This is a genomic window from Ciceribacter sp. RN22 (assembly GCF_024054295.1).
Classification (GTDB): domain Bacteria; phylum Pseudomonadota; class Alphaproteobacteria; order Rhizobiales; family Rhizobiaceae; genus Allorhizobium; species Allorhizobium lividum.
Map to the genome: position 1 here is coordinate 750,664 of NZ_JAMXLD010000002.1, position 56,480 is coordinate 807,143.

55 protein-coding genes (1 of these 55 running past the window's edge) are annotated in these 56,480 nt (G+C 64.6%); 37 read left to right on the top strand and 18 right to left on the bottom strand.

Translation table 11 applies throughout. The features are described 5' to 3' along the window. Positions 1–252 (top strand): fumarylacetoacetate hydrolase family protein (locus NHF53_RS18550; protein WP_252835530.1); only part of this gene is annotated, 252 nt, incomplete at its 5' end. 51 nt (positions 253–303) lie between these two features. Here NHF53_RS18550 and NHF53_RS18555 read toward each other — a convergent pair. Next, positions 304–1,218: a sugar kinase gene (locus NHF53_RS18555; protein ID WP_252835531.1), complete on the bottom strand. Its 915-nt coding sequence runs from the start codon at positions 1,216–1,218 to the stop codon at positions 304–306. Continuing rightward, positions 1,215–1,916: a GntR family transcriptional regulator gene (locus NHF53_RS18560; RefSeq protein WP_252835532.1), complete on the bottom strand. Its 702-nt coding sequence runs from the start codon at positions 1,914–1,916 to the stop codon at positions 1,215–1,217. Before NHF53_RS18560 ends, NHF53_RS18555 begins: the two co-directional genes overlap by 4 nt. A 104-nt stretch (positions 1,917–2,020) precedes the next feature. Here NHF53_RS18560 and uxaC point away from each other — a divergent pair, with 104 nt between their 5' ends. From uxaC to NHF53_RS18610, 10 genes are all read left to right on the top strand, one after another. Continuing rightward, the gene (gene uxaC / locus NHF53_RS18565) at positions 2,021–3,421 is read left to right on the top strand and encodes a glucuronate isomerase (protein ID WP_252835533.1); all 1,401 of its coding nucleotides are present in this window, start codon (positions 2,021–2,023) and stop codon (positions 3,419–3,421) included. A gap of 31 nt (positions 3,422–3,452) precedes the next feature. Beyond that, positions 3,453–4,442: a TRAP transporter substrate-binding protein gene (locus tag NHF53_RS18570; RefSeq protein WP_252835534.1), complete on the top strand. Its 990-nt coding sequence runs from the start codon at positions 3,453–3,455 to the stop codon at positions 4,440–4,442. 67 nt (positions 4,443–4,509) lie between these two features. Further along, the gene (locus tag NHF53_RS18575; RefSeq protein WP_170141954.1) at positions 4,510–5,031 is read left to right on the top strand and encodes a TRAP transporter small permease; all 522 of its coding nucleotides are present in this window, start codon (positions 4,510–4,512) and stop codon (positions 5,029–5,031) included. A gap of 2 nt (positions 5,032–5,033) precedes the next feature. Then, positions 5,034–6,314 (top strand): TRAP transporter large permease, encoded by a 1,281-nt coding sequence (locus NHF53_RS18580; RefSeq protein WP_252835535.1) that lies wholly within the window; start codon positions 5,034–5,036, stop codon positions 6,312–6,314. Positions 6,315–6,321: 7 nt separating this feature from the next. Further along, the gene (locus NHF53_RS18585) at positions 6,322–6,645 is read left to right on the top strand and encodes a cupin domain-containing protein (protein WP_252835536.1); all 324 of its coding nucleotides are present in this window, start codon (positions 6,322–6,324) and stop codon (positions 6,643–6,645) included. Between the two features lie 23 nt (positions 6,646–6,668). Further along, positions 6,669–7,490, top strand: coding sequence for a 5-dehydro-4-deoxy-D-glucuronate isomerase (kduI, locus tag NHF53_RS18590; RefSeq protein WP_252835537.1), 822 nt, complete (start codon positions 6,669–6,671; stop codon positions 7,488–7,490). After that, positions 7,487–8,236, top strand: a complete 750-nt coding sequence (kduD, locus tag NHF53_RS18595) for a 2-dehydro-3-deoxy-D-gluconate 5-dehydrogenase KduD (RefSeq protein ID WP_252835538.1) — start codon at positions 7,487–7,489, stop codon at positions 8,234–8,236. Before kduI ends, kduD begins: the two co-directional genes overlap by 4 nt. Further along, a complete protein-coding gene (locus tag NHF53_RS18600) occupies positions 8,193–9,671 on the top strand; it encodes a mannitol dehydrogenase family protein (RefSeq protein ID WP_252835539.1) in 1,479 nt (492 codons plus the stop codon). Before kduD ends, NHF53_RS18600 begins: the two co-directional genes overlap by 44 nt. Continuing rightward, positions 9,668–10,864 (top strand): mannonate dehydratase, encoded by a 1,197-nt coding sequence (gene uxuA, locus NHF53_RS18605; RefSeq protein WP_252835540.1) that lies wholly within the window; start codon positions 9,668–9,670, stop codon positions 10,862–10,864. Before NHF53_RS18600 ends, uxuA begins: the two co-directional genes overlap by 4 nt. Next, positions 10,857–12,389, top strand: a complete 1,533-nt coding sequence (locus NHF53_RS18610; RefSeq protein ID WP_252835541.1) for a UxaA family hydrolase — start codon at positions 10,857–10,859, stop codon at positions 12,387–12,389. Before uxuA ends, NHF53_RS18610 begins: the two co-directional genes overlap by 8 nt. An 84-nt stretch (positions 12,390–12,473) precedes the next feature. On the opposite strand, the gene NHF53_RS18615 is transcribed toward NHF53_RS18610, so the two are convergent. Both NHF53_RS18615 and NHF53_RS18620 read right to left on the bottom strand, forming a co-directional pair. After that, positions 12,474–13,907, bottom strand: a complete 1,434-nt coding sequence (locus NHF53_RS18615; protein ID WP_252835542.1) for an NAD(P)(+) transhydrogenase (Re/Si-specific) subunit beta — start codon at positions 13,905–13,907, stop codon at positions 12,474–12,476. A 15-nt stretch (positions 13,908–13,922) separates the two neighbouring features. Then, positions 13,923–15,497 carry a Re/Si-specific NAD(P)(+) transhydrogenase subunit alpha gene (locus NHF53_RS18620; RefSeq protein ID WP_252835543.1) on the bottom strand — a complete coding sequence of 525 codons (1,575 nt, stop codon included), beginning with the start codon at positions 15,495–15,497 and terminating at the stop codon, positions 13,923–13,925. A 283-nt stretch (positions 15,498–15,780) separates the two neighbouring features. Here NHF53_RS18620 and NHF53_RS18625 point away from each other — a divergent pair, with 283 nt between their 5' ends. Continuing rightward, positions 15,781–15,945 carry a DUF1328 domain-containing protein gene (locus NHF53_RS18625; protein ID WP_114365120.1) on the top strand — a complete coding sequence of 55 codons (165 nt, stop codon included), beginning with the start codon at positions 15,781–15,783 and terminating at the stop codon, positions 15,943–15,945. Positions 15,946–16,057: 112 nt separating this feature from the next. Here NHF53_RS18625 and NHF53_RS18630 read toward each other — a convergent pair whose 3' ends face one another. Then, positions 16,058–16,624, bottom strand: a complete 567-nt coding sequence (locus NHF53_RS18630; protein WP_114365121.1) for an RNA polymerase sigma factor — start codon at positions 16,622–16,624, stop codon at positions 16,058–16,060. A gap of 232 nt (positions 16,625–16,856) precedes the next feature. On the opposite strand from NHF53_RS18630, the gene NHF53_RS18635 reads away from it, so the two are divergent. Then, complete coding sequence (locus NHF53_RS18635) at positions 16,857–17,021, top strand: DUF1328 domain-containing protein (protein WP_114365123.1); 165 nt, start codon at positions 16,857–16,859, stop codon at positions 17,019–17,021. Between the two features lie 100 nt (positions 17,022–17,121). Here the strand turns inward: NHF53_RS18635 and NHF53_RS18640 are convergent, their stop codons facing one another. Continuing rightward, positions 17,122–17,460: a hypothetical protein gene (locus tag NHF53_RS18640; RefSeq protein ID WP_252835544.1), complete on the bottom strand. Its 339-nt coding sequence runs from the start codon at positions 17,458–17,460 to the stop codon at positions 17,122–17,124. Between the two features lie 130 nt (positions 17,461–17,590). Here NHF53_RS18640 and NHF53_RS18645 point away from each other — a divergent pair, with 130 nt between their 5' ends. Next, positions 17,591–17,788 (top strand): NepR family anti-sigma factor, encoded by a 198-nt coding sequence (locus NHF53_RS18645; RefSeq protein WP_114365125.1) that lies wholly within the window; start codon positions 17,591–17,593, stop codon positions 17,786–17,788. Positions 17,789–17,839: 51 nt separating this feature from the next. Here the strand turns inward: NHF53_RS18645 and NHF53_RS18650 are convergent, their stop codons facing one another. Both NHF53_RS18650 and NHF53_RS18655 read right to left on the bottom strand, forming a co-directional pair. Continuing rightward, positions 17,840–18,277 (bottom strand): hypothetical protein, encoded by a 438-nt coding sequence (locus NHF53_RS18650; RefSeq protein WP_252835545.1) that lies wholly within the window; start codon positions 18,275–18,277, stop codon positions 17,840–17,842. A gap of 4 nt (positions 18,278–18,281) precedes the next feature. Continuing rightward, a complete protein-coding gene (locus tag NHF53_RS18655; protein ID WP_252835546.1) occupies positions 18,282–18,641 on the bottom strand; it encodes a YqjD family protein in 360 nt (119 codons plus the stop codon). A 249-nt stretch (positions 18,642–18,890) separates the two neighbouring features. Between NHF53_RS18655 and NHF53_RS18660 the strand changes: the two genes are divergently transcribed. Then, a complete protein-coding gene (locus NHF53_RS18660; protein ID WP_252835547.1) occupies positions 18,891–19,847 on the top strand; it encodes a D-2-hydroxyacid dehydrogenase in 957 nt (318 codons plus the stop codon). 108 nt (positions 19,848–19,955) lie between these two features. Then, the gene (locus tag NHF53_RS18665) at positions 19,956–21,029 is read left to right on the top strand and encodes an enoyl-CoA hydratase/isomerase family protein (protein ID WP_252835548.1); all 1,074 of its coding nucleotides are present in this window, start codon (positions 19,956–19,958) and stop codon (positions 21,027–21,029) included. A gap of 31 nt (positions 21,030–21,060) precedes the next feature. Here NHF53_RS18665 and NHF53_RS18670 read toward each other — a convergent pair whose 3' ends face one another. Further along, complete coding sequence (locus NHF53_RS18670; protein ID WP_252835549.1) at positions 21,061–22,470, bottom strand: short-chain fatty acyl-CoA regulator family protein; 1,410 nt, start codon at positions 22,468–22,470, stop codon at positions 21,061–21,063. 133 nt (positions 22,471–22,603) lie between these two features. Here NHF53_RS18670 and NHF53_RS18675 point away from each other — a divergent pair, with 133 nt between their 5' ends. Genes NHF53_RS18675 through NHF53_RS18685 form a run of 3 tightly spaced genes read left to right on the top strand, consistent with a single transcriptional unit; the run spans position 22,604 to position 26,539 of the window. Beyond that, on the top strand, positions 22,604–24,136 hold the full coding sequence (locus NHF53_RS18675) for an acyl-CoA carboxylase subunit beta (protein ID WP_252835550.1): 1,533 nt from the start codon (positions 22,604–22,606) through the stop codon (positions 24,134–24,136). Between the two features lie 13 nt (positions 24,137–24,149). Next, on the top strand, positions 24,150–24,527 hold the full coding sequence (locus NHF53_RS18680) for a hypothetical protein (RefSeq protein WP_252835551.1): 378 nt from the start codon (positions 24,150–24,152) through the stop codon (positions 24,525–24,527). Further along, on the top strand, positions 24,524–26,539 hold the full coding sequence (locus NHF53_RS18685; RefSeq protein WP_252835552.1) for an acetyl/propionyl/methylcrotonyl-CoA carboxylase subunit alpha: 2,016 nt from the start codon (positions 24,524–24,526) through the stop codon (positions 26,537–26,539). The genes NHF53_RS18680 and NHF53_RS18685 overlap by 4 nt, the downstream gene beginning before the upstream one ends. Before the next feature lie 173 nt (positions 26,540–26,712). On the opposite strand, the gene NHF53_RS18690 is transcribed toward NHF53_RS18685, so the two are convergent. Both NHF53_RS18690 and NHF53_RS18695 read right to left on the bottom strand, forming a co-directional pair. After that, positions 26,713–27,063 (bottom strand): type II toxin-antitoxin system RelE/ParE family toxin, encoded by a 351-nt coding sequence (locus tag NHF53_RS18690; RefSeq protein WP_252835553.1) that lies wholly within the window; start codon positions 27,061–27,063, stop codon positions 26,713–26,715. After that, a complete protein-coding gene (locus tag NHF53_RS18695) occupies positions 27,053–27,322 on the bottom strand; it encodes a type II toxin-antitoxin system ParD family antitoxin (protein WP_114365137.1) in 270 nt (89 codons plus the stop codon). The genes NHF53_RS18690 and NHF53_RS18695 overlap by 11 nt, the downstream gene beginning before the upstream one ends. Before the next feature lie 133 nt (positions 27,323–27,455). On the opposite strand from NHF53_RS18695, the gene scpA reads away from it, so the two are divergent. Then, a complete protein-coding gene (scpA, locus tag NHF53_RS18700) occupies positions 27,456–29,594 on the top strand; it encodes a methylmalonyl-CoA mutase (protein WP_252835554.1) in 2,139 nt (712 codons plus the stop codon). Here scpA and NHF53_RS18705 read toward each other — a convergent pair. Beyond that, complete coding sequence (locus NHF53_RS18705) at positions 29,580–30,539, bottom strand: LysR family transcriptional regulator (RefSeq protein WP_252835555.1); 960 nt, start codon at positions 30,537–30,539, stop codon at positions 29,580–29,582. The genes scpA and NHF53_RS18705 overlap by 15 nt on opposite strands. Before the next feature lie 176 nt (positions 30,540–30,715). Between NHF53_RS18705 and NHF53_RS18710 the strand changes: the two genes are divergently transcribed. The 7 genes from NHF53_RS18710 to mmsB (NHF53_RS18740) all read left to right on the top strand — a co-directional run bounded on the left by NHF53_RS18710 (position 30,716) and on the right by mmsB (NHF53_RS18740) (position 37,940). After that, complete coding sequence (locus tag NHF53_RS18710; RefSeq protein WP_252835556.1) at positions 30,716–31,918, top strand: ABC transporter substrate-binding protein; 1,203 nt, start codon at positions 30,716–30,718, stop codon at positions 31,916–31,918. A 16-nt stretch (positions 31,919–31,934) separates the two neighbouring features. After that, positions 31,935–32,717, top strand: a complete 783-nt coding sequence (locus NHF53_RS18715; protein ID WP_114365184.1) for an ABC transporter ATP-binding protein — start codon at positions 31,935–31,937, stop codon at positions 32,715–32,717. Between the two features lie 2 nt (positions 32,718–32,719). Then, positions 32,720–33,421: an ABC transporter ATP-binding protein gene (locus NHF53_RS18720; RefSeq protein WP_112691159.1), complete on the top strand. Its 702-nt coding sequence runs from the start codon at positions 32,720–32,722 to the stop codon at positions 33,419–33,421. Between the two features lie 3 nt (positions 33,422–33,424). After that, positions 33,425–34,312, top strand: coding sequence for a branched-chain amino acid ABC transporter permease (locus NHF53_RS18725; protein ID WP_252835557.1), 888 nt, complete (start codon positions 33,425–33,427; stop codon positions 34,310–34,312). Position 34,313: 1 nt separating this feature from the next. Beyond that, on the top strand, positions 34,314–35,300 hold the full coding sequence (locus NHF53_RS18730; protein ID WP_252835558.1) for a branched-chain amino acid ABC transporter permease: 987 nt from the start codon (positions 34,314–34,316) through the stop codon (positions 35,298–35,300). A 140-nt stretch (positions 35,301–35,440) separates the two neighbouring features. Next, the gene (locus tag NHF53_RS18735) at positions 35,441–37,036 is read left to right on the top strand and encodes a GMC family oxidoreductase (protein ID WP_252835559.1); all 1,596 of its coding nucleotides are present in this window, start codon (positions 35,441–35,443) and stop codon (positions 37,034–37,036) included. A 49-nt stretch (positions 37,037–37,085) separates the two neighbouring features. Continuing rightward, entirely contained in the window at positions 37,086–37,940 is an 855-nt protein-coding gene (mmsB, locus tag NHF53_RS18740; RefSeq protein ID WP_252836003.1) for a 3-hydroxyisobutyrate dehydrogenase, read from the top strand. 30 nt (positions 37,941–37,970) lie between these two features. Here the strand turns inward: mmsB (NHF53_RS18740) and NHF53_RS18745 are convergent, their stop codons facing one another. From NHF53_RS18745 to speB, 5 genes are all read right to left on the bottom strand, one after another. Further along, positions 37,971–38,771: an ABC transporter permease gene (locus NHF53_RS18745; RefSeq protein ID WP_252835560.1), complete on the bottom strand. Its 801-nt coding sequence runs from the start codon at positions 38,769–38,771 to the stop codon at positions 37,971–37,973. Then, a complete protein-coding gene (locus tag NHF53_RS18750; protein WP_252835561.1) occupies positions 38,768–39,622 on the bottom strand; it encodes an ABC transporter permease in 855 nt (284 codons plus the stop codon). Before NHF53_RS18750 ends, NHF53_RS18745 begins: the two co-directional genes overlap by 4 nt. Next, entirely contained in the window at positions 39,619–40,650 is a 1,032-nt protein-coding gene (locus NHF53_RS18755; RefSeq protein ID WP_252835562.1) for an ABC transporter ATP-binding protein, read from the bottom strand. Before NHF53_RS18755 ends, NHF53_RS18750 begins: the two co-directional genes overlap by 4 nt. 273 nt (positions 40,651–40,923) lie before the next feature. Then, positions 40,924–42,012 carry a PotD/PotF family extracellular solute-binding protein gene (locus tag NHF53_RS18760; protein ID WP_252835563.1) on the bottom strand — a complete coding sequence of 363 codons (1,089 nt, stop codon included), beginning with the start codon at positions 42,010–42,012 and terminating at the stop codon, positions 40,924–40,926. 94 nt (positions 42,013–42,106) lie between these two features. Continuing rightward, complete coding sequence (gene speB, locus NHF53_RS18765; RefSeq protein WP_114365148.1) at positions 42,107–43,162, bottom strand: agmatinase; 1,056 nt, start codon at positions 43,160–43,162, stop codon at positions 42,107–42,109. 180 nt (positions 43,163–43,342) lie between these two features. Between speB and NHF53_RS18770 the strand changes: the two genes are divergently transcribed. Continuing rightward, a complete protein-coding gene (locus tag NHF53_RS18770; RefSeq protein ID WP_252835564.1) occupies positions 43,343–44,383 on the top strand; it encodes a LysR substrate-binding domain-containing protein in 1,041 nt (346 codons plus the stop codon). 23 nt (positions 44,384–44,406) lie between these two features. Then, positions 44,407–45,582 (top strand): aminotransferase, encoded by a 1,176-nt coding sequence (locus NHF53_RS18775; protein ID WP_252835565.1) that lies wholly within the window; start codon positions 44,407–44,409, stop codon positions 45,580–45,582. Positions 45,583–45,591: 9 nt separating this feature from the next. Here the strand turns inward: NHF53_RS18775 and NHF53_RS18780 are convergent, their stop codons facing one another. Beyond that, positions 45,592–46,542: a LysR family transcriptional regulator gene (locus NHF53_RS18780; RefSeq protein WP_252835566.1), complete on the bottom strand. Its 951-nt coding sequence runs from the start codon at positions 46,540–46,542 to the stop codon at positions 45,592–45,594. Positions 46,543–46,714: 172 nt separating this feature from the next. On the opposite strand from NHF53_RS18780, the gene chvE reads away from it, so the two are divergent. From chvE to NHF53_RS18820, 8 genes are all read left to right on the top strand, one after another. Continuing rightward, positions 46,715–47,785: a multiple monosaccharide ABC transporter substrate-binding protein gene (gene chvE / locus NHF53_RS18785; RefSeq protein WP_114365152.1), complete on the top strand. Its 1,071-nt coding sequence runs from the start codon at positions 46,715–46,717 to the stop codon at positions 47,783–47,785. A 118-nt stretch (positions 47,786–47,903) separates the two neighbouring features. Next, positions 47,904–49,439 (top strand): multiple monosaccharide ABC transporter ATP-binding protein, encoded by a 1,536-nt coding sequence (gene mmsA, locus NHF53_RS18790; RefSeq protein WP_114365153.1) that lies wholly within the window; start codon positions 47,904–47,906, stop codon positions 49,437–49,439. Further along, positions 49,440–50,651, top strand: a complete 1,212-nt coding sequence (gene mmsB, locus NHF53_RS18795) for a multiple monosaccharide ABC transporter permease (protein ID WP_114365154.1) — start codon at positions 49,440–49,442, stop codon at positions 50,649–50,651. Between the two features lie 10 nt (positions 50,652–50,661). Further along, positions 50,662–51,627, top strand: a complete 966-nt coding sequence (gene araD1 / locus NHF53_RS18800; protein ID WP_252835567.1) for an AraD1 family protein — start codon at positions 50,662–50,664, stop codon at positions 51,625–51,627. A 54-nt stretch (positions 51,628–51,681) separates the two neighbouring features. Beyond that, the gene (araD, locus tag NHF53_RS18805; protein WP_252835568.1) at positions 51,682–53,427 is read left to right on the top strand and encodes an L-arabinonate dehydratase; all 1,746 of its coding nucleotides are present in this window, start codon (positions 51,682–51,684) and stop codon (positions 53,425–53,427) included. 10 nt (positions 53,428–53,437) lie between these two features. Next, the gene (locus NHF53_RS18810; protein ID WP_252835569.1) at positions 53,438–54,367 is read left to right on the top strand and encodes a Gfo/Idh/MocA family protein; all 930 of its coding nucleotides are present in this window, start codon (positions 53,438–53,440) and stop codon (positions 54,365–54,367) included. Positions 54,368–54,471: 104 nt separating this feature from the next. Then, a complete protein-coding gene (locus tag NHF53_RS18815; protein WP_252835570.1) occupies positions 54,472–55,986 on the top strand; it encodes an aldehyde dehydrogenase (NADP(+)) in 1,515 nt (504 codons plus the stop codon). Positions 55,987–56,004: 18 nt separating this feature from the next. Then, positions 56,005–56,480, top strand: partial view of a 2-dehydro-3-deoxygalactonokinase gene (locus tag NHF53_RS18820; RefSeq protein ID WP_252835571.1) — the beginning only. Its footprint extends 478 nt past the window's final position; only the first 476 of its 954 coding nucleotides appear in the window; the start codon lies at positions 56,005–56,007; its stop codon lies off the right edge, out of view.

A 56,480-nucleotide genomic window follows, 5' to 3' on the forward strand; every position in this document is an offset into this window, starting at 1 on the left:
TCGATGTGGCTGACCGTCAACGGCGAAACCATGCAGAACGGAACCTCTGCCACCATGGTCTACGGCGTCGCCTTCCTCGTCTCCTACTTGAGCCAGTTCATGAGCCTGCACCCCGGCGACGTCATCTCCACCGGAACGCCCCCCGGCGTCGGAATGGGCATGAAGCCGCCCCGCTACCTCAGGGACGGCGACATCGTCGAACTCGGTATCCAGGGCCTCGGCACACAAAAACAGACCGTCAGAGCCGATTGATCAGATGACGCGAGGCGAGCGGGTCCCCGCTCGCCCATTGCCTTCGAGGCTTCACACGTCGATCTCGACGAGTGCCCCGCGCTTGCCGATCACCTGCGCCGCGACCTGCGCGCCACGACCGATCGCATCCCCCAGTGACGCCCCCGAAAGCCGCGCCGAAAGGAAGCCGGCATTGAAGCTGTCGCCGGCGGCGGTGGTGTCGACGACCTGGGCAACGGGCTGCGGATCGAAGGTGACGACACCCTCCTCGCGCCCCTCCGCATGGATGCGGCCGACGCCGTTCTTCACGACGATCGTCGAGGCCCCGGCGTTCCGGTAGCGGGCGATCGTTTCGAGCGGCGAGGTCTCGCCGTAATACTGCCCGTCCTCGTCAAAGGAGGGCAGCACGATATCCGCGACTTCGGCGGCTTCAGCAACTGCGGCGCACATCACCGCGACATTGGGCCAGAGCCTCAGCCGCATGTTCGGATCGAAGGCGACACGCGTTCCCCGCCGACGCGCCTCGGCAAGGGCGTAGAGAAGGTTGCGGCGGTCCTCCTCGGACAGGATTGCAAGCGTGATCCCGGAAAAGAGCACGATGTCCGTCCCGGCGAGCGCCGCCGAAAGCACCTCGCGATCGCGCGCGAGCAGCTTTGCCGCAGACTGGCCGCGCCAGTAGGCGAAGCTGCGCTCGCCGTTGTCGAGTTCGATCATGTAGAGGCCGACGGTGCGACCGGAAATGCGCCGTATGCTCTTGGTGCCGATGCCTGCCTTCTGCATGAAGCCGAGCATGTGATCGGAAATACGGTCTTCGCCGACGGCCGAGCAGTAATCGACCGACCAGGCCTCCGGCAGCAGGCGACGCATATACCAGGCCGTGTTGAAGGTATCGCCCGCGAAATTGCGCGTATACGCCCCGTCGGCGCGTGGCGCCATCTCGACCATGCATTCGCCGACCGCAAGAACCCGGTGATGTCTTTTGTTCATTTCTCGTCCGCCGCGAAATACTGCCCATGGCTTTCCCGGATGCGACCGATGATTCCCTTGATCCGCGAAAGATGGACGCGCATGCAGGCCGCAGCAGCATCCCCGTCATGTGCCTTCAGCGCCTTCAGGATCTCGATGTGATCCGCAAACGCGCTCTGCGCTCCGAAGGAAAGGCTAAGATACCGGACCCGATCCATATGCGCCTTGCTGTCGCGGATCAGCGCCCAGGCAAAGTCGTGACCGGACATGTCGCAGATTCGCTTGTGAAAGTCATCATCGAGCGCATGAAACAGAACCTTGTCATCCGTCTCCATCGCCTTGCGCTGTCTCGCGATCAACTCTTCCAGCTCGTCCATCTGCTGGTCGGAGAGCACGGCAGCAGCGGCCCGGACCGTTTCCATCTCGAGCGCCGTGCGGATGAACCGCGCCTGCAGGACGCCCTTCTCCGAGATATGGGTGACGACCGTCGCACGCTGCGGGCGGATGAGCAGGAAGCCGAGCTGCGACAGGCGGTAGAAGGCGTCGCGCACAGGCTGCCGCGAGACACCCATTTGCTTTGCGACCTCCACTTCCGACAGCTTGGTGCCCGGCGGCAGGTCGAGCTCGACCACCTGATGGTAGAGCTGCTCGAACACCAGTTCCGTAACCGACGGCACGCGCAGGCTGTCCACCGCGCGAAGCTGAACTTGATCAGCCATGAAGCCTCCGTTGACTCATATTGCATACTAACATATTAGTTTGCTCCGGAAATGCAAATCGCGTTTCCGGATCTTAGTGAGCAGTCGGCGAGGAGGCCACGGATTTGCTGCAGGAGAACAGGCTTTTCCCGATCGAATCGACGGCCCGCGGCATCGCCCGCAGCCTCTACGAGACTGTCCGGAGCTTGCCGATTGTCAGCCCGCACGGCCACACCGATCCGCGCTGGTTCGCGGAAAACGCACCCTTCCCCGATCCCGCCCAGCTCTTCGTCGTTCCCGACCACTACGTCTTCCGCATGCTCTGCTCGCAGGGCATCCCGCTTACCGCGCTCGGCGTGCCGCGTGTCGACGGTGGTCCGACGGAAACCGACGGCCGGAAGATCTGGCGGCTCTTTGCGAAGAACTTCCACCTCTTCCGTGGAACACCGAGCCGGCTCTGGGTCGAGCAGTCCTTCGCCGATGTCTTCGGGCTCACAAAGCGCTTCTCGGCGGAAACAGCCGACGAGTTCTATGACCACATTCAGGATTGTCTCGCGCGTCCGGAGTTCCGGCCGCGGGCGTTGTTCGAGCGCTTCGGCATCGAGGTGATCGCGACGACCGAGAGCCCGCTCGACGACCTCAAATGGCATGAGATGATCCGGCGGTCCGGCTGGACGGGCCGCGTCGTCACCGCCTATCGGCCCGACCCTGTCGTCGACCCCGAGTTCGAAGGCTTCCGCGGCAATATCGAGCGCTTCGGCGAACTCGCCGGGACCGACGCCACCACCTGGGAAGGGTATCTCGAGGCGCATCGCATCCGCCGCGCCTTCTTCAAGTCCTATGGCGCGACGAGTTCCGATCACGGCCACGCGACGGCCCGCACCGAGGACCTGCCGCAGGCAGACGCCGCCGCCCTTTTCGAGAAGGCGCTCGCCGGACGTTGCACGCCGCAGGAAGCCGATGCCTTCCGCGGCCACATGCTGACCGAGATGGCGCGCATGAGCCTCGAAGACGGGCTCGTCTTGCAGATCCACCCCGGTTCGTGGCGCAACCATTCCGCCGGGGTCATGGCGATGCACGGGCGTGACAAGGGTTTCGACATTCCGACGCGTACCGATTACGTCCGCGCCCTGAAGCCGCTGCTCGACGCCGTCGGCATGCGGCCGGAACTCACCGTCATCCTGTTCACGCTCGACGAGACGAGCTATTCTCGCGAACTGGCGCCGCTTGCCGGCGCCTACCCGGCACTGAAGCTCGGACCTGCCTGGTGGTTCTTCGACAGCGCCGAGGGCATGCGCCGCTTTCGCGAACTGACGACCGAGACCGCGGGCTTCTACAATACGGTCGGCTTCAACGACGACACCCGCGCATTCTGTTCGATCCCCGCCCGCCATGACGTGGCCCGCAGGGTCGACTGCGCCTATCTGGCAACGCTTGTCGCGACCGGTCGCCTCGACGAGGACGAGGCGTTCGAGGTCGCCCACGACCTCGCCTACAAGCTTGCGAAAACCGCTTACCGGCTGTGAGGACAGCTGCAACAAGAGGAGGAGAAGAGAAATGAGCATCCTGAGGAAATTCGGCCTGGCCGTCCTGGCTTCCGCCGCGATCGTCGCCTCGGCCGTGTCGGGGCAGGCCGCCGAGCTTGTGCTGCGGTCTTCCGATACCCATCCGGACGGCTACCCGACCGTCGAGGCCGTGAAGTACATGGGCAAGCTGGTCGAGGAGCGTACCAACGGTCGCATCGGCATCGAAGTGTTCCATTCCGCCCAGCTCGGCGAAGAGAAGGATACGATCGAGCAGACCCAGTTCGGCGTCATCGACCTCAACCGCGTCTCGCTCGGGCCGTTCAACAACATCATCGAGGAAACGCAGGTCGTTTCGCTGCCCTACATCTTCCGCTCGGTCGACCACATGCACAAGGTGATGGACGGCCCGATCGGCGATGAAATTCTCGCCGCCTTCGAAGCCCACGACCTGATCGGCCTCGCCTTCTACGACGGTGGCTCGCGCAGCTTCTACAACTCCGAAAAGCCGATCAAGTCGGTCGACGACCTGAAGGGCATGAAGTTCCGCGTCATGCAGTCCGACATGTTCGTCGACATGGTCGGCGCGCTCGGCGCCAACGCCACGCCGATGCCCTACGGCGAGGTCTACTCGGCCATCCAGACCGGCGTCATCGACGGTGCGGAAAACAACTGGCCGTCCTATGACAGTTCGGGGCACTTCGAGGTCGCGAAATACTATACGCTCGATCAGCACCTGATCGTTCCGGAAGTCCTGGTCATGTCGAAGAAGACCTGGGAGAAGCTCTCTCCCGAAGACCAGGCGATCGTTCGCCAGGCCGCAAAGGACTCTGTTCCGCACATGCGCGAACTCTGGACCGCCCAGGAGAAGAAGTCGGAAGAGAAGATTCGCGCCGCCGGAGTGGAAATCGTCGCCGACATCGACAAGACCCCGTTCATCGAAGCGATGAAGCCGGTCTATGAGAAGCATGTCACGTCCGCGAAGCTGAAGGACATGGTCGCCCGTATTCAGGCGACGGAATAACCAGGACAGGCAGGATGGCCTGCGGAGTGTCCGCCGGCCATCCTGGCGCTTACCGTGGAGGCATGGCGTGCAAGACAGTATGAAAGGCCTGGCGCGATTTACCGGTTTGCTCGCGCGTGCCGCACTCTGGGTCGCCGGAACCGGTCTGGTGCTGATGACGATCTTCATCGCCGCACAGGTGTTCTGGCGGTATATTTTGAACGACAGCCTGACCTGGAGCGAACCGGCCTCCGTGATGATCATGGGCTGGTTCATCTTCCTCGGGGCCGCCGTCGGCATCCGCGAGGGCTATCATCTCTCGTTCGACATCCTGCTCTACGTTCTGCCGGATCGCGTCAAGAGCTGGCTGCATACGCTTTCCGACTTCGCGGTCGCGGCCTTCGGCGGTGGCATGATCTGGTTCGGGTCCTCGCTCGCCTACAAGACCGCCGGCAACATGGTGCCGAGCCTCGGGATTTCTGGAGCGTTCGATTTCATCCCGATCGTCGGCGGCGGCGTCCTTGTCGTCCTTTTCTCGGCTGAACGGGTACTGCGGCGGATCGCGGGGCTGCCGACCGCACGCTTCGGCGACGCGCCGCTGGAGGAATAATCATGGAACTCTGGGTCCTTTTCGGCACCTTCGTCTTTCTCCTGCTGATCGGCACGCCCGTTGCCTTCTGCCTCGGAATTTCGAGCTTTGCGACCGTGCTCTATCTCGGATTGCCGCCGGTGGTCGTCTTCCAGCGTCTCAATTCCGGCGTCTCCGTCTTCGCGTTGATGGCGATCCCGTTCTTCATCTATGCCGGCGACCTGATGGTGCGCGGCGACATCGCCCGCCGCCTCGTCGCATTGGCGGGCGGGCTCGTCGGCCACCTGCGCGGCGGCCTCGGACAGGTCAACGTGCTGGCCTCGGTCATGTTCGGTGGCGTGTCCGGCTCGGCCGCGGCGGACGCTTCCGCTGTCGGCGGCCTGATGGTCCCGCAGATGAAGGCGCGCGGCTATGACGTCGACTATGCAGTCAACGTGACGGTCGTCGGCTCGATCATCGCCCTGATGATCCCGCCGTCGCACAACATGATCATCTATTCGATCTCGGCAGGCGGGCGCATCTCGATCGCCGACCTCTTCACCGCCGGCATCATCCCCGGCCTGCTGCTTGCAATATCGCTGATGGTCGCCGCCTGGTTCGTCGCCAGACGCCGCGGCTATCCGACCGAACCCTTCCCGGGCTTCCGCGCCCTCGGCGGTCTGCTCGCCTCGGCGGTGCCCGGGCTCATCCTCGTGGCGATCATCTTCGGCGGCGTCCGTTCCGGCATCTTCACCGCATCGGAATCCTCCAACATCGCGGTGGTCTACGCGCTTCTGGTAACCCTTCTCGTCTATCGCACGCTGAGCTGGAACGACTTCCTCGAAGCGACCTTCGCCGCGGTGCGTACCACGGCCATGGTGCTGATGGTCATCGGCTGCGCGGCGTCCTTCGGCTGGCTGCTCGCATACCTGCGGGTTCCTGCATCCATGGTCGCACTGCTGCAGGGCTTTTCCGACAACCCGATCGTGATCCTGCTGTTGCTGAACGTCGTGCTGCTGATCCTCGGCACCTTCATGGACATGTCGCCGCTGATCGTCATCACGACGCCGATCTTCCTGCCGGTGGCCACCGCCTTCGGCATCGATCCGGTTCATTTCGGCGTCATCCTCGTCCTCAACCTCGGCATCGGACTTTGCACGCCACCGGTGGGCGCCGTGCTCTTCGTCGGCTGCGCGGTCGGCCGAATTCCGATATCGCAGGCGATGAAGACGATCTGGCCCTTCTACGGCGCAGCCTTCGGAACGCTGATGCTCGTCAGCTACATTCCGGCCCTGTCGCTGTGGCTTCCCTCCGTTTTCCGATAGGATTTCCATGTCCGCGAGCCGCCTGAGAGTGTTTCCAGAGGTCGACGCCGGCAACGGCGTCGTCCGCCGTGTTCTTGCCGACAGTCCGGAACTGATGGTCGTCGAATTCCGCTTTCCACAGGGCGGTGTCGGCGCGCTGCACCACCACCCGCACGTCCAGTCGACCTATGTGAAATCCGGCCGGTTCGCCTTCACGGTCGATGACGAGACCTTCGAGATCGGGCCGGGCGACAGCTTCGTCATCCCCTCGAACGCCGTCCATGGCTGCAGGGCGCTGGAGGCCGGCACCCTCATCGACACGTTCACACCACGCCGCGACGATTTTCTATGACCGATACGAAGAAGGAGTGAGCCATGCTCAGCGTTGAAATCCGCCACGCCATCGATCCGCAGACCGCCAGGACCTTCGACACCACGGCGTTACGGAAGAATTTCCATGTCGGCGACATCTTCATGCCGGGCGAAATCAGGCTCATCTACACCCACTACGACCGCATGATCGTCGGTGGTGCGGTCCCTGCCGGCGCGAGCCTCGTCCTCGACGAGGTGAAGCCCTGCGGCACCGCCTCCATCCTCGACCGCCGCGAAATGGTGATCGTCAATGTCGGCGGCGAAGGCACGGTGATCGCCGACGGCGAATATGTGATGGCGAAGGGCGACATGCTCTATCTCGGCATGGGAGCAGGCCCCGTCACCTTCTCAGGCGACGGCCGCTTCTACATCCTTTCGGCACCCGCCCACCATACCTACCCGTCGCGCCTCATCCGCATCGACGAAGCGACGAACATGTCGCTCGGCGCGCAGGAGACCTCCAACGAACGCACCATCTACCAGTTCGTGCATCCGGACGTGATGAAGTCCTGCCAGCTCGTCGTCGGCATGACCAAGCTTGCCAAGGGCTCCATCTGGAATACGATGCCGGCCCATGTCCACGACCGTCGCATGGAGGCTTATCTCTATTTCGATCTCGCCGAAAACCAGCGTGTCTTCCACATGATGGGCGAGCCAGACGAAACGCGCCATCTCGTCCTGAAAAACGAGGAAGGCGCGATCTCCCCGCCGTGGTCGATCCATAGCGGCGCGGGAACCGGCGCCTATACCTTCATCTGGGCGATGGCTGGCGACAACGTCGACTACAGGGACGTCGAGATGGTCTCGATGGAGACGCTGCGATGAGCGCCCTGTTTTCCCTTGCCGGAAAGCGCGCACTCGTCACCGGCGCCAATACCGGCATCGGTCAGGCGATCGCCTGCTCGCTCGCGGAAGCCGGCGCCGATGTCGTCTGTGCCGGCCGTTCCTCCGTCACCGAGACGATAGACCTCATCACCGGGGCCGGCGGCAAGGCCGAAGGCCTCGCGCTCGACCTCGCCGATCCGATCGCCGCAGCCAAAGCATTGGAAACGCTGGCGGTGCCCGTCGACATTCTCGTCAACAATGCCGGCATCATCCGACGCGCCGATGCCGTCGATTTCACTGAAGCCGACTGGGACGAGGTGATGGACGTGAACCTGAAGGCCGTCTTCTTCCTGAGCCAGGCCTTCGCGCGCTCGGTCCTCGCCCGCGGCGCCACCGGGCGGATCATCAACATCGCTTCCATGCTCTCCTTCCAGGGCGGTATCCGCGTTGCTTCCTACACCGCCTCGAAAAGCGGCGTGGCGGGGCTGACCAAGCTGCTCGCCAATGAATGGGCGGCGAAGGGGATCAACGTCAACGCCATCGCGCCGGGCTACATCGCGACCAACAACACCGAGGCGCTGCGGGCCGATCCGGACCGCAGCAAGGCGATCCTCGACCGCATTCCGGCCGGTCGCTGGGGCGACCCGGAGGACATCGGCGGCGCTGCCGTCTTCCTCGCCTCGCCGGCGGCAAAATACATCCATGGTGCAATCCTCAACGTCGACGGAGGCTGGCTTGCCCGCTGATCTTCCCCGTCTCCACCGGCCCGACGGCAAGCGTCCGCGGCCCGGCATCGTCCATCTCGGCCTCGGCGCCTTCTTCCGCGCCCATGGTGCGGTCTACATCTCCGAGGCCATGGAGAAATCCGGCGGCGACTGGGGCATCGTCGGCGTCAGCCTGGTGCGGCCCGACCAGCGCGACCTGCTGGCGCCCCAGGACTATACCTATACCGCTCTCGAGCTCGGACCCGAAGGCGAGACGCCCCGCGTCATCACCGCCGTCGACCGCGTGCTGGTCGCCCGCGAAGATCCGCAGACGGTACTCGCCGCGATGAGCGATCCGGCAATCCGCATCGTCACGCTGACGGTCACGGAAAAGGGATACTGCCACGAACCCTCGACCGGCCGGCTCAATCGCCAGCACCCCGACATCGTCCATGACTTGGCGCATCCGGACACACCGCTGTCGGCGGTCGGCTATCTCGTGCGGGCGCTGGAGCGCCGGCGAAACGCCGGACAGCGTCCCTTCACCGTACTCTGCTGTGACAACCTTCCCGAAAACGGCAAGGTGGTGAAGGGCGTCGTCATCGAGCTTGCCGGGCTCATCGATCCCGCGCTTGCCGACTGGATTTCCACCGAAGGCGCCTTCCCGTCGACGATGGTCGACCGGATCGTGCCGGCGACCAAGCCGGAGGATATCGAACGGCTGGCGGCGATGACCGGCGTCCTCGACCTCTCGCCGGTCATGCACGAGCCCTTCCGGCAGTGGGTGGTCGAAGACCGCTTCGTCGACGGTGCCCGTCCCGATCTCGGCGCGGTCGGCGTGCAACTGGTGGGCGATGTGACGCCCTTCGAGCACATGAAGCTGCGCTGCCTCAACGGCACCCACTCCTCCCTCGCCTATCTCGGCTATCTCGCCGGACACGAGACGATCAGCGACACGGTCGCCGATCCCTCCTTCGCAAGGTTCTGCAAGCGGCTCTGGCGCGAGGAAATCGTCCCCGGCCTCAAAGCACCGGAAGGGGTCGACCTCTCCGCCTATACCGACGCGCTCTTCGAGCGCTATTCGAACCCGGCGATCCGCCATCGGACCTGGCAGATCGCCATGGACGGATCGCAGAAGCTGCCGCAGCGCATCCTCTCGACCATCGCCGAGAACCTGAAGGCCGGACGGCCTTTCGCCGGACTGGCGCTCGCGGTCGCCGCCTGGATGCGCTATGTCGGCGGCATCGACGAGAAAGGAAACCCGATCGACGTGCGCGACCCGCTCGCCGCGCGCCTGAAGAGCCTGAGCGACGCCGCAAACGGCGCCGACGGCAAAGTCGCGGCACTCCTCGGGGTCACGGAGATCTTCCCTCCGGCGCTTGCCGCAGATGAGGGTTTTCACGCGGCGCTTGCCAAGGCCTATGCGGGTTTGCTTGAAAAGGGAGCCGCACGCATGGTGGAGGAGGTCGGCGCATGATCGAGAGCTGGCGCTGGTACGGACCGTTTGACGCGATCACGCTGCCCGAAATTGCGCAGACGGGCGCGACCGGCATCGTCACCGCCCTTCACGAAATCCCCTATGGCGAAGTCTGGCCGGAAGAGACAATCCGCGACCGCCAGGAAGAGATTGCAGCGGACCGCAACCTCGGTCTCTACTGGAACGTCGTGGAGAGCCTGCCCGTCCACGAGGATATCAAGCGCGGCGAAGGCGATCTCGAGCGCCTTTTTGCCAACTACCGACAATCGCTGCGCAATCTCGCCGCCTGCGGCATCTCGACCGTCTGCTACAACTTCATGCCGCTTCTCGACTGGACGCGCACGCAGCTCGACGCGCCGGCACCGCGCGGCGGAACGGCCTTGCGTTTCTCGCAGCCGCACATGGCCGCCTTCGAGATCTTCATGCTCGAACGGGAAGGCGCGGAAGCCGATTATACCGACGAGGTCCGGGCGAACGCCAAGGAATGGTACGACGCCTCGAGCGCGGGCCTGCGCCAGAACCTCCTGAACTCGATCATGGCCGGCCTGCCGGGCGCCTTCGACCGCTACGACATCGAGGGTCTCAGGGAGAAGCTGAAGCAGTACACGGGGATCGGCCGCGATGAACTGAGGGCGAACTACGCCCGTTTCCTCGCCGAGGTGGTGCCCGCGGCCGAAGAGTTCGGCATTCGCCTCTGCGTCCATCCGGACGACCCGCCGCGCAATATCCTCGGCCTGCCGCGCATCGTCTCGACCGGCGACGACATCGAGTGGATTCTCGCCTCTCAGGACAGCCCCTCGAACGGGCTCACCCTCTGTTCAGGCTCGCTCGGCGCCAATCCGGCCAACAACGTGCCGGCGATCGCCCGCCGCTTCGCGCCGCGCATTCATTTCGCGCACCTGCGCAACGTCGCCAAGGAACCGGACGGCTCGTTCCAGGAAGCCGCTCATCTCGGTGGCGACACCGACATGGTCGCGCTCATCGCCGCGCTGGTTGCCGAAGAACGGCGCCGGCGACAGGAGGGGCGCGCCGACGTCTCCATCCCTTACCGCCCCGACCACGGCCACGAATTGCTGGACGATGTCGGCCGCGGCACCCATCCCGGCTATCCGCTGATCGGCCGGATGCGTGGACTTGCAGAACTTCGGGGCATTGTAAAAGCCCTCCAGCATGAGAGTATTTCCTATGACTGAATCGACCGGCACCCTTCTCCTGCACCTTGACGACAACGTCGCGATCCTCACCGAGCCCGCCGCGGCAGGCAGCCGGCCGCTCGGCTTCGGCGAGCCGCTGAAAACGCCGGTCGCCCGCGGCCACAAGATCGCGCGCGTTGCCATCCCGGCAGGCCAGCATATCTACAAGTTCGGCCAGATCATCGGCTTCGCCAGCCAGCCGATCGCCGCCGGCGAGCACATCCACACCCACAACTGCGCCTTCGGCGAGCACGACCGCGACTATCGCATCGGCGCCGACCTGGAAAAGGCGAAAGCGGCGATCCCGGTCGTCGAGCCGGCGCACTTCATGGGCTACCGGCGTGCCAACGGCCAGGCCGGCACCCGCAACTTCATCGCGATCTGCGCGACGGTGAACTGTTCCGCCACCGTGATCCGGCGAGCCGCCGACGAGGTGAACCGCTCCGGCATCCTCGATCGCTACCCGAACGTCGACGGCGTCGCCGCCTTCGCCCATGGCACGGGCTGCGCGATCTCGGTGACGGGTCCGGGCTTCGACAATCTCCAGCGCGTACTCTGGGGCTACGCGACCCACCCGAACGTCGCCGCCGCCGTCTTCGTCGGGCTCGGCTGCGAGACGATGCAGATCGCCCGCATGCGCGCGCTCTACGGCGATCACGACGACAGCCGCTTCTTCTCGCTGACGATCCAGGAAACCGGTGGCACGACGCAGACCGTCCGCCGCATCGTCGACCACATCCACGAGATCCTGCCGATCGTCAACGAGGCCAAGCGTGAGCCGATCCCGGCCTCGGAACTGAAGCTCGCCCTGCAATGCGGAGGCTCCGACGGCTTTTCCGGCATCACCGCCAATCCGGCGCTCGGCGTCGCAAGCGACCTGCTGGTCGGCCTCGGCGGCACGGTCGTGCTTTCCGAAACGCCGGAAATCTACGGCGCCGAACAGCTCCTGTTGCGCCGCGCCGCCTCGAAGGAGGTCGCCGACAAGCTGATCGAGCGCATCACCTGGTGGGAGAACTACTGTCGGATCAACGACGGGTCGATGGACAACAATCCGAGCCCGGGCAACAAGCTCGGTGGCCTGACGACCATCCTCGAAAAGTCGCTGGGTGCGGCCGCCAAGGCCGGCAGCACGCCGATGACGGACGTCCTTCTCTACGGCGAGAAGATCACCGGCCCCGGCTTCGTCTTCATGGATACGCCCGGCTACGACCCTGTCGCGGCGACGGGACAGATCGCCGGCGGGGCCCAGCTCGTCTGCTTCACCACCGGCCGCGGCTCGGCCTTCGGCTCGAAGCCGGCGCCGACCATCAAGCTTTCGACGAGCAGCAGGCTCTACAACGAGATGCACGACGACATGGACATCAACTGCGGCGACATCATCACCGAGGGCGTCTCTCTCGAGGCCAAGGGCCGCGAGATTCTCGACCACGTGCTGACGACCGCATCCGGGCAGAAGACCAAGTCCGAGGCACTCGGCCTCGGCGACAACGAGTTCGTGCCCTGGCAGGTCGGCGCAGTCATGTGAGACGGCCGCCGCCGACCATCCCCTGAAAAGCAAAACCGGAGCAGGTCGCCCTGCTCCGGTTCTTCTTTGCGTCACTGCCGACGGTCAGCGGATCATCGGCAACAGGCTGTCGAGCGACTTCTTGGCGTCGCCATAGAACATCCGCGTGTTCTCCTTGTAGAAGAGCGGGTTCTCGATGCCGGAATAGCCGGTGCCCTGGCCGCGCTTGGAGACGAAGACCTGCTTCGCCTTCCAGACCTCCAGCACCGGCATGCCGGCGATCGGAGAGTTCGGATCTTCCTGAGCAGCCGGATTGACGATGTCGTTCGAGCCGATGACGATCGCAACGTCCGTATTTGGGAAGTCCTCGTTGATCTCGTCCATCTCGAGCACGATGTCGTACGGCACCTTCGCTTCCGCGAGCAGCACGTTCATGTGGCCCGGTAGGCGACCCGCCACCGGATGGATGGCGAAGCGCACTTCCTTGCCGGCGGCGCGCAGCTTGCGGGTGAGTTCGGAGACAGACTGCTGCGCCTGCGCCACCGCCATCCCGTAGCCCGGCACGATGATGACCGAATCCGCGTCGTTGAGCGCGTTTGCGACCCCTTCGGCATCGATCGCGATCTGTTCCCCGGTCACTTCCATCTGCGGACCGGTTGTGCCGCCGAAGCCGCCCAGGATGACCGAGATGAAGGAGCGGTTCATCGCCTTGCACATGATGTAGGAGAGGATCGCGCCCGACGAACCGACGAGCGCGCCGACGACGATCAAAAGATCGTTCGACAGCGAGAAGCCGATCGCCGCGGCCGCCCAGCCCGAATAACTGTTCAGCATCGACACGACCACCGGCATGTCGGCGCCGCCGATGCCCATGATCAGGTGGTAGCCGATGAAAAAGGCGAGCAGCGTCATCAGGATGATTGTCCAGGCGCCGGAGCCGCCGACATACATGAACAGCAGGGCAAGCGAGATCAACGCCGCACCGGCATTCAGCACGTGACCGCCGGGCAGTTTCTTCGCCTTGCCGTCGACACGGCCGGCGAGCTTGCCGAACGCGACCACGGACCCGGTGAAGGTGACCGCCCCGATGAACACGCCGAGGAACACCTCGACCTTGAGGATGACCTGTTCGACGGCCGTCTTGTGCGCAAGCACCGCCGCGAAGCCTTCGAGCGACGCCCGGCTCGCCTCGTCCATCGCAAGCACGCGGCCGAGTTCAATATGGGCATTGAAGCCGATGAAGACCGCCGCGAGGCCGACCAGCGAGTGCATGGCCGCGACGAGCTGCGGCATCTCGGTCATCTGGACGCGCTTGGCGACCACCCAGCCGATCGCACCACCAGCGCCGATCATGATGGCAGAGAGGAGCCAGTTGCCCTTCCCGGGTCCGTAGAGCGTCGCCGCAACGGCGAGCCCCATGCCGACGATGCCGTACCAGACGGCGCGCTTGGCGCTCTCCTGGCCCGAAAGCCCGCCGAGCGAAAGGATGAAGAGAACAGCCGCGACCACGTAGGCGGCAGTGGTAAATCCGTATTCCATCGTGCCTCTCCCGCCTTACGACTTCTGGAACATGGCGAGCATGCGCCGGGTGACCATGAAGCCACCGAAGATGTTGATCCCAGCCATGAACACCGAGAGCGCACCGAGCACGATCACGAGGAAATTGCCGGAGCCGATCTGCATCAGCGCCCCGAGGATGATGATCGACGAGATCGCGTTGGTGACCGCCATCAGCGGGGTATGCAGCGAGTGCGACACGTTCCAGATGACCTGGAAGCCGACGAAGCACGAAAGAACGAAGACGATGAAGTGGCTCATGAAGCTCGCCGGAGCATAGAGGCCGGCAAGCAGGGTCAGCGCACCGCCGCCGGCGAGCATCGCCACCTGGTTGCGGGTCTGTGCCTTGAAGGCGGCGACCTCCTGCGCGCGCCTCTCCTCGGGCGTCAGTTCCTTGGGCTTTTCCTTCGGCTTCTGTGCCGCGATCGCCTGGATCTTCGGCGGCGGCGGCGGATACGTGATCTCGCCCTCGAACGTAACCGTCGCCCCGCGGATGACGTCGTCTTCCATGTTGTGGACGAGCTTGCCGTCCTTGCCGGGCGTCAGGTCCGTCATCATGTGACGGACGTTGGTCGAGTAGAGCGTCGATGCCTGGGCCGCCATGCGGCTCGGGAAGTCCGTATAGCCGATGACGATCACGCCGTTGTCGGAAACGATGCGCTGGTCGGCGACCGTCAGGTCGCAGTTGCCGCCGCGCTCGGCGGCGAGGTCGATGACGACCGAACCGGGCTTCATCGCCGCGACCATGTCGGCGAGCCAGAGCTTCGGCGCGTCACGGCCGGGAATCAGCGCCGTCGTGATGACGATGTCGATGTCCGGGGCGATCTCGCGGAACTTCTTGAGCTGGGCTTCGCGGAACTCCGGCGACGACGGGGCGGCATAGCCGCCGGTTGCCGCGCCGTCCTGCTGCTGGTCGGTGAAGTCCAGGAAGACGAACTCGGCGCCCATCGATTCGATCTGCTCGGCCACTTCCGGGCGAACGTCGAAGGCATAGGTGATCGCGCCGAGCGAGACGCTGGTGCCGACGGCGGCAAGACCGGCGACGCCAGCGCCGATGACCAGCACCTTGGCCGGTGGGATCTTGCCGGCTGCCGTCACCTGGCCAGTGAAGAAGCGGCCAAAATTGTTGCCGGCTTCGATCACCGCGCGGTAGCCCGCGATGTTGGCCATCGAGGAGAGCGCGTCCATCTTCTGGGCGCGGCTGATGCGCGGCACCATGTCCATGGCGATGACGTTGGCGCCCTTGTCCTTGCAGAGATCGAGCAGCGCCTTGTTCTGCGCCGGATAGAAGAAGGAGATCAGCGTCTTGCCGGCGCCGAGACGCTCGGCCTCTGCGGTTTCCGGCGGGCGCACCTTGGCAATCACGTCGACGGCTGCATAGAGCGCCTCGGCGCTGTCGACGACGTCGACCCCGGCGGCACGATAGGCGTCGTCGGAAAAGCCGGCGGCCTTGCCGGCGCCGCTTTCGATGATGCAGTCATAACCCAGTTTGCGGAGCTGCGTCGCGCTGTCCGGCGTCATCGCCACGCGCGCTTCCCCCTCGAACACTTCCCTTGGCGAACCTATCTTCAAGCCAGTCTCCCCTTCGCGTCCCAGAAATCCCGTCCTGATTTCGTGATGAAACACGATCAGAATGGGACCGTTCTGTCCAGATCATTGCAGCCTTTTTTCCAACCCTGTCGGCGCATCGTCCTGCAGGAATGCACCGATCTTCGGCCATAGCGAAGAAATGGCCTGCCCGAAAGGCCGTTCAGCGGCCAATCCGTCCACCGGATGCGAAATTTGCGCCGGTTCCTGCGCGGGAACAAATTCGCCGACGGACCATTTATTCCGCAATCGAAGAAGGAGGCCCATCGTGCTGAAATGGATTCTGATATTCCTGCTGATTGCTGCCGTCGCAAGCCTTCTCGGGTTTCGCGGCGTGGCCAGCGCATCCGCGACCGTCGCACGGGTCCTGATCTTCATCGTTCTGGTGATCCTGATCATCGCCTTGTTCACCGGCATCGTCATCGTCGCCTGACGACAGGACGGTACCGGCACGGCGAACAGGCCGCGTTCCCGCCCCCTGCAACTTGGGGATGCCGCCATTCTGATGTCGGGATTTTCCGGTCGTGGTCCGAGGCCGACCGGCCTTAGGTCGCAAAGGCCCGCTTGGTCACGGCGGCATCGTTGGGGTCCGGGCCGTAATCAGCCTCGCCCGACACGCCGAGAATGCCCTGCAGCTTGTTGCGGGCGCGACTGATACGACTCTTGATCGTGCCAACGGCGCAGCCACAAATCTCGGCCGCCTCCTCGTAGGCGAACCCCGAGGCGCCGACGAGAATGATCGCCTCGCGCTGGTCCGCCGGCAGCTGCTCGAGGGCCTTTCGGAAGTCCCGAAGGTCGAGCGACCCGTACTGCTGCGGGTGCGTGGCGAGTTGCGCGGTGAAGACACCGTCGGTATCGGCGACCTCGCGTCCACGCTTGCGCATTTGCGCATAGAACTCGTTGCGGAGGATCGTGAAGAGCCACGCCTTCATGTTGGTTCCGGGCTCGAAATGGTCCTGTTTCGCCCAAGCCTTGACGATCGTATCCTGCACGAGGTCGTCGGCGAGGTGGTGACGTCCTGTCAGCGAAACGGCGAACGCCCGGAGGGTCGGGAGAGCGGCGAGCATATCCCGCTTGAAACCGGTGTCCGGCGCGATTCTCTCTTGGTTCATCACGCATTGTCTCCAGTGACGTGGTGCCCCTCGGCGTTCCTTTCCGCCGCGTCGAGCCTCTCCTGAAGCTCGAGGAACGTGTCCAGCATACCTCCATTCTGCACGGATTGGTAGAACTGGCGCTTTTTTTGGCATAACCCGGAGACATGACAGCGCAACCGGCTCTTTTCGAGACCGCGGAACATTTGGCAGGGCGGAACGTTCTTGACGGACGCAGGTAAGGAGAAAAGCCATGCTTTACTACGCACTTCTCTTTCTCGTCGTCGCATTGGTCGCAGGCGTACTGGGCTTCGGCGGCATTGCCGGGGCTTCGGCCGGTATCGCGAAGATCCTCTTCTTTGTCTTTATCGTCCTCTTCCTGATATCGCTCGTGAGCCGTTTCTTCCGTAGCGTGTGACGACCGCGACATCCGGGGCCTCTGACGGCGACCATCTCGGCCGCCGCCGACTTCCCACGCGGCAGTGCAAACACGCAGAGTAGAACCGGGGACCTCTCGTTCAGTGGCGCTCAGAGGGAACCGGCACCGGCTGCCGCGCGGTGAGCGCAAGCAGGGGAACGCCAGAGGGCGCGTTGGTTTCGTCCAAGAGTGCGGCCAGGCGCTTCGGCTCGATCCGCTGGAGAATGGGCGTACGACCTGCGATCAGGTCCGCCTGAACGGGTATGCAGTCGGCATGGATGACAGGAGTGAGCCGACGGGCTTTCCTCAGCTCCCCGGGGAGGGCAGCCATGCACGCCGAGCGGCTGTCAAAGGAGAAGACGGCAACGGGCTCCTTCATGCAGCGTCCCTCGTCCGGATGGCATGCGACCAGAACCATAAGCGCGGCAAGTGTGCTCATTCCCGCCTCCCCGCCTGCATTGAGCAAAAGGAACGCGTGAGGCGCGAAAAGGTTCCTGCGCGGCGGAACTTTTCTATGCTAGTACGGTTTCTGGGGAGTTCGTTATACTGCGACGGGGTGAACGGGGTTCATGGCGGCACGGGAGAATATCAAGGCCCGCGAGGCGAAGACAAAGCGATCAGACACGGAAAGAGAATTATCCAACACCCTGATCGCTTCAAAGCTGCGAGGATACTACGATAGTATCGTCGAGGAAGGCACGCCGAAACATCTCCTGGACTTGCTGGAACGTCTCGATCACGCGGAACACAGCGGCGTCAAGAAGTGATCCATCCGGCCCGTTTCCAGGCCGTTCGCAACCGCGCTTCTCCGTCGCCGGTCAGCTCTTCCTTCCCACCCCGCCAACCTTCGCCAGCGCATAGACCAGACACCCGATCATTGCGGTGGTGGCGATCGGACTTTCACGCATCATCAGAGGCACCTCGGCGATCAATCCCGTGGTGAACGGGTCGCCCATCGTCGCGGCCATTTGCTGGCGCATCAGCGCCTCCTTGCGGGCCTGGTGGTTGAGAACCATCACGACCGCGATCACCACCAGGGCCAGGGCGATCGCCGTCAACGCCACGACGAGCGCCGCCGTGACCGGTCCCGCCGTCTCGGCGACGTAGAGCGCGAGCGCGACGACGAGTGCGGCATAGGCGGTAACAAAGAGCACGATCAGCAGGATTGCAGCAACCGTGTTGCGTTTGACGCCTTCCACCACCGGGCGGGCACGTCGCAAGACGAGGCTGGCCAGGACTTCCGCGATGAGGTTCATGGGATCAACGCCGTGTCAGCAGCGCGGCGAGGAACCCGATGCCGGCGGCAATCCCGATCGCCTGCAACGGATTGTTGCGGATGCGGGTCTCGAGATCCTGCTCGGCCGAAGCAAGGCTTTCGCGGGCAGACTGGTAGGCCGCTGCCGAGGCGCCCGCCATTTCCGCGCCCATCTCGGTGGCGCGCGCACCCGCTTCCTGGAGCTTGGCGCCGCCGAGGGAGGTGATTGCCTGCGTGAGTGCCGCGATGTCGCGGCGCAGGTTGTCCAGTTCCGCCTGAACGTCCTGGAGGCTCGCATCGGCATTGCCGATGGCCTCTTCTTGCGCCTTTTCGCCTGCCTTGCCAGTCATCGAGACTGCAGCCATGTCACTTCTCCTTCAACGATCGTCCTGTCGACAAACGCACGAGATGCGGGGCGGTTCCCGCTGCGATTGTTGTACGCCTCGGTTCCCACGGAGGCAATTGCAAAGCCGCAGCGGTAGGCGCGGAACGCCCGGCCAATCGTCGCAGGAGACCCTCATGTGGAGAAAGACTGCTTTCAGGCGGCGCGACCTTGCCCGCTCGCGCTTCGCCATTCTAATGCTGCAAGTCAGGAGACGGAGGACTGACTGCCGATGACCAGAATCGTCTTTCTCGATCGCGACACGCTCTCGCCGGAGACGACGCTTCGCGCGCCGGATTTCCCGCACGACCTGGTGCTCTACGGCCGCAGCGCCCCGGACGAGGTCGCGAGCCGGATCGCCGACGCCGACATCGTCATCACCAACAAGGCGCCGATCCGCGCCGATGCGATCGCGGGCGCACCGAGGCTGAAGCTGATCGCGGTCGCCGCAACGGGCACGGACTGCGTCGATCTCGCCGCCTGCCGTAAGGCCGGCATCACTGTCTGTAACATCCGCAACTACGCGACGAACACGGTTCCCGAGCATACCTTCGCCCTGATGCTGGCGCTGAGGCGCAGCATCGTTTCCTATCGGCAGTCGGTGATCGACGGCCGCTGGCAGGAAGCACGGCAGTTCTGCTTCTTCGACCATCCGATCTCCGACCTCGCCGGCTCGACGCTCGGGATCATCGGCTACGGGGCGCTCGGCCGCTCCGTCGCCCGCATCGCCGAGGCCTTCGGCATGACAGTGCTGGTCGCCGACCGCAAGACTGCGCGCAACCCCGCGCCCGGCCGGACCGCCTTCGACGAGGTGATGCGGCGAAGCGACGTCATCACCCTGCACTGCCCGCTGAACACAGAGACCCGCGGGATCATCGCCACGCGCGAGTTCGCGCTGATGGAGCGCAGGCCGATCCTCGTCAACACCGGCCGCGGCGGCCTCGTCGACGAACAGGCGCTGGTGGCCGCACTCGATGCGGGACAGATCGCCGGCGCCGGCTTCGACGTGACCGACGGCGAACCGCCGGCCGCCGACAGCCCGATGATGCGGATCGCCGATCGTCCCAACGTGATCCTGACGCCGCACGTCGCCTGGGCGAGCCGGGAGGCCGTGCAGGCGCTCGCCGACCAGCTCGTCGGAAACATCGAGCTTTTCCAGCGGGGAACGCCGCGCAACGTCGTCGGCTGAACGAAACCCGACCAAAGGCAGGGAGGTCATGCCCCCGGCCATGTGCTATGAGCGGAGCGCCGCGGGTGGAGCAACGGCGCGGAAGAGGCAGGACGAGGAGGAGCATTGATGAAGTTCTTTGATGTCGCCACAGCCGGTGAAGAGGTGCTGACCGGCCGGTCGGGCACGCTCGGGCTGATCAGCCTCAACCGGCCGCGGATCATCAACAGCCTGTCGCTCGGCATGGTCCGCGCCATCGACGCCGCCCTCGACGATTTCGAGAAGGACCCGACGATCGCCGCCGTCATGGTAACGGGGGAAGGCGAGCGCGGCTTCTGTGCCGGCGGCGACATCAAGATGCTCTACGAAGGCGGCAAGTCGGGCAGCCCGGAGCCCGCGACCTTCTGGCGCGAAGAATACCGGCTCAACGCGCGGATCGGCTCCTATCCGAAACCTTACGTGGTCCTGATCGAAGGCATCACCATGGGCGGCGGCGTCGGGCTATCCGGCCATGCCAGCCACCGGATCGCCACCGAGACGGCGCGCCTCGCCATGCCGGAGACCGGCATCGGCTTCTTCCCCGATGTCGGCGCGACCTGGCTGCTCTCGCAGGCCCCCGGCGAACTCGGCACCTTTATGGGGCTCACCGGCGAGCCGGTCGGCGCCACCGATGCGATTGCCGCCGGCTTCGCCGACTGGCTGGTCGATACCTCGCAGGTTTCCGAGATCGCCGAGGCGCTCGCGTCCCTTCCCGCCACCGCCGGACACAACGACGTCGCCGCCGTCATCGCCGAGGCGGCGAACCCGGCGACGGCGCTCGCCTTCGCCGAACACCGCAACCTGATCGACCGGTGCTTCGCCTTCGACACGATCGAAGAAATCCTCGACGCTCTCAGCCTGGAGGCCAGCGAGTTCGCGACGAAGGCGCGCGCCACGATGCTGACGCGCTCGCCGACGAGCCTCAAGGTGACGCTGGCGCTCCTGCGCAAGGGCCGGTCGTCGCCCGATCTCGAAACCTGCCTCGAACGCGAATTCGCCGCGACCGACCAGATCCTGCGCACGCCCGACTTCTACGAAGGCATTCGCGCCGCAATCATCGACAAGGATCGCAACCCGAAATGGTCGCCGGCCACACTGGACGCCGTCGGTCCGGCGATCGTCGACACCTTCTTCCGGCCACATCCCGAGCCGCTGTTCTCCTGATCGCCGCGCCTTTTGGGCGCAGGCCAGCCGTTCACTCGATTTCGTAAGGGACCGCGTTTCTGAGGCGATGGTCGACAACGAGCTTGCGCTTCAGGGGCGGCACCGCGCGGCTGGTGCATTTCGTCCGCTCGCAGATGCGGCAGGAGATGCCGATCGGGTCGTAGGCGGCGCGGTTGTTGAGGTCGAGGCCGTCGGCATAGACGAACTGATCCGCGTAGGAGATTTCGCAGCCGAGCGCCAGCGCGTAGCTCGGCTGTGACGCACGGAAGCCGACCGATCCCTTGTTCACCTGCGTGGCGACGCAGAGATAGCGCACCCCGTCCGGGGTCTCGGCGAGCTGCCGGATGATCCGGCCCGGCATTTCGAAGGCCTGATGCGCATTCCAGAGCGGACAGGCCGCGCCGAAACGGGCGAACTGCAGCCGCGCGGCGCTGTGCCGCTTGGTGATGTTCCCGGCCCGGTCGATGCGGGCGAAGAAGATCGGCACGCCCTTGAGCCCCGGACGCTGCAGCGTCGACAACCGATGGCAGACCTGCTCGAGCGAGGCGCCAAAACGGGCCGCCAGAAGCTCGACGTCGTGCCGCAGGTCCCGCGCCGCCTGGTGGAAGGTGCGGTAGGGCAGGACCAGCGCACCGGCAAAGTAGTTCTCAAGCCCGAGGCGGCAGATCTCGACCGCCTCTTCGGTACGGAATCCAGCCTGTTTCAGCACCTGCTCGATCCTCGGCACCGCATGCATCTGGGCGATCTGCACCGCGAGCTGGAAATCGCGCGTCGGTGCCGCCGCATAGCGGCTGATCGTCAGGATGCGGCTTGCCGGGTCGAAGCGCCGGACCGCCTCGTCGCCGGCCTCGCCGCGCACGACACGCACGCCATATCGCCGCTCGAGACAGGCGGAAAGCGCAGCGTGGTTGTCCCCCTCCCCGAGCTTGAGTTCGGCCGCGAGGTTCTCCGCCTCGACGTCGAGCTCGTGGATATAGTTGTCGACGAAGTGGAAGAAGTCGCGCACCTCGTCATAGGAGGTCGTCTCGTTGGGGGCAGCACCGCCGAAGCGGTCGTCATAGCTTGCGAGCTGTTCGCTGTTGCGCCGGTAGGCCTGATGGCAGTCAATCAGCGCGTGCGCGAGACCGGGTGCGTTCTGCGTCACCAGCTTCAGCTCCTGCAGGCTCGGCGAATACTGCTCGAAGAGCGGATCGGACAGCGCTTCGGTCAGCGCCGAGAGCAGGCGGTCGTTCTGCCCGGACGAAAGCTCGGCAATGTCGATGCCGAACTTTTCCGCCAGCGCCAGCAGGACGGCGGCCGAAATCGGCCGCTGGTTGTTCTCGATCTGGTTGAGGTAGCTTGTCGAAATGCCGATCTTGTCGGCAAACTGCGCCTGCGTGGCATGGCTCGCCTGGCGCAGTTCGCGCACCTTGCGGCCAATGAAGAGTTTTCCGATTGCCATTTTGCAATTTCGCATTTCGCTGTTTGCAAATTTATAAATCCGCAACTGCGCCTGTTCAATCATTTTCTTTGCCGGGCACTGTGTTTAAGGGCACAACTTGACTTGCAGGCCTTGAAGACCATCGGGAGGAAGCATGCGATTGATATTGGACCAGCTCGAAGCCCGGCGCGCCGAAGCCCATATGGGCGGCGGACAGCGGCGCATCGACGCCCAGCACGCCAAGGGCAAGCTGACGGCGCGCGAACGCATCGAGGTCCTTCTCGATGAAGGCTCCTTCGAAGAATACGACATGTACGTCACCCACCGCTGCACCGACTTCGGGATGCCGGAGCAGAAGATCGCCGGCGACGGCGCCGTCACCGGCTGGGGCACGATCAACGGCCGCCAGGTCTACGTCTTCTCGCAGGACTTCACCGTCCTCGGCGGCTCGCTGTCGGAGACCCACGCCCAGAAGATCTGCAAGATCATGGACATGGCCGTGAAGAACGGCGCACCTGTGATCGGCCTGAACGACTCGGGCGGCGCCCGCATCCAGGAAGGTGTGGCCTCGCTCGCCGGCTATGCCGACGTTTTCAAGCGCAATGTCGATGCCTCCGGCATCATTCCGCAGATTTCCGTCATCATGGGTCCCTGCGCCGGCGGCGCGGTCTATTCGCCGGCGATGACCGACTTCATCTTCATGGTCCGGGATAGTTCCTACATGTTCGTCACCGGCCCGGACGTCGTGAAGACCGTCACCAACGAGATCGTCACCGCCGAGGAACTCGGCGGCGCACGCACCCACACGACGAAGTCCTCGGTCGCCGACGGCGCCTACGAGAACGACATCGAGGCGCTGGAACAAGTGCGCCTGCTGTTCGACTTCCTGCCGCTCAACAACCGCGAAAAGCCGCCGGTCCGTCCCTTCCACGACGATCCGGCGCGCATCGAGAACCGCCTCGACACTCTGATCCCGGACAGCTCCAACAAGCCCTACGACATGAAGGAGCTGATCTACGCTCTGGCCGACGAGGGCGATTTCTTCGAGATCCAGGAAGCCTTTGCCAGGAACATCGTCACCGGCTTCATTCGCATGGAAGGCCAGACGGTCGGCGTCGTCGCCAACCAGCCGATGGTGCTCGCCGGCTGCCTCGACATCGACAGTTCGCGCAAGGCCGCCCGTTTCGTCCGCTTCTGCGATGCCTTCTCGATCCCGATCCTGACGCTGGTCGACGTTCCGGGCTTCCTGCCCGGCACCTCCCAGGAGTATGGCGGCGTCATCAAGCACGGCGCCAAGCTCCTCTTCGCCTACAGCCAGGCGACCGTGCCGATGGTGACGCTCATCACCCGCAAGGCCTATGGCGGCGCCTACGACGTCATGGCCTCCAAGCATATCGGCGCCGACATCAACTATGCCTGGCCGACCGCCGAGATCGCCGTCATGGGCGCCAAGGGCGCGACCGAGATCCTCTACCGCTCCGAACTCGGTGACGCCGACAAGATCGCCGCCCGCACGAAGGAATACGAGGAGCGCTTCGCCAATCCCTTCGTCGCCGCCGAACGCGGCTTCATCGACGAAGTGATCATGCCGCACTCCTCCCGCCGCCGCATCGCCCGCGCCTTCGCCTCGCTTCGCAACAAGCAGGTGGAGACCCGCTGGAGAAAACACGACACGATCCCGTTGTGAGGGGAGAACGCTGATGGCCGACCTTCCCGACATGACCAAGCACAAGGGGTTTCCGTCCGGTATGCCGGGAACCGGTGTGCAGTTCACCATCCGCCGCGCCAATCCCAAGGGCGTAACCCCGCTGAAGGCGCTGCCGCGCAAGGCGAGGCCCGGCACCAAGGAGCACCGCATCGACGCGGCCTTCCTGCATGCCCTCTGGCATCATTTCGGGCCGGAACCCTTCGAGCGCGGCAACCTGGACGCCGCTCGCCTCAACCTGCTTTTCGGCCGTGAAGTCGTCGCGGCTGACAAGGATTTCGACCCGCTTTCCTACGAAGCCATGCTGGTGATCAACGAGAGGGTCGCCCGGCAGAGCTTTCCGGAATCTTTTGAAGACGTATTCGAGGTGTGACGGTGACAATCAAGAAACTGCTGATCGCCAACCGTGGTGAAATCGCCTGCCGTGTGATCAAGACGGCGAGGAAGATGGGCATCGCCACCGTCGCCGTCTATTCCGATGCCGACCGTGACGCGCTGCATGTCAAGATGGCCGACGAGGCCGTGCATATCGGCCCGGCACCGTCGAACCAGTCCTACATCGTCATCGAGAAGATCCTCGACGCGATCCGCAAGTCGGGCGCCGACGCCGTCCATCCGGGCTACGGTTTCCTCTCGGAAAACGCCGTCTTCGCCGATGCGCTCGCCAATGAAGGCATCACCTTCGTCGGCCCGCCGGTCGAGGCGATCCAGGCGATGGGCGACAAGATCACCTCGAAGAAGCTCGCCGCGGAAGCCGGTGTCTCGACCGTTCCGGGCCACATGGGCCTGATCGAGGATGCCGATGAAGCGGTGAAGATTTCCGGCCAGATCGGTTATCCGGTGATGATCAAGGCGTCCGCCGGCGGCGGCGGCAAGGGCATGCGCATCGCATGGAATGCCGAGGAAGCCCGCGAAGGCTTCCAGTCGTCGAAAAACGAGGCGAAGAATTCCTTCGGCGACGACCGCATCTTCATCGAGAAGTTTGTCACCGAGCCCCGCCACATCGAAATCCAGGTGCTCGGCGACAAGCACGGCAACGTGCTCTATCTCGGAGAGCGCGAATGCTCGATCCAGCGGCGCAACCAGAAGGTCATCGAGGAGGCCCCCTCGCCGTTCCTCGACGCAGCGACCCGCAAGGCGATGGGCGAGCAGGCCGTCGCGCTCGCAAAGGCCGTCGGCTACCACTCCGCCGGCACGGTGGAATTCATCGTCGACGGCAAGGAGAACAAGTTCTACTTCCTCGAGATGAACACCCGCCTGCAGGTCGAACATCCGGTCACCGAACTCGTGACCGGCCTCGATCTCGTCGAGCAGATGATCCGCGTCGCCTCGGGCGAGAAGCTCGCCTTCGGCCAGGAGGACGTGAAGCTCAATGGCTGGGCGATCGAAAGCCGCCTCTATGCGGAAGACCCCTACCGCAACTTCCTGCCCTCGATCGGGCGGCTCACCCGCTACCGTCCGCCGGTCGAAGGCCGCCAGGACGACGGCACGGTGATCCGCAACGATACCGGCGTCTACGAAGGCGGCGAAATCTCGATGTACTACGACCCGATGATCGCCAAGCTCTGCACCTGGGCGCCGAGCCGTCTCGAGGCGGTCGACGCGATGAGCGCGGCACTCGACGATTTCGAGGTCGAGGGCATCGGCCACAACCTGCCCTTCCTCTCCGCCGTGATGGAACACGAGCGCTTCCGCGAAGGTCGGCTCACCACCGCCTTCATCGCCGAGGAATTCCCGGAAGGCTTTTCCGGCGTGGCACCGGATGCGGATTCGGCGCGCAAGCTCGCGGCCATCGCCGCCTTCATCAACCAGATTCTGCAGGACCGCGCCGTGCAGATCTCCGGCACCATCGGCAATCACCGCCGCATCGTCGGCCGCGACTGGGTGGTAACGCTCGCCGGACACGAATATCCGCTGATGGTGGAAACCTCGGCGGACGGCACCTTCGCCCGCTTTGCGGACGGCGCCGTATCGTCGATCACCGGCGGATGGGTTCCGGGACAGGCCCATGCCCGTTTCCATGTCGACGGCGTCATCCTCGGCGTCAAGATCGGCCTTGCGGGCGCCGGCATCCGGCTGCGCTGGCGCGGCATGGACGTGATCGCCCGCGTGCGCTCGCCGCGCGTCGCTGAGCTTGCGAAGCTGATGCCGGAAAAGCTGCCGCCGGATACCTCGAAGATGCTGCTCTGCCCGATGCCAGGCGTGATCACGTCGGTGGCGGTCAAGGAAGGCGATCAGGTCGAGGCCGGCCAGGCGCTCGCGACCGTCGAGGCGATGAAGATGGAAAACGTGCTGAAGGCGGAGAAGCGGGGCGTCGTCAAGCGCGTCGCCGCCAAGGCCGGCCAGAGCCTCGCCGTGGACGAACTGATCATGGAGTTCGAGTGATGTTGGCGCCCCTGCCCCTCACCCTGACCCTCTCCCCGCAAGCGGGGCGAGGGGACGGAGACGTTGCGGCACTCCGCCTTCTCCCCGTCATGACGGGGAGAAGGTCCCGGCAGGGGGATGAGGGGCAATGGCACAACACGACATCGGCCAGCCGAAGGCTTGTGTCCGGACCGTCAGCGCCCGGTGCCGAGGCGTACCAGCATGAGCCGCTGATGATCCTGACCGCCGAAGAAGATGGCAAGTACCCGTACGAGCTGCCGTTCGTCATCGACGTCGAAATAGAAGATCGCCCGGTTTTTCGTCACATGACGCAATCCCGTCGCAACCTCGGGCCAGAGCGTTCCCTGGTAGGGCGCATGGGCCAGGGCATCCATGTCCGCCTCGATCCTGCGGACACGAGCCGTCGCCCGAGAAAACGCCTCGACTATGGAATCGCCGAAGCTGAGGTAGGAGTTGACGAGGTGATCGAAAATCAGGTCCAGATCGCGGTCGCTTTCCGCAGATCGCCTGACTTCATAAGCCATATTGGGCCTTCTTCGCGGCGATCATCGCGTCGATGCGCTTGCGACTTTCGGCTTCAGACAGGAATTCGCCTTGGCGCCGTCGGTCGAGCAAAGCCTTCAGAACCGCAAGCTCCTCCTCCTTCATCTCGGTCTCTTCGCGCACGAGTTCCAGCCCCCGCTCGACAACGGCGCTCAAGCTCGGATAATGGCCTTCCTCGACCAGCTTGCGGACAAACTCTTCCTGCTGAGGAGACAGGGAAACAGACGCTTTCACGGACATGGCACGGCGCTCCGGTTGAGTGTCGGAAGATACTACCGAGCGATATTTGGGTCAAATTCAGCGGCTGCGATGCATACCACGCGTCTGGCGCCGCACACCGTTCAAGTCAGCGTCACCTCGGGGGAATCCGGCAATGACCAAGAAAACCATCAAGGACTGGGAAGCGCTGGCCGAGAAGGAACTGAAGCGCCCGGCCGAGAGCCTCACCTGGCACACGCCGGAAGGCATCGACGTCAAGCCGCTCTACACGGCCGAGGACCTCGAAGGCATCGAGCATCTCGACAGCCTGCCGGGGTTTGCGCCCTTCGTCCGCGGACCGCGCGCCACCATGTATGCCGGGCGGCCCTGGACGATCCGCCAGTATGCGGGCTTTTCCACCGCGGAAGAATCGAACGCCTTCTACCGCCGCAATCTTGCGGCCGGTCAGCAGGGCGTCTCCGTCGCCTTCGACCTCGCGACCCATCGCGGCTATGACAGCGACCATCCGCGCGTCGTCGGCGACGTCGGCAAGGCGGGTGTGGCGATCGACAGCGTCGAGGACATGAAGATCCTCTTCGACGGCATCCCGCTCGAAAAGATCTCCGTCTCGATGACCATGAACGGTGCGGTGATCCCGATCCTCGCGAACTTCATCGTCGCCGGCGAGGAACAGGGCGTGCCGCGGGCGCAGCTTTCCGGGACCATCCAGAACGACATCCTCAAGGAGTTCATGGTCCGCAACACCTACATCTATCCGCCGGAACCCTCGATGCGGATCATCGCCGACATCATCGAATACACGGCGAAGGATATGCCGAAGTTCAACTCCATCTCGATCTCCGGCTACCACATGCAGGAAGCCGGGGCGACGCTGGTGCAGGAGCTCGCCTTCACGCTGGCCGACGGGCGCGAATATGTCCGTGCCGCCCTGAAGAAGGGCCTGAACGTCGACGACTTCGCCGGCCGCCTCTCCTTCTTCTTCGCGATCGGCATGAACTTCTTCATGGAGGCGGCGAAGCTGCGCGCCGCCCGCCTGCTCTGGACCCGCATCATGGAGGAGTTCCAGCCCCAGAAGGCGTCTTCGCTGATGCTGCGCACCCATTGCCAGACCTCAGGCGTGTCGCTGCAGGAACAGGACCCCTACAACAACGTCATCCGCACGGCTTACGAGGCGCTGTCGGCGGCGCTCGGCGGCACCCAGTCGCTGCACACCAACGCGCTCGACGAGGCGATCGCGTTGCCGACCGACTTTTCCGCGCGCATCGCCCGCAACACCCAACTGATCCTCCAGCACGAGACGGGCGTTACCAAGGTGGTCGATCCGCTCGCCGGCTCCTATTACGTCGAGAGCCTGACCGGGGAACTCGCCGACAAGGCCTGGGCGCTGATCGAGGAGGTCGAGGCGATGGGCGGCATGACCAGGGCGGTCGACGCAGGTCTTCCGAAGAAGCTGATCGAGGAGGCCGCGACCCGCCGCCAGGCGGCGGTCGACAAGGGCGAAGAGGTGATCGTCGGCGTCAACAAGTTCCGTTTGAACGACGAGCAGCCGATCGACATCCTGGAGATCGACAATTCGGCCGTGCGCGCCGCCCAAATCAAACGGCTCGAACAGATCCGGCGCCAGCGCGACCCGAAGGCCGTCGAGGCGGCACTGGCCCGGCTCACCGATGTCGCCGCGAGCGGAGAAGGCAACCTGCTTCACGCCGCCGTCGAGGCGGCCCGGGCACGGGCCACGGTTGGCGAAATCTCCGACGCCATGCGCAAGGTTTTCGGCGACCATACGGCCGTTCCGAAGGTCGTCCGCAACATCTACGGCAAGGCCTACGAGGGCGATCCGGAGCTGGCAACGCTTTCCGATCGCCTGAAGCATTACAGGGAGGTCAAGGGTGCGGCACCCCGCATCCTCGTCGCCAAGCTCGGCCAGGACGGGCATGACCGCGGCGCCAAGGTAATCGCGTCGGCCTTCGGCGATATCGGTTTCGAGGTGATCGCCGGGCCGCTCTTCCAGACGCCGGAGGAGGCCGCCGATCTTGCCGTCGCCGAGAAGGTGCAGGTCGTCGGCATGTCCTCGCTCGCCGCCGGCCACAAGACGCTCGCCCCGCAGCTCATCGAGGCGCTGAAGGCGAAGGGTGCCGAAGACGTCATCGTCGTCGTCGGCGGGGTCATCCCGCGCCAGGACTACGACTACCTCATGGACCACGGCGTCGCCGCCGTCTTCGGCCCCGGCACCAACGTCATGGACGCTGCAAAGTCGGTGCTCGACCTCGCGGAAGGGCGGTTACGGAACGCGTGAGAGCGCTTCCGCCGCCCCCACAGGACTACTCTCGCCGGGTTTCACCGTTGCCGTCCCCAGAAAGGCGTCCATGCTTTCCCGCACGCTCGCCCTCAGAAACTCGATGACGCTCCTAACGCGCCCCACCTGCCGCAGATCGCGGTGGCAGGTGATCCAGTAGTGGCGCAGCAGCTCGACCTCGTCTTCGAGGACGACCTCCAGCTCCGGATAGCGTTCGGCGATGAAGATCGGCAGCACACAGAGCCCCAGCCCGTTCCGCGTCGCCGTCAATTGCGCGAAGATGCTCGAACTCTGGAAATGCGGCTTTATCCGCGGATGGATGTCGCCGAGATAGTCGAGGCCCGGCGCGAAGATCATGTCTTCGATGTAGCCGATGAAGGCGTGGTCCAGCAGGTCGTCGCGGCTCCGCGGAGCACCCCGGCTCTCGAGGTACGCCCGCGTGCCGTAGATCTTCAGCCGGTAGTCGCAGAGCTTCTCGGAAAAATACGGCCCCGCCTTCGGCGGATCAAGGACGACCGCGAGATCGGCCTCCTTGCGCGAGAGCGCCATGATCTGCTGGATCGTCACGAGTTCGAGCGAGATGTTTGGCAACGCTGCTGCGAAGGTCTGAAGCGTCCCGGTGAAGAAAAAATTGGCAAAGCCTTCCGGCGCGCTGAGGCGGACCACGCCGCGCTGCGCGCTGCCGCCACCGGCCAGATCGGCCTGCAGCCGCTCCGTTTCCTGCTCCATCTTCTCGGCCGTCTCGACGAAGCGCTGTCCCATGCCGGTCAGCACGTAGCCGCGCGGATTGCGCTCGAAGAGTTTGACCTTCAAGGCGAATTCCAGCCGGTCTATCCGCCGCGAGACGGTCGCGTGGCTGGTCCGCAGCTGCCTTGCCGCGGTCGACAACTGCCCCGTGCGGGCCACCGCCAGGAAATACTGTAGATCGTCCCAGGTGAAATGCATCGCCGCTCCCGATATCTGTTCAAAAACGAACAGAACCTGTTTGCAATTAGTCGGCGCTAAAACTTGCGTCAATTGATCTTTTCCCGGATCATGCGCCCACGATTGGCCGCGTTGAGGAGCGCGGCTGGTCAAAATTGAACAGATTCGCAGTCTGGAAGACTCTGGGAGGAGACCATATGCGCAAGAATCTCATCGCGTCGCTGGCGATCGTGCTGGCGAGCAGCACCGCTGCTCTGGCCGACGCATCGGACGGCAAAGTCAAGATCGGCATCCTGAACGACCAGTCCGGCGTCTACGCCGACTTCGGCGGCAAGTCGTCGGTCGAAGCCGCCAAGATGGCGATCGAGGATTACGGCGGCAAGGTGCTCGGCGTACCCGTCGAGATCGTCGACGCCGACCATCAAAACAAGCCGGACATCGCCTCCAACATCGCCCGCCAGTGGTACGACACCGAGCAGGTCGACGCGATCATGGAACTGACGACCTCTTCCGTCGCGCTCGCGGTCCAGGCGATCGCCAAGGAAAAGAAGAAGATCGACATCGTCACCGGCGCTGCCACCACCGAACTCACCGGCAAGCAGTGCAGCCCCTACGGTTTCCACTGGGCCTATGATACCCATGCGCTCGCAGTCGGCACCGGCGGCGCGCTCGTGAAACAGGGCGGCGACAGCTGGTTCTTCCTGACCGCGGACTATGCCTTCGGCTACTCCCTCGAACAGCAGACCAGCGACTTCGTGAAGGCGAACGGCGGTAGCGTCGTCGGCGCGGTGCGCCATCCGCTCGCGACCACCGACTTCTCGTCCTTCCTGCTGCAGGCACAGTCCTCGGGCGCCAAGGTGGTCGGCCTCGCCAACGCCGGCGCCGACACGCAGAACGCGATAAAGCAGGCAGCCGAGTTCGGCATCACCCAGGGCGGCCAGCGTCTCGCGGCTCTCCTCTTCACGCTCGCCGAAGTCCATGGCCTCGGCCTCGAGGCGGCCCAGGGCCTGACGCTCACGGAAGGCTTCTACTGGAACCGCGACGAGGACAGCCAGAAGTTCGGCAAGCGCTTTTTCGAGCGCACCGGCAAGATGCCGAACATGGTCCATGCCGGCACCTATTCCGCCGTCCTGCAGTACCTGAAGGCGATAGATAAGGCCGGAACCGACGAGACGGAAGCCGTCGCCAAGGCCCTGCACGAAATGCCGGTCGACGACGTCTTCGGTCGTGGCGGCACGGTCGGCCCCAATGGCCGCATGTTCCACGACATGTACCTGCTCGAGGTGAAGAAGCCCGGCGACAGCAAGGAACCCTGGGACTACTTCAACGTTCTCGCGACCATTCCCGGCAAGGAAGCCTATATCGATCCGGCCAAGAGCGGTTGCGAGCTCGTGAAGTAAGCCCCGGCCGTAAATGATGAGCCTTCCTTCCGAAAGAACTTCTACGGAGCCGCGCGTGGTCTTGTCCGCGCGCGGCCTCCGCCGCGATTTCGGCGGCTTCACCGCCGTCCGGGACGTCGATCTCGACGTTCATCATGCACGCGTGCACGCCCTGATCGGGCCGAACGGTGCGGGCAAGACCACCGTTTTCAACCTGCTCACGAAATTCCTGCAGCCGACGGCGGGCACGATCACGCTGCTCGGCGAGGAAATCACCAGCACACCGGCCGACAAGGTCGCGCGGATGGGGCTCGTGCGTTCCTTCCAGATTTCCGCGGTGTTCCCGCACCTGAGCGTGCTCGACAATGTGCGCGTGGCGCTCCAACGCCCCAACGGCCTCGCCCACCAGTTCTGGCGTCCGCTTTCGGCGCTCGACGCACTGACGCCACGCGCCGAGAACCTGCTCGAAAGCGTCGGCCTCGTCCGGGAGCGCAACACGATCGCCGCCGATCTTTCCTATGGCCGCAAGCGCGCGCTGGAGATCGCAACGACGCTCGCCCTCGATCCCAAGGTCCTGCTCCTCGACGAGCCGCTCGCCGGCATGGGCCAGGAGGATGTGCGGGTGATCGCCAGCCTCATCCGCGAGGTCGCAAAGACCCGCGCCGTGCTGATGGTCGAGCACAATCTCTCGGTCGTCGCCGACATCTGCCACCACGTCACCGTCCTGCAACGCGGCGAGATCCTCGCCGAGGGCGACTATGAGACGGTCAGCAGCGACCCGCGCGTGCGCGTCGCCTACATGGGCACGGAGGAGGCGTAAAGATGACGGCACTTCTCGAGGTCCGCGGCCTCAACGCCTGGTACGGCGAAAGCCACATCCTGCACGGCGTCGACATGACCGTTCGCGAAGGCGAGACGGTCACCATTCTCGGCCGCAACGGCGTCGGCAAGACGACGACGCTGCGCACGCTGGTCGGGATCGTGCGCGCCCGCAAGGGTGAGATCGTTTTCAACGGCACCGACATGATGAAGGTGCCCCTGCACCGCACCGCCCGCTGCGGCATCGGCTTCGTGCCGGAAGAGCGAGGCATCTTCTCGACCCTTTCGGTCATGGAAAACCTCATGCTGCCGCCACAGGTCGCGGAAGGCGGCATGTCGCTCGACGAGATCTTCGAGCTCTTCCCGAACCTCCAGGAGCGGCGCAACAGCCCCGGCACCCGCCTTTCCGGCGGAGAGCAACAGATGTTGGCGATCGCCCGCATCCTGCGGACCGGCGTCAAGTTGCTGATTCTCGACGAACCGACGGAGGGGCTTGCTCCCGTCATCGTCCAGCGCATCGGCGAAGTGCTGAAGAAGCTCAAGGAACGCGGCATGACCGTGTTGCTCGTCGAGCAGAACTTCCGTTTCGCAAGCCGCGTGGCTGACCGCTTCTACCTGATGGAGCACGGCCAGATGGTTTCCGAGTTCAAGGTGGAGGAGCTGCCAGAGCGCATGGACATGCTCCACAAGGTCCTGGGGGTCTGAACCATGGCGACAATCTTCGGCATCCCGCTCCAGGCACTCCTCGGACAGCTCCTGATCGGCCTCATCAACGGCTCCTTCTATGCCCTGCTGAGCCTCGGCCTCGCGATCATCTTCGGCCTCCTGCGGATGATTAACTTCGCCCACGGCGCGCAGTACATGCTCGGCGCCTTCGTCGCCTATCTGCTGCTGACCTTCGGGGGCATCGGCTACTGGCCGGCGCTGATCCTCGCGCCGCTGATCGTCGGCCTCTTCGGCGCGGCGATCGAACGGCTCTTCCTCCGGCGTCTCTACGACCTCGACCCGCTTTACGGGCTCCTCTTCACCTTCGGCCTTGCGCTGACGATCGAGGGCGCGTTCCGCTACATCTACGGCGCGTCGGGACAACCCTATGCGACGCCGACGGCACTCGCCGGCGGCACCAATCTCGGCTTCATGTTCCTGCCCATCTATCGCGGCTGGGTGGTCGTGGTATCGCTCGTGGTCTGCCTCGCCACCTGGCTCCTCATCGAGAGGACAAAGCTCGGCGCCTATCTGCGCGCCGCGACGGAAAACTCGACTCTCGTGCAGGTCTTCGGCGTCAACGTGCCGGTGCTCCTGACCCTCACCTATGGTCTCGGCGTGGCGCTCTCCGCCTTCGCCGGCGTGCTCGCCGCCCCTGTCTACCAGGTGTCGCCGCTCATGGGCTCCAACATCATCATCGTCGTCTTCGCCGTGGTGGTCGTCGGCGGCATGGGTTCGATCATGGGGGCGATCGTCACCGGCTACATGCTGGGGATCGCCGAAGGGCTGACCAAGGTCTTCTATCCGGAGGCATCCAACATCGTGATCTTCGTCATCATGGCGATCGTTCTTCTCATCAGGCCGGCAGGCCTCTTCGGCCGGGATGCATGACATGGCACAGGTAACGACCACTTCCGACATCGGCGGCGGACGCCCCGCCCTCGTGCAGGTGATCCTGCTTGCGGGCGGCATCGGCCTTCTCGCCGCCGCCCCCTTCTTCCTCTACCCGATCTTCGTGATGAAGCTCCTGTGCTTCGCCTTGTTTGCGGGCTCTTTCAACCTGCTGCTCGGCTATACCGGCCTTCTTTCCTTCGGGCACGCGGCGTTCTTCGGAGGAGCCGCCTATTTCACGGCCCATGCGGTCAAGGAATGGGGCTTCCCGCCGGAACTCGGGCTCCTCGTCGGGGTTGCAGGCGCGGCCGCTCTCGGCCTCGTCATGGGCATCTTCGCGATCCGCCGGCAGGGCATCTACTTTGCGATGATCACGCTGGCGCTCGCGCAGATGTTTTACTTCTTCTGCCTCCAGGCGGAATTCACCCACGGCGAGGACGGTATCCAGTCCGTGCCGCGCGGAAAGCTCCTCGGCTTCATCGATCTCGGTACACCGCTCAACATGTACTTCTTCGTGCTCGGGGTTTTCCTCATCGGCATGCTGGTGATCTGGCGCTTCATCAATTCACCGTTCGGCATGATCCTGAAGTCGATCCGCGAAAACGAGGTTCGTGCAACCTCGCTCGGCTATTCGGTGGCGCGCTACAAGCTCGGCGCCTTCGTGATGTCGGCGGCGCTTGCGGGGCTCGCCGGCGGGCTGAAAGCACTGGTCTTCCAGTTCGCGACGCTCACCGACGTCACCTGGCAGATGTCCGGCGAGGTGATCCTGATGACGTTGCTCGGCGGAATCGGCACGCTCGTCGGGCCGGTGATCGGCGCCGGCCTCGTGGTGGCGCTCGGGAATTATCTCGCGACCTCGGAATTCCCCGTCACCATCATCACCGGCATCGTCTTCATGGTGTGCGTGCTGCTATTCCGGCGCGGGATCGTCGGCGAGTTCTATGCGTCCCGCCTCGGACGCATGCTCGGCTTCGAACATCGACATTAGCCACAAGTTTCCTTCTCCCCGCCTGCGGGGAGAAGGTGGCCGGCAGGCCGGATGAGGGGCAGAGCATCATGGGATGGCAGGGCGTTTGCCCTCACCTCACCCTATCCCCGCACGCCGGGAGAAGGGACTAGCGGAGCGACATGGAAAACTACGACTACATCATCGTTGGCGCCGGAAGCGCGGGCTGCGTTCTGGCCAACCGCCTCGCCGCAGACCGCTCAACGCGCGTGCTGCTTCTGGAAGCGGGCGGCAGGGACAATTACCACTGGATCCACATCCCGGTCGGCTATCTCTACTGCATCAACAACCCGCGGACGGACTGGTGCTTCACCACCGCGAAGGAAGAGGGGCTGAACGGCCGCGCCCTCCTCTATCCGCGCGGCAAGGTGCTCGGCGGCTGCTCGTCGATCAACGGCATGATCTACATGCGCGGACAGGCGCGCGACTACGACCTCTGGCGGCAGATGGGCTGCACCGGCTGGGGCTGGGAAGACGTACTGCCGATCTTCCGCAAGTCCGAGGATTTCTACAAGGGCGCCGACGACAAGCACGGCACGGGCGGCGAGTGGCGGGTCGAAAAGGCGCGCGTCCGCTGGGCGATCCTCGAAGCCTTCCAGAAGGCCGCACTCGAAGCCGGTATTCCAATGACCGATGATTTCAACCGCGGCGACAACGAGGGCTCCGGCTATTTCGACGTCAACCAGCGGGCCGGCATCCGCTGGAACACCGCCAAGGCCTTCCTGCGGCCGGCCGTCAAGCGCGGCAACCTCACCGTGCTGACGAGGGCGCAGGCGAAACGGCTCGTCATCGAGGACGGCGCGGTCGCCGGCGTCGAGGTCTGGCACGACGGCATGACGAAGACCTTCCGCGCCCGTCGCGAGACCGTGCTCGCCGCCGGCGCCATCGGCAGCCCGCACATCCTCGAACTCTCCGGCGTCGGACGCGGCGACGTGCTGCAGAAGGCCGGCGTCGAGGTGGTGACGGAGGTGAAGGGCGTCGGCGAGAACCTGCAGGACCATCTGCAGCTCCGGCTCGTCTATAAGGTCAGCGGCCTGCCGACGCTCAACGAAAAGGCGTCGAGCCTCTTCGGCAAGGCGACGATCGGGCTCGAATACCTGTTGCGACGTTCCGGCCCGATGGCGATGGCGCCGAGCCAGCTCGGCATCTTCACCAGGTCGAGCCTGGACAAGGACACCGCCGATCTCGAATACCACGTCCAGCCCGTTTCGCTCGACAAGTTCGGCGATCCGGTCCATCCCTTCCCGGCGATTACGGCGAGCGTCTGCAATCTGAGGCCCGAGAGCCGCGGCTCCATCCATTTGCAGAGCCCGGACTTCGCCGTCCAGCCGGTGATCAGTCCGCACTACCTCTCGACAGCAAGTGACCGGGAGACGGCGATCCGGTCGATCCGCCTGACCCGCCGGATCGCGGCCCAGCCGTCGTTCGCGCGTTACCGGCCGGAGGAGTACAAACCCGGCCCCGCCTTCGAGACCGACGAGGAGCTCGTCCGTGCGGCCGGCGATATCGGCACGACAATCTTCCATCCGGTCGGTACCTGCCGCATGGGCGCCGACGCCGAGAGCGTCGTCGATCCGCGGCTCCGGATGCGCGCGCTCAAGCGCCTTCGGATCGCCGATGCCTCGATCATGCCGACCATCACTTCCGGCAACACCAACTCGCCAACGATCATGATCGCCGAGAAGGCCGCCGAAATGATCCTTGCCGACAACCGATAGAAGGAGACACCCCGTGGCAGCACCCATCGCATTCATCGGACTGGGCAACATGGGCGGCCCGATGGCTGCCAATCTCATCAAGGCCGGGCACGAGGTCCGGGGCTTCGACCTTTCCGCGGAGATCCTGAAGCCCGCGGCGGGAAACGGCATCATCCCCGCCACCTCGCTGGCGGAGGCTGCGGAAGGGGCAGGCGTCGTCGTCACCATGTTGCCGAAGGGCGAGCACGTGCTCGCCGTCTGGCGGGAACTCGTCAAGGTGGTCCCGGCCTCGACGCTCCTGATCGACTGCTCGACCATCGACGTCGGCAGTGCGCGCCAGGCTCATGAACTCGCTGCCGGCAAGGGCTGCGCCTCGCTCGACGCGCCCGTCTCGGGCGGCACCGGTGGTGCTGCCGCCGGCACACTGACCTTCATGGCCGGCGGCTCGGGGGACGCGTTCGAACGCGCAAAGCCCTGTCTCGAAGCCATGGGACGCAAGATCGTCCATTGCGGCGGCGACGGCGCCGGGCAGGCAGCGAAGATCTGCAACAACATGATCCTCGGCATTTCCATGATCGGCGTCTGCGAAGCCTTCGTGCTCGGCGAGGCGCTGGGGCTCTCGCACCAGGCGCTGTTCGATGTCGCCTCGACGTCCTCGGGTCAATGCTGGTCGCTGAACACCTATTGTCCGGTCCCCGGCCCCGTCCCGACCTCGCCCGCCAACAACGACTACAGGCCGGGCTTTGCCGCGGCGCTGATGCTGAAAGACCTGAAGCTCGCCCAGGACGCCGCACTTTCGACCGGTGCGGCAACGCCGCTCGGGGCGGAAGCCGCGCAGATCTACGGCCTCTTCGAAAAGCAGGGACAGGGCGGGCGCGACTTTTCCGCCATTATCGACATGCTGCGCGGCGGTCTTCAGGCCTGACGCCGGGTTCGGGGCGATTGCCGCCGACGATCAACGGTCGTCGGCGGCCATGGCACCGAGCAACTTCGGCAGGTCGCCGAAACGTGCCACCAGCCCGAAGATCAGCGCCGCCGCCGCGACGAAGAGCACGGTGACGGAGGCCATCACCGGCGTATAACCGTAGCGCAGCGCGTTGAAGATCTTGATCGGCAGCGTCTCCATGGTGAAGCCGACCGTCATGTAGGCGACGATGTACTCGTTGAGCGACAGCACGAAGGCGAAGGCGTAGCCGGAGACCAGATACGGCCGGATGAGCGGCAGGACGACGGTCCGGAACACCGTCCGGTCGTCGGCCCCCATGGTCGCCGCCGCCTCGACCAGCGACCGGTCGATCGCCGAAAACCCGAGAGAAAGGGTCACCAGCGGCAGGGTCACGAAGAAGATCGCGTGCCCGATGACCGCCGTCCACGGCTGGCCGTAGAAGCCCGTCCCCGCCCAGAAGGTCAGGAGCCCGAGCGCGGTGATCACCGGCGGCAGCGTGAAGGGGGCAATCCCGAGAACCCGGAAGATATTCGCCCACGGCGCGATCCGTCGCCACAGGAACCAGGAGAGTGGCAGGGCGATGGCGACCGCGAGCGCCGCCGAGGCGAGCGCCAGCAGCAACGACGAGAACAAGGCCGCCCGCCAGCCCGGATCAGTGAAGATCGCGCTGTACCAGGAAAGCGAAAATCCCTGCGGCGGGAAGGTGAGGCTCTGCTTCTCGTTCACCGACACCCCGGCGACCACCATGATCGGCATGGCGAGGAAGATCGCGACGAGGACGAAATAGAGACGTGTCAGATTGCGGCTCATGCGGCCTCTCCCTTGCGTCCGACGATTAGCGTCAGCGTCACCATGCCGAGCGTCACCAGCACCAGGAACACCGCCATCGCAGCGGCGAACGGCATGTTCGACTGGTAGATCGCCTGGTCGGTGATGAGCACGGAAAGCGTCCAGTGCTGCGGTCGGCCGAGGATCTGCGGCAACAGATAGCAGCCGAGCGCGAAGATGAAGACCATGATCAGCGTGGCGATGACGGTGTTGCGAAGCGCCGGCACGACGACGGTCAGGAAGGCCCTCACCGGCGAGGCACCGAGCGTGCGCGCCGCTTCCGTCAGCGTCGGGTCGAGACGCACCAGGGCCGGATAGAGGACGAGCACGGTATAGGGCAGCGCCTGGTAGACCATGCCCGTCAGCACCGCCCCGAAATTCGGCATCAACGCCACCGGCTTTGCCATGATCCCGAGCATGACGAGAAGGTTCGATATCCCCGCGGTCCGTGAGAGCAACGTCGACCAGGCGAAGCCGATGATGACCTCGGAGAGCGACAGGATCGACAAGAGCGCCACCAGCCAGACCACCTGCACCTTCCGCGACATGCGCGAGAGCAGGTAGGTGAAGGGCAGTCCGAGCACGACGCAGACCACGGCAACCGTGATCGCGAGCAGCAGCGAGAAGCCGAGCACGCCGCCGAAGAAGGCGGAAAGGAACCGTGCATAGTTGTCGAAGACGAAGGCTGGCTCGTAGAAGCCGCCCTGCTGGCGCTGGAAGAAGCTGACCGCGATCATCGTCCCGAACGGGATGACGAAGAAGAGGATCAGCATCCCCGCCGGAAAGATAAGCGGCGCATAGTCGAGCGCCTTCTGGGGCGGTTCGCGTCTCATGCGGCAAGCACCACGGCCGTCTGCGGATCGATGATCACGCCGACCTCCTGTCCGACGCTGACCGCCGGCCGCTCGCGTGGCGTCGAGACGGCGATGAGTTCGGTGCCGCGGACGTCCACGAAGGTCTCGATGGTGCCGCCGAGATCGCGGATAAAGGTGACGCGGCCGGAAAGCCGGCCAGCACCCGGCGCCGACAAATGGATGTCCTCCGGACGGACGGAGAGGCTGCAGGCGGTCTGGCCCGGCGCGGCAATGCCTTCGACCGGCTGGCCGAGGACGAGCGTGCGACCGCCGTCGACCGTGAGCGGCAAGAGATTGGTCGAGCCGATGAAATCGGCGACGAAGCGGTCCGCCGGCTTCCGGTAGATCTCGATCGGGCTCGCGGCCTGGCGGATCTTGCCGCCGTTCATCACCACCACGGTGTCGGCCATGGTCATCGCCTCGCGCTGGTCGTGGGTGACGACGATGGTGGTGATGCCGAGCTGTTGCTGCAGCTTGCGCAGTTCGACCTGCATCGCCTCGCGCAGCTTGGCATCGAGCGCCGAAAGCGGCTCGTCGAGCAGGAAGAGTTTTGGCGAGATCGCCAGCGCCCGGGCGATCGCCACACGCTGGCGCTGGCCGCCGGAAAGCTTGTTCACCGGCCTGTCGGCATAGCCCGGCAGGTGGATCAGCGACAGGAGTTCCTCGACCCGCCTCGCCTGCGCCTCGCGGGCGACGCCGCGGATCCTCAGCGGATAGGCGATGTTCTCGCCGACGGTCAGGTGCGGAAAGAGCGCCAGCGACTGGAACACCATGCCGAGATTGCGCTTGTGCGTTGGCACGCCGGTGATGTCCTCGCCGTCGAGCACGATCGCACCGCTCGTCGGCGTGTCGAGCCCGGCAATCATCCGGAGCAAGGTCGTCTTGCCGCAGCCGGATGGCCCGAGCATGCAGACGAATGTTCCGTGCGGAACGGTGAGCGCCACATCGTCCACGGCCGTGAAGGGGCCGAATTGCTTGGTGACACCGTTGAGAGATAGTCCGGACATCATGTCTCCGAAGTCAAATAAGGTCTGGGCACATGGCCCTTCCGCCACGGGATATCATTGCGCTGGCGAATTGTGTCGCAATCCGGTGGCACGCTCAAGCAGAAGACTCTGATCGAGGCGACAGCCCCTCATCCGCCCTGCCGGGCACCTTCTCCCCGCAGGCGGGGAGAAGGAAAGGAGCGGCACTCGGCACTCCAGCCTCCCCTCGCCCCGCTTGCGGGGAGAGGGTCAGGGTGAGGGGCAGTCTTGTTGACAGCCGTAGCTCCCGCCAAGTCAGCCGACGATCAGTTCGGTCCACTTCTGGTTCAGCCAGTCCGACTTGGTCTGGTAGAGGTCATAACGCGGGATGACCGGATCGATGTCCGAGGAGACCGCGGCGAACTCCTCCGCCGTCAGGTCGAGCAGGTCGCGCTTGACCGTCGGCGCGGTACCGACTTTGCGCGACAGCGTCGCCTGGATCGAGGGCTGGCACATGTAGTCGATGAAGACATGGGCCTCCTCCGACTTTTCGGAAGCGCGCGACAGCGCCCAGCAGCCGGAGTCGAGAATGCCGCCTTCCTTCGGGAAGGTGGAGCGGACCGGGTGGCCTTCCGAGGCGGCAAGACCCGTCACGTCGTGATAGTACTGCCCCATCGGGATCTCGCCCGACTTCAGCGCCTGCTCGAACTGCGCCTCGTCGCGATACCACAGGCGGACGTTCGGCTTCACCTCGGCGAGCTTGTCGAACACCTTCAGGATGCCTTCCTCGGTGTCGAGCGCGTTGGTGCCGCCGAAATAGGTTTTCGCCGTCACCTCCAGCAGGAAGGAGTTGGAGACGAGCGCGAGCAGGCCGAGCTTGTCCTCATTCGCCGGATCCCAGAGGGCCGCCCAGGATGTCGGCGGTTCCTTGTAGACGTCCGTGTTGGTGACCAGCGTGATGTACCAGGCGACGGCACCGAGGCCAGCGACCCGGCCGTCCGGATACTTGTTGACGAAGTGGTCGACGAGGTTCGAGACGTTCTTGATCTTGCCGAGATCAAGCGGCGCCCAGAGATCGGTCGCCTGACCTTTCAGCATCGCGACCTGCGACATCATCGAGACGTCGGCGGGCGCCTGGCCCGCCTTGGCGGCCTGCTCGAGCTGCACGAGCCAGGCTTCCCCGGTCGGCTCGGCGACGGATTCGATTGCGATACCGGTCGCCTTGGTGAAATCAGGGAAGATGTTCTTGTCGAAGGAGTCCTTGAAGTAGCCGCCGTAGACGCCGACCTTCAGCGACTTGTCCTGGGCCTTGAGGATGGAGGGCATCGCAAGCATGCCCGCACCGGCGATCGAGCCGGCCAGCACGCCGCGGCGGCTGATCGAAGTCTGCAGAAATTTCGTCATGGCTTTGTTCCCTTTATGTGGCTCTTGGTTGTCATCACTCAGTTGAAGCCGGGATGCGTTTTCGCGCAAGCCCGCCTGGTTTCCTGCTTTCGGCTCAGCGCCTCACGACGGCCGGGCTGAAGACCATCAGGCTCAGGATTTCGAAGAGAACCTGCGCCCCGGCATGGGCCGTGTTGTGGGTCGCATCGTATTGCGGCGCCACCTCCACCACGTCGCCGCCGACGAGGTTCATTCCCTTCAGCCCGCGAATGAGCTCGAGCACCTCGCGCGAGGTGAGCCCGCCGACCTCGGGCGTGCCCGTTCCCGGGGCGATGGAGGGATCGAGGCTGTCGATGTCGAAGGAGAGATAGGTCGGGCCGTCGCCGATGATCTTCCTGGTCTTCTCGATGATCGCCGGCATGCCGAGGCCGGTGATCTCTTCGGCATGGATCACGGTCATCCCGGACTCGTAGGAGAACTCCCAGAGATACTCCGCCGAGCCGCGGATGCCGATCTGGATCGTGCGGGTCGGATCGAGCGTGCCGTCGAGAACCGCGTTGCGGAACGGGCCGCCATGATGGAACTTCGACTGGTCGAACGGCCCGCCGGTATCGCAATGGGCGTCGATGTGCACGAGCCCGACCGGACCGTGCTTGCGGGCGATGGGCTTCAGGATCGACTGGGTGATCGAATGATCGCCGCCGACCGAGAGCGGCAGCACGCCGGCGTCGACGATCTTCGAGAGATAGCGTTCAATGTCCTCGTGGCTGAGCTCCAGCCGATAGCGGCTGGAAAACGGCACGTCGCCGATGTCCGCCACCTTGAGGTCGAAGACCGGCGCGCAGTCGAGAACATGGTTGTAGGGACCGATGCGGTCAATGCTGCGCAGGGCCCGCGGCCCGAACCGCGATCCCGGACGGTTGGTGACGCCGAGATCCATCGGCACGCCGACGATCGCCACCTGCAGGTCGCCGAAATCCGGGGCCTGCGGGTCGACCTGTCGATGCGGGGCGCTGAGGAAGGTCGGCACGCCGGCATAGGGAGCCGCGCGGGTGCCGTTCGAAAAGATCTTGGCACCGACCTTGGCGAACTTCGGATCGAAAATCTCGCCAGCCCCGTCGCCACCGTATTTCGCCCTGAGCGCTTCGAGTTTCGCCGGATCCCACGCCATCTCGTCGTTCCTTTCTTCGCCGTTTCGAAAGCGGGTCCGCGGCCTGGCCACGATATGACTTTCAAAAGGGCATTCTTCGGCTCTGCCTCAATGTTGAGCATTATCCCTGCAAAAGGGATGGAAATGCAATTGACGATGTAATAGCAATCCATGTGAGAAAAATTCACAAGCATCGAGCCCATGACCGCGCGCCTGCCACCGCTCAATCCGCTCCGCGCCTTCGAGGCCGCCGCAAGGCTCGGCTCGATTTCCGCCGCCGCCCGCGAACTGAAGGTGACCCACGGCGCAGTCAGCCACCAGATCAGGACGCTTGAGGAAAGCCTGAAGGCGAGCCTGTTCGAACGCGGCGGCAACAGGCTCAAGCTGACGCCGCAGGGCGCGCTGCTGCTGCCTGCCGTCTCCTCCGCCTTCGAAGGCATCGCCGCCGCGACCGCTCTGGTCAACCGCCCCTCGACCAGCGGCAACCTGCGCGTCTCCTGCGTCCCCGCCTTGCTCTCGCTCTGGCTGATCCCGCGCATGGGGTCCTTCAGCGAGCAGTATCCGGAGATCAGCCTGACGCTGACCTCCAGCAACGACGCCGCGCTCGTGCAATCGCCGGAGATTGACGTCGCCATCCTCTACGGGCCGGGCGGCTGGCGTGACTGCTGGGCGCGGCTGTGGAGCAGCCTCGAACTCTTCCCCGTTGCGAGCCCGACCCTTCTCAACAGCCGGCCTCTGCGCTCAGTCCGCGATCTGCGCGACCACGTCCTGCTGCACGGCGACGACGGACGCGAATGGAACACCTGGCTTGCCGCCGCCGATCAGCTCGACATGCCGCGGCTCAGGGAGCACTTCATGAGCGACGCACGGCTCTCGACGGAAGCGGCCCGTCATGGCCAGGGCATCGCGCTCGGCGACAATATCACCGCAAGCAGCCTCATCGCCTCGGGTGAACTCGTCATTCCCTTCGACCTCTCGGTCCCTGCCTCCGACGCCTTTTACGTCACCTGCCGCAACGAGGTGCGTTCGGCCCCGATAGCCAAGGTCTTCATCGACTGGATGTTCGCGACCATCGAAAGCGAGCGGCGCTCCCGCCCGAGCACCTCGGCCCGCCACCTCATCCGCAGCCGCGCGCCGCGTGCCGCGCCCGCACAATCCGATCCGCTCGGCACGTTTTCAACGCGGTCCCTCCCGCGCGCCGCACTTGCCACCAAGCCCCGCCGCAAGAGCGAGAAGCGATAAGCAAACTGGAAAGACGACGAACCATGCCCTCCGCCCCCTTCAATCCGCTCGTATCCCGGCTGTCTCCGCCGCCGGTTCCTTCGGTCTTCGCCTGGGGCCGCGCGTATGACGGCGCATCGGGACCACTGATCGACCTCTCGCAGGCCGTCCCCGGCTATCCGCCGCATCCCGACATGCTCGCCTGGCTTGGCGAGGCTGCGGCCTCGAAGGCCTGCGCCGGCTACGGGCCGATCGAGGGCGAGGATGCGCTGCGCGATGCCTATGCCGCGGAGATGGCTGAAATCTATGGCGCGCCCGTCACCGCCGCGAACATCCATATCACCTCCGGCTGCAATCAGGCCTTCATGGCGGCCGTGATGGCTATCGCCGGCGCCGGCGACCGGGTGGCGCTGACCGACCCCTTCTATTTCAATCAGGAGACGACGCTCGCGATGCTCGGCATCGGGCGCGAACTGCTGCCGCTCGACGCCGCCGACGGCTTCGTGCCGCGCCTGGAACGTGTCCGCGAGGTCCTCGCCCGGGGCGTGAAGGCGATCGCCCTCGTCACCCCGAACAACCCGACCGGCGCCGTCTATCCCGGCCCACTGCTAAAAGACATCTTCGAACTCTGCCGTGCGGCCGGCGCCTGGCTCATTCTCGACGAGACCTATCGAGATTTCCTGCCGGCGGGTGAACGGCCACACGACCTGCTGTCGGTGGCGGGATGGGAAGAAAACCTCGTCCTTCTCTATTCTTTCTCCAAGTCGTTCTGCATTCCCGGCCACCGGCTCGGCGCCGTCACCGCCGGCGAACGCACGGTCGCCGAGATCGCCAAGGTCATGGACAATCTGCAGATCTGCGCGCCGCGCGCGCCGCAGGCCGCCGTCGCGAGGGCCATTCCGGCGCTGAAGCAATGGCGAAACGCCAACCGTACCGAAATCCTCGCCCGGACGGCCGCGCTCCGCGCCGTGATGGCGCGCCTTCCCGCATGGAAGATGGACTCGCTCGGCGCCTATTTCGCCTTCATCCGCCACCCCTTCGGCGATCTGACATCCGCCGAGGTGGCGGAGATGCTTGCGAGGAAGGCCGGCGTGTTGTGCCTGCCGGGCGCCTATTTCGGCGAGCGTCAGGAAGCCTACCTGCGTTTTGCCTTCGCCAATGCCGACGCCGCAACCATCGCAACGCTCGCGGACAGGCTCGGCGGCTTCACTCCGGCTTAACGCTGGCCTCTATCGGCTGCCGGACCACCGGGGGGTGGCGTGGAGCTCCTGCATGACGAGATCGCGTAGCCGCGCCGCCACCGGCGTCATCTGCGTCCGCTTGACCGTCAGGAGGTGGTAGGGCGCCACCACGATCGGCACGCGGATGTCGAGCTTGCAGAGGCCGGTACCGGTGCTGCCGCACAGGAGATCGGACACCTCCCGCGACATGGGCGCGATGGCGTTCGAGGACGCAAGCATGGCGATCATAACCAGCAGCGAGGTCGTGTTGACGATGTTGGAGGGAATCTGCACGCCGGATTCGATGAACATCGCTTCCACCGCCTGCCGCACCGGCGCGCCCGGCGCCTGCATCACCCATGCAAAATGCACGATGTCGGCCGGCGACAGATCATTGGCGTAGGCCAGTGGATGGCTCTCGTGCACGAGGAGGTTCACCTCCTCCACGCGCGCGTCGAGAATGTCGAACTGACGCGCATCGATCCCTGCCGGAATACGCCCGAGCGCGAAGTCGAGCTGGCCCGACAGGAGGTCGCCGATCAGGGCGTCGCTGGAGGCGACGTCGACATGGATGTCGGCTGCCGCCGCCTCCGCCTTGAGCGCCTGGATGGCGGGCACGATGAAGCCCACGGCCCCACCGGTGACGGCACCGGCACGCACAGTGCCGCGCAGGCCGCGCTTGATCGCATCGACCTCGCGGATCGCTTCGTCCATCTCCTCCAGCAGTGTTCGCGCCCGCCGCGCGAGCGCCAGACCGACCGCCGTCGGCTCCATGCCCTTCGGCGTGCGAACGAACACCGGCGCATCGATCAGCCGCTCGATGTCCCCAAGCATCCGCGAGGCAGCGGGCTGCGTGATCGACAGCGCCTGGGCAGCGAGACTGAGCTGCCCGCGCTCCGCGATCACGCGGATCAGGCTGAAATGCTTCGGTTGCAGGCGCTGAAAGTGGATTTCGGACATGAACTGTATATCAACTATGATATGCAGAAAGTCAAAATAATCATTTGATCGATATATCGAGGGCGATAAAACTCGCCTCCGGAGCTGGGGGGCTGCGAAGCCAGCCACCCGTTCTTGTTTCAGCGGCGCCAGGAGGGGCTTGGCGCCGTACGGTATGACCAGGGAGGTTACCATGAAGAAACTCGGCGCACTGATTGCGTCTGTCGCAATCAGCATCGCATCCTTTACGTCCAACGTCTTTGCCGAAGACAAGGGCATGGTTGGTATCTCGATGCCGACCAAGACCTCGACCCGCTGGATCTCGGACGGCGAAACCATGGAGAAGCTGTTCAAGGAAGCCGGCTACAACCCGGACCTGCAGTTTGCCGACGACGATATCCCGAACCAGCTCGCCCAGATTGAGAACATGGTAACCAAGGGTGCCAAGGTTCTGGTCATTGCTGCGATCGACGGCACCACGCTCTCCGACATCCTGCAGAAGGCTGCCGATTCCGGCGTGAAGGTCATCGCGTATGACCGTCTGATCCGTGACTCGGGCAACGTCGACTACTACGCCACCTTCGACAACTTCCAGGTCGGCGTTCTCCAGGCGACCAGCCTCGTTGACGGTCTCAAGGCGAAGTTCCCGGACACCAAGCCGTGGAACGTCGAACTCTTCGGCGGTTCTCCGGACGACAACAACGCCTTCTTCTTCTATGACGGCGCAATGTCGGTTCTGCAGCCCCTGATCGACAGCGGCGACATCGTCATCAAGTCCGGCCAGATGGGCATGGACCAGGTCGGCACCCTGCGTTGGGACGGCACCGTCGCCCAGGCTCGCATGGAAAACCTGCTCTCCTCGACCTACACCGAAGACAAGCTGAACGGCGCTCTGTCGCCCTACGACGGCCTGTCCATCGGCATCCTGTCGGCTCTCAAGGGCGTCGGCTACGGCTCCGGCGACCTGAAGATGCCGATCGTAACCGGTCAGGACGCAGAACTGCCTTCGATCAAGTCGATGCTCACCGACGAGCAGTATTCGACCGTCTTCAAGGACACGCGCGAACTCGCCAAGGTCGCCGTTTCGATGGTTGATGCCATCATGAGCGGCAAAACCCCGGAGATCAACGACGAGAAGACCTACAACAACGGTGTCAAGGTCGTTCCGTCCTACCTGCTGAAGCCGGTCGCACTCGACAAGGCCAATGCCAAGGACGTCCTCGTCGGCGCCGGCTACTACACGGCCGAGCAGATCGACAACTAATCCTTGCGATCATGGCGGGTCCGCGACCTTTCGCGGACCCGTTTTTGTATCATACGCGTTGAGGGAGCTCGCGCCGCCGGCTGTACCTTGGTCGCCCGCCTGCGCTGGAATTCTGCACATGGACAACATCATTCTCGAGATGCGTGGCATCACCAAGACGTTTCCCGGGGTCAAAGCCCTGGACAACGTCAACCTCAAGGTTCGCGAAGGCGAAATCCACGCCCTGGTCGGCGAAAACGGCGCCGGCAAGTCGACCTTGATGAAGGTCCTGAGCGGTGTCTATCCTGCCGGCACCTATGAGGGCGAAATCCATTACGACGGCGAGGTCCGTCACTTCAGCACCATTTCCGACAGCGAGGAACTGGGCATCATCATCATCCACCAGGAGCTGGCCCTCGTGCCGCTGCTGTCGATCGCTGAAAACATCTTTCTCGGCAACGAGATGGCCGTCAACGGCGTGATCAACTGGCCGCAGACCTTTGCAAGGACCAAAGAGCTTCTTGCGAAGGTGGGCCTCAAGGATTCTCCGAGCACGCGCATCACCGACATCGGCGTCGGCAAGCAGCAGCTCGTCGAGATCGCCAAGGCACTCTCCAAGAAGGTCCGCCTGCTCATCCTCGACGAGCCGACGGCCTCGCTCAACGAAAACGACTCCGATGCCCTGCTCACCCTGCTGATGGAATTCCGCAAGCAGGGCATGACCTCGATCATCATTTCCCACAAGCTGAACGAGATCCGCAAGGTCGCCGACCAGATCACCATCCTGCGCGACGGCACCACCGTCGAGACCCTCGACTGTCACACGCAGGAGATCAGCGAGGACCGCATCATCAAGGGCATGGTCGGCCGCGACATGGAAGACCGCTACCCGCCGCGCGAGCCGAAGATCGGCGACGTGCTGCTCGAGGTGAAGAACTGGAACGTGTTCCACCAGAACCACCGCGACCGGCAGTTCCTGCATGACGTCAACCTGACCGTCCGTGCGGGCGAAGTCGTGGGCATCGCCGGCCTCATGGGCGCCGGCCGCACCGAGACCGCCATGAGTATCTTCGGCCGCTCCTGGGGCCACAGGATCACCGGCGAGGTATTGATGCGCGGCAAGCCGGTCGACGTCAGCACGATCCCGCGGGCGATCGAGGCCGGTCTCGCCTACGTGACGGAAGACCGCAAGCAGCTCGGCCTCGTGCTGCAGAACAACATCGTCAAGAACACGACGCTCGCCAATCTCAGCGATGTCTCCAAGAGCGGCGTCATCGACGAGCGCAAGGAAGCGCAGGTCGCTTCGGGCTACCGCAACAAGCTGCGCATCCGCTCGCACTCGATCTACCAGGAAGCCGTCAATCTTTCGGGCGGCAACCAGCAGAAGGTCGTGCTGTCGAAATGGCTGTTCACCAACCCTGAAGTCCTCATCCTCGACGAGCCGACCCGCGGCATCGACGTGGGGGCGAAATTCGAAATCTACACCATCATCAACCAGCTTGCCGCCGAGGGCAAAGGCATCCTGATGATCTCGTCGGAAATGCCCGAGTTGCTCGGCACCTGCGACCGCGTCTACGTCATGAACGAGGGCCGCATCGTCGCCGAACTTCCGAAGGGAGAAGCAAGCCAAGAGTCCATCATGCGTGCCATCATGCGCTCTGGGGAGAAAAACTAAATGACCACCGAAACAAGAACCGAAACCCCCAAGGTCTCCGTGGGCGACTACCTGCGTCACAACATCCGTGAATACGGCCTTCTGCTGGCGCTCGTCGTCATCATGCTGCTGTTCCAGTTCCTGACCGGTGGCGTTCTGTTCAAGCCCGTCAACATCACCAACCTGGTGCTGCAGAACTCCTTCATCGTCATCATGGCGCTCGGCATGCTGCTGATCATCGTGGCGGGTCACATCGACCTCTCGGTCGGCTCCATCGTCGCCTTCATCGGCGGCATATCGGCAATCATGCTGGTGAAGTGGGGATGGCATTTCTCCCTGGTGGTGCCGCTGTGTCTGGTGCTTGGCGGCCTTATGGGCGCGGCCCAGGGCTACTGGGTCGCCTACCAGAAGATCCCGTCCTTCATCGTGACGCTCGCCGGCATGCTGGTCTTCCGTGGCCTGACCTATGTGGCCCTCGGAGGCCGCCCGATCGGCCCGTTCCCGAAGGAATTCACGCTTCTTTCGACCGGCTTCATTCCGGATTTCCTGTCGGTCACCGATCCGGGCACAAGCCTGATCAAGAACTACGTGGCCCTGCTCGTCGTCTTCGCGCTTGTCGCTCTCGCGATCTATTCCGGCCTGAAGAACCGCCGTCTCAACGAGCAGCACGGCACCGAGAACGAACCTTTCGTCTTCTTCATCGTGCAGATGGCGATCATCAGTGCGGTCGCGCTCTTCCTCGGCTTCCAGCTTGCGACCTACCGCGGCCTGCCGAACGTGCTGGTCGTCATGGGCGTGCTGATCGCGCTCTACTCCTTCGTCACCAACCGCTCGACCATCGGTCGCCGCATCTATGCGCTCGGCGGTAACGAGAAGGCGGCGAAGCTCTCGGGCATCAATACCGAGCGGCTGACCTTCTATGCCTTCGTCAACATGGGCGTTCTTGCCGCGCTTGCCGGCATGATCATCGCGGCCCGCCTGAACTCGGCGACCCCGAAGGCCGGCGTCGGCTTCGAACTCGATGTCATCGCGGCCTGCTTCATCGGCGGTGCCTCGGCATCCGGCGGCGTGGGCAAGATCACCGGTGCGGTCATCGGCGCCTTCATCATGGGTGTCATGAACAACGGCATGTCGATCATGGGGATCGGCATCGACTACCAGCAGCTGATCAAGGGCCTCGTGCTCCTCGCGGCTGTCTACTTCGACGTCTACAACAAGAACAAAGCAGTCTGAGGATAGGCTTATGTTTCTCTCGCAATTGAAGACTGGCGGCGTGATTTGCCGCCAGGGTGATGCCGCGCGCCTCGTTCCCGGCTTCGCCTCCACCTACGAGCTGGCCAAAGCGGCAGTCGCCGCCAAGGCTCCGCTTGCTGCGATCATCGAACGCCAGGGCGCCGGCGATGCGGTCGATCTTGCCGCGCTCGCCGCCGAAGGCAAACTCGACTGCCCGGTCCGTCATCCGGACCCGGCGCACATGTATCTCACCGGTACGGGCCTCACCCACACCGGCTCCGCCTCGGCGCGCGACAGCATGCATACCGATACCGCGGGCATGAGCGACTCCATGAAGATGTTCCGCATGGGCATCGAAGGCGGCAAGCCGAAGCCGGGTGAGACCGGCGTCCAGCCGGAATGGTTTTACAAGGGCACCGGCGTCGAAGCCGTGGCGCCCGGCGAAGACCTCGTTTCCCCCTCCTTCGCACTCGATGGCGGAGAAGAACCGGAGCTTGCCGGCTACTACATCATCGGCGAGGACGGGACGCCCTTCCGCATCGGCTTCTCGGTTGCCAACGAATTTTCCGATCACGTCACCGAAAAGATCAACTATCTTTACCTTGCCCATTCCAAGCTCCGGCCGGCGGCCTTTGGCCCGGAGCTGATGGTCGGCGCCCTGCCCGATCATGTCGAGGGCACGTCACGCATTCTGCGCGACGGCAAGACCGTCTGGGAAAAGCCCTTCCTCTCCGGGGAGGCCAACATGTCCCACACGATCGCGAACCTCGAATACCACCATTTCAAGTATGCGCTGTTCCGCCAGCCGGGGGACCTTCACGTGCATATGTTCGGAACCGCCACGCTCTCCTGCGCCGACGGTTTCGTGACGAAGGAAGGCGACATCTTCGAAATCGAAGCGCCGCAATTCGGTCTGCCGCTGCGCAACCGGCTCGTTCGTGCAGCGGAGCTACCCGTCACCGTCAACATGCTCTGAGGGTTTTCCGCCGATCGGGCGGCGGGCTCCCCAGAAAGAGACAGAGAAAACGTCATGAGTGCTTTCAAACCGGCGGCCTGGCCCCGCAAACTGCGATCCCAACACTGGTTCGGCGGCACTAGCCGCGACACGATCTATCACCGCGGCTGGCTGAAGAACCAGGGACACCCGCATGACCTCTTCGACGGACGTCCGGTCATCGGCATCCTCAACACCTGGTCGGACCTGACCCCCTGCAACGGCCATCTGCGCGAACTCGCGGAAAAGGTGAAGGCGGGCGTCTGGGAAGCCGGCGGCTTCCCGGTAGAAATTCCGGTCTTCTCGGCCTCGGAAAACACCTTCCGTCCGACCGCGATGATGTTCCGCAACCTCGCCGCACTCGCCGTCGAGGAAGCGATGCGCGGCCAGCCGATCGACGGCGCCGTGCTGCTCGTCGGCTGCGACAAGACCACGCCTTCGCTGGTCATGGCCGCCGCCTCCACCGATTTGCCGTCGATCGTCGTCACCGGCGGCCCGATGCTGAACGGCTATTTCCGCGGCGAGCGCGTCGGCTCCGGCACGCACCTCTGGAAATTCTCGGAAGCCGTCAAGGCCGGCGAGATGACCCAGGAGGAGTTCCTCGAAGCGGAAGCCTCGATGTCGCGCAGTTCCGGCACCTGCAACACCATGGGTACGGCCTCCACCATGGCCTCCATGGTCGAGGCCCTCGGCATGGCGCTTTCGGGCAATGCCGCGATCCCCGCCGTCGACAGCCGCCGCAAGGTCATGGCCCAGCTCTCCGGCCGCCGCATCGTGCAGATGGTGAAGGACGACCTGAAACCCTCCGACATCATGACGAAGAAGGCCTTCGAGAACGCCATCCGCGTCAACGGCGCGATCGGCGGTTCCACCAACGCCGTCGTCCACCTGCTGGCGATGGCCGGCCGCGTCGGCGTCGACCTCTCGCTCGACGACTGGGACCGCCTCGGCCGCGACATCCCGACCGTCGTCAACCTGATGCCGTCCGGCGAATACCTGATGGAAGAGTTCTTCTACGCCGGCGGCCTGCCGGTCGTCATCAAGATGCTCGGCGAAGCAGGCAAGCTGCACAAGGATGCGCTGACCGTTTCCGGCGGCCCGATCTGGGACGAGGTGAAGGACGTCCGGAACTGGAATGACGACGTCATCCGCCCGGTCGAGCGTGCGCTCACCCAGCAGGGTGGCATCGTCGTTCTGCGCGGCAACCTCGCACCGAAGGGCTGTGTCCTGAAGCCGTCGGCGGCCTCGCCGCACCTCATGAAGCATCGCGGCCGCGCCGTGGTCTTCGAGGACATCGACGATTACAAGGCCAAGATCAACGACGAGAGCCTCGACATCGACGAAACCTGCGTCATGGTCATGAAGAACTGCGGCCCGCGCGGCTATCCCGGCATGGCCGAGGTTGGCAACATGGGCCTGCCGCCGAAGGTGCTGCGCAAGGGCATCACCGACATGGTGCGCATCTCCGACGCCCGCATGTCCGGCACCGCCTACGGCACCGTCCTCCTGCACACCTCTCCGGAGGCCGCCCGCGGCGGACCGCTCGCTATCGTCCGGAACGGCGACTTCATCGAGATCGACGTCGAGGCCCGCCGCGTGCACCTCGACATCTTGGACGAGGAAATGCAGCGCCGTCTCGCCGACTGGCGTCCGTCGGTCGAGCCGCCGGCAAGCGGTTATGCCCGCCTCTACCACGACCACGTGGAAGGCGCGGACACCGGCGCCGACTTCGATTTCCTGAAGGGTTGCCGCGGTGCGCCCGTCGGCCGCGACTCGCACTGAGGAGAAAGACATGTCCAAGCGTATTTCGCTGGCGCTTGTCGGTATCGGCAAGATCGCCCGGGATCAGCATATTCCATCGATTGCCGGCGGCGAGGATTTCGAACTTGCCGCGGCCGTCAGCCGTCACGGCAAGATCGACGGCGTCGAGAACTTCGAGGATTTCGATACCTTCCTGAAGGCCCGCCCGGATGTACAGGCGGTCTCGCTCTGCACGCCGCCGGAAGTCCGCTTCGACATGGCCCGCAAGGCGATCGAGGCGGGCCGCGACGTGCTCCTCGAAAAGCCACCTGCGACCACGCTCGGCGAAGCGGAAGCGCTGGCCGCGATGGCGTCTGCCGCCGGTGTCACGCTCTTTGCCACTTGGCATTCGCGCTTCGCGCTCGGCGTCGAGCCGGCACGGCAGTGGCTCGCCGGCAAGACGATCCACTCCGCCTCGATCGTCTGGAAGGAAGACGTGCGCCGCTGGCACCCCGGCCAGGCATGGATCTGGGAGGCCGGCGGCTTCGGTGTCTTCGACCCGGGCATCAACGCGCTCTCGATTCTGACCGCCATCATTCCCGGCGCGATCGTCGTGCATCAGGCCGCCCTCTCCTTCCCCTCGAACCGGCAGCAGCCGATCGCCGCTTCGCTCTCCATGGCGAGCGCGGCCGGCGCCCCGATCAGCGTCGAGTTCGACTGGCGCCAGGAAGGCCCGCAGACCTGGGACATAACGGTCGAGACGGACGGCGGCGAACTTCGCCTTTCAAAGGGCGGAGCCGAGCTCTATATAGACGGAGCACTGGCATCGTCCGGCCCGGACCGTGAATATCCCGGCATCTATGATCGTTTCGCGGCGCTCGTCCGCGCACGGCAGAGCGATGCCGATTTCCAGCCCTTGCGGCTCGTGGCCGATGCCTTCCTGCGCGGCAACCGTCAGGACGTGGACGCCTTCCACGACTGAGGCCGGTCGCCAAAGACGAGATGATACGGGCGGAGCCCGGAATCCGGCATGACGTGCCGGATTTCTTTCGCCACGACGCAAAGCGAAGACAAAAGGATGATGCGATGACATTCGAATTCACTGGAAAGCACTTGATTGCCGGCGAGTGGGTAGCGGGCAACGGGACCTTCGCCTCTTCCCCGGCGCACGGGCCGGCACGCGATTTCGCCGTCGGCACGCCCGACCTCGTCGACCGCGCGGCACGCGCCGCCGAGGAAGCCTTCCTGACCTATGGCTACTCCACCCGCGAGGAGCGCGCCGTCTTCCTCGAAACGATCGCCGAGGAGATCGACAAGCTCGGCGACGAGATCACCGAGATCGGCACCCAGGAAACCGGCCTGCCGCAGGCGCGCCTCGTCGGCGAGCGCGGCCGCACCGTCGGCCAGCTCCGGCTCTTCGCTTCGCATATTCGCAAGGGCGACTATCTCGACCGCCGGCACGACGAAGCGCTTCCCGACCGTCAGCCGCTGCCGCGTCCGGAAATCTTCCTGATGCAGCGCCCGATCGGCCCCGTCGCCGTTTTCGGCGCCTCGAATTTCCCGCTCGCCTTCTCGACGGCCGGCGGTGATACCGCCGCCGCTCTCGCGGCCGGTTGCCCCGTGATCGTCAAGGGCCATGGCGCCCATCCGGGCACGGGCGAAATCGTCGCACACGCGATCCATGCCGCCATCAAGCGGCTCGGCCTGCATCCGGGCGTCTTCTCGCTCGTCCAGGGCGGCAAGCGCGATGTCGGCGAAGCCCTCGTCCAGCACCCGATGATCCGCGCCGTCGGCTTCACCGGCTCGCTCGCCGGCGGCCGCGCGCTCTTCGATCTCTGCGCCCGCCGTCCTGATCCGATCCCGTTCTTCGGCGAACTTGGTTCGGTCAACCCGATGTTCCTGCTGCCGAACGCGCTCTCGGCGCGCGGTGAAGCGATCGCCAAGGGCTGGGTGGGCTCGCTCACCATGGGTGCGGGCCAGTTCTGCACCAATCCCGGCATCGCCGTCCTGATCGAGGGTCCGGAAAGTGAAGCCTTCGTCGCCACCGCCAAGCGGGAGCTCGAAGGCGTCGGCGCCCAGACCATGCTGACCGACGGCATTGCCGAGGCCTACCGCTCCGGTGCCAAGCGCATCGAGGGCTCGACGGGCGTCCAGGCGGTGCTGACGTCGACCTGCGACCTGCGCAACGCCACACCTTACCTGTTCGCCACCACCGGCAAGGCCTGGCTCGAAAACCATGCACTCGGCGAAGAGGTCTTCGGACCGCTCGGCCTCGTCGTGACGGTGACCAACGAAGAAGAGATGGTGAAGATCGCCGACAGCCTCGCCGGACAGCTCACCTGCACCCTGCACCTGGACGAGCCCGATACCACGCTCGCCCGCCGGCTGATGCCGATCCTCGAGCGCAAGGCCGGCCGCGTCCTCGCGAACGGCTTCCCGACCGGTGTCGAGGTCTGCGATGCCATGGTCCACGGCGGCCCCTACCCGGCCTCCACCAACTTCGGCGCCACCTCCGTCGGCACGCTGTCGATCCGGCGTTTCCTGCGGCCGGTCTGCTACCAGAACCTGCCGCATGCTGTCCTGCCGGAAGACCTCCGCTGAAGGCCGGGAGCGCGCATCATGACGGGCACCGGGGCTGAAAAGACGACGGCTGGCGCGTTCTGCGCGCTCGCCGACTGGGGTACGAGCAATTTCCGCCTCTGGGTCGTTGACCGGGCGGGCAACGTGCTCGGAAAGCGGCAATCGGACGAGGGGCTTCTCACCTGCGCCGACGGCCGTTTCGCCGCGGTGCTCGAAAGCCATCTCGCCGCCCTCGGCGCTTCCGCCGACCTGCCGGTCGCGATTACCGGCATGGCCGGTGCCCGCACCGGCTGGCGCGAGGCTCCCTATGTCGAGACCCCGGCGCCGCTCGATGCGCTCTACAGAGAGGCCGTGGCGCCGACAGGCGTCACCCGGCCGGTGTTCATCCTGCCCGGCGTCTGCCAGCGCACCACCGGCCCCTTCGACGTGATGCGCGGCGAGGAAACCCAGCTTGCCGGCGCCGTCGAAAGCGGTCTTGCCGACGGCATTTTTTGCCTTCCCGGCACCCATTCGAA

Coding starts and splice junctions, on each gene's coding strand:
- NHF53_RS18555 (WP_252835531.1), bottom strand. CDS start 1,218: ATGAACAAAAGACATCACCGGGTTCTTGCGGTCGGCGAATGCATGGTC.
- NHF53_RS18560 (WP_252835532.1), bottom strand. CDS start 1,916: ATGGCTGATCAAGTTCAGCTTCGCGCGGTGGACAGCCTGCGCGTGCCG.
- NHF53_RS18570 (WP_252835534.1), top strand. CDS start 3,453: ATGAGCATCCTGAGGAAATTCGGCCTGGCCGTCCTGGCTTCCGCCGCG.
- NHF53_RS18580 (WP_252835535.1), top strand. CDS start 5,034: ATGGAACTCTGGGTCCTTTTCGGCACCTTCGTCTTTCTCCTGCTGATC.
- NHF53_RS18585 (WP_252835536.1), top strand. CDS start 6,322: ATGTCCGCGAGCCGCCTGAGAGTGTTTCCAGAGGTCGACGCCGGCAAC.
- kduI (WP_252835537.1), top strand. CDS start 6,669: ATGCTCAGCGTTGAAATCCGCCACGCCATCGATCCGCAGACCGCCAGG.
- kduD (WP_252835538.1), top strand. CDS start 7,487: ATGAGCGCCCTGTTTTCCCTTGCCGGAAAGCGCGCACTCGTCACCGGC.
- NHF53_RS18600 (WP_252835539.1), top strand. CDS start 8,193: ATGGTGCAATCCTCAACGTCGACGGAGGCTGGCTTGCCCGCTGATCTT.
- uxuA (WP_252835540.1), top strand. CDS start 9,668: ATGATCGAGAGCTGGCGCTGGTACGGACCGTTTGACGCGATCACGCTG.
- NHF53_RS18610 (WP_252835541.1), top strand. CDS start 10,857: ATGACTGAATCGACCGGCACCCTTCTCCTGCACCTTGACGACAACGTC.
- NHF53_RS18615 (WP_252835542.1), bottom strand. CDS start 13,907: ATGGAATACGGATTTACCACTGCCGCCTACGTGGTCGCGGCTGTTCTC.
- NHF53_RS18630 (WP_114365121.1), bottom strand. CDS start 16,624: ATGAACCAAGAGAGAATCGCGCCGGACACCGGTTTCAAGCGGGATATG.
- NHF53_RS18635 (WP_114365123.1), top strand. CDS start 16,857: ATGCTTTACTACGCACTTCTCTTTCTCGTCGTCGCATTGGTCGCAGGC.
- NHF53_RS18640 (WP_252835544.1), bottom strand. CDS start 17,460: ATGAGCACACTTGCCGCGCTTATGGTTCTGGTCGCATGCCATCCGGAC.
- NHF53_RS18645 (WP_114365125.1), top strand. CDS start 17,591: ATGGCGGCACGGGAGAATATCAAGGCCCGCGAGGCGAAGACAAAGCGA.
- NHF53_RS18650 (WP_252835545.1), bottom strand. CDS start 18,277: ATGAACCTCATCGCGGAAGTCCTGGCCAGCCTCGTCTTGCGACGTGCC.
- NHF53_RS18655 (WP_252835546.1), bottom strand. CDS start 18,641: ATGGCTGCAGTCTCGATGACTGGCAAGGCAGGCGAAAAGGCGCAAGAA.
- NHF53_RS18660 (WP_252835547.1), top strand. CDS start 18,891: ATGACCAGAATCGTCTTTCTCGATCGCGACACGCTCTCGCCGGAGACG.
- NHF53_RS18665 (WP_252835548.1), top strand. CDS start 19,956: ATGAAGTTCTTTGATGTCGCCACAGCCGGTGAAGAGGTGCTGACCGGC.
- NHF53_RS18670 (WP_252835549.1), bottom strand. CDS start 22,470: ATGGCAATCGGAAAACTCTTCATTGGCCGCAAGGTGCGCGAACTGCGC.
- NHF53_RS18675 (WP_252835550.1), top strand. CDS start 22,604: ATGCGATTGATATTGGACCAGCTCGAAGCCCGGCGCGCCGAAGCCCAT.
- NHF53_RS18680 (WP_252835551.1), top strand. CDS start 24,150: ATGGCCGACCTTCCCGACATGACCAAGCACAAGGGGTTTCCGTCCGGT.
- NHF53_RS18690 (WP_252835553.1), bottom strand. CDS start 27,063: ATGGCTTATGAAGTCAGGCGATCTGCGGAAAGCGACCGCGATCTGGAC.
- NHF53_RS18695 (WP_114365137.1), bottom strand. CDS start 27,322: ATGTCCGTGAAAGCGTCTGTTTCCCTGTCTCCTCAGCAGGAAGAGTTT.
- scpA (WP_252835554.1), top strand. CDS start 27,456: ATGACCAAGAAAACCATCAAGGACTGGGAAGCGCTGGCCGAGAAGGAA.
- NHF53_RS18705 (WP_252835555.1), bottom strand. CDS start 30,539: ATGCATTTCACCTGGGACGATCTACAGTATTTCCTGGCGGTGGCCCGC.
- NHF53_RS18710 (WP_252835556.1), top strand. CDS start 30,716: ATGCGCAAGAATCTCATCGCGTCGCTGGCGATCGTGCTGGCGAGCAGC.
- NHF53_RS18715 (WP_114365184.1), top strand. CDS start 31,935: ATGAGCCTTCCTTCCGAAAGAACTTCTACGGAGCCGCGCGTGGTCTTG.
- NHF53_RS18720 (WP_112691159.1), top strand. CDS start 32,720: ATGACGGCACTTCTCGAGGTCCGCGGCCTCAACGCCTGGTACGGCGAA.
- NHF53_RS18725 (WP_252835557.1), top strand. CDS start 33,425: ATGGCGACAATCTTCGGCATCCCGCTCCAGGCACTCCTCGGACAGCTC.
- NHF53_RS18730 (WP_252835558.1), top strand. CDS start 34,314: ATGGCACAGGTAACGACCACTTCCGACATCGGCGGCGGACGCCCCGCC.
- NHF53_RS18735 (WP_252835559.1), top strand. CDS start 35,441: ATGGAAAACTACGACTACATCATCGTTGGCGCCGGAAGCGCGGGCTGC.
- mmsB (WP_252836003.1), top strand. CDS start 37,086: ATGGGCGGCCCGATGGCTGCCAATCTCATCAAGGCCGGGCACGAGGTC.
- NHF53_RS18745 (WP_252835560.1), bottom strand. CDS start 38,771: ATGAGCCGCAATCTGACACGTCTCTATTTCGTCCTCGTCGCGATCTTC.
- NHF53_RS18750 (WP_252835561.1), bottom strand. CDS start 39,622: ATGAGACGCGAACCGCCCCAGAAGGCGCTCGACTATGCGCCGCTTATC.
- NHF53_RS18755 (WP_252835562.1), bottom strand. CDS start 40,650: ATGTCCGGACTATCTCTCAACGGTGTCACCAAGCAATTCGGCCCCTTC.
- NHF53_RS18760 (WP_252835563.1), bottom strand. CDS start 42,012: ATGACGAAATTTCTGCAGACTTCGATCAGCCGCCGCGGCGTGCTGGCC.
- speB (WP_114365148.1), bottom strand. CDS start 43,162: ATGGCGTGGGATCCGGCGAAACTCGAAGCGCTCAGGGCGAAATACGGT.
- NHF53_RS18770 (WP_252835564.1), top strand. CDS start 43,343: ATGACCGCGCGCCTGCCACCGCTCAATCCGCTCCGCGCCTTCGAGGCC.
- NHF53_RS18775 (WP_252835565.1), top strand. CDS start 44,407: ATGCCCTCCGCCCCCTTCAATCCGCTCGTATCCCGGCTGTCTCCGCCG.
- NHF53_RS18780 (WP_252835566.1), bottom strand. CDS start 46,542: ATGTCCGAAATCCACTTTCAGCGCCTGCAACCGAAGCATTTCAGCCTG.
- chvE (WP_114365152.1), top strand. CDS start 46,715: ATGAAGAAACTCGGCGCACTGATTGCGTCTGTCGCAATCAGCATCGCA.
- mmsA (WP_114365153.1), top strand. CDS start 47,904: ATGGACAACATCATTCTCGAGATGCGTGGCATCACCAAGACGTTTCCC.
- mmsB (WP_114365154.1), top strand. CDS start 49,440: ATGACCACCGAAACAAGAACCGAAACCCCCAAGGTCTCCGTGGGCGAC.
- araD1 (WP_252835567.1), top strand. CDS start 50,662: ATGTTTCTCTCGCAATTGAAGACTGGCGGCGTGATTTGCCGCCAGGGT.
- araD (WP_252835568.1), top strand. CDS start 51,682: ATGAGTGCTTTCAAACCGGCGGCCTGGCCCCGCAAACTGCGATCCCAA.
- NHF53_RS18810 (WP_252835569.1), top strand. CDS start 53,438: ATGTCCAAGCGTATTTCGCTGGCGCTTGTCGGTATCGGCAAGATCGCC.
- NHF53_RS18815 (WP_252835570.1), top strand. CDS start 54,472: ATGACATTCGAATTCACTGGAAAGCACTTGATTGCCGGCGAGTGGGTA.